Origin of the sequence: Enterococcus sp. 7E2_DIV0204 (assembly GCF_002140855.1) — a bacterium.
In the GTDB taxonomy this organism is placed as follows: domain Bacteria; phylum Bacillota; class Bacilli; order Lactobacillales; family Enterococcaceae; genus Enterococcus_L; species Enterococcus_L lemimoniae.
Map to the genome: position 1 here is coordinate 1,264,017 of NZ_NGKY01000001.1, position 50,884 is coordinate 1,314,900.

At 35.0% G+C, this 50,884-nt stretch carries 45 protein-coding genes, 1 rRNA gene and 1 other annotated feature; of the genes, 16 read left to right on the plus strand and 30 right to left on the minus strand.

The features are described 5' to 3' along the window. Nucleotides 1-155: 155 nt before the first annotated feature. A 16S ribosomal RNA gene (locus A5819_RS05970) occupies nt 156-1,716 on the minus strand. A gap of 774 nt (nt 1,717-2,490) precedes the next feature. Between A5819_RS05970 and A5819_RS05975 the strand changes: the two genes are divergently transcribed. Further along, nucleotides 2,491-3,180 carry a response regulator transcription factor gene (locus tag A5819_RS05975; protein ID WP_086277585.1) on the plus strand — a complete coding sequence of 230 codons (690 nt, stop codon included), beginning with the start codon at nt 2,491-2,493 and terminating at the stop codon, nt 3,178-3,180. Continuing rightward, nucleotides 3,170-4,321 (plus strand): cell wall metabolism sensor histidine kinase WalK, encoded by a 1,152-nt coding sequence (locus A5819_RS05980; RefSeq protein WP_086277587.1) that lies wholly within the window; start codon nt 3,170-3,172, stop codon nt 4,319-4,321. The genes A5819_RS05975 and A5819_RS05980 overlap by 11 nt, the downstream gene beginning before the upstream one ends. 59 nt (nt 4,322-4,380) lie before the next feature. Here the strand turns inward: A5819_RS05980 and A5819_RS05985 are convergent, their stop codons facing one another. From A5819_RS05985 to A5819_RS06010, 6 genes are all read right to left on the minus strand, one after another. Then, nucleotides 4,381-6,657: an ABC transporter permease gene (locus A5819_RS05985; protein WP_086277590.1), complete on the minus strand. Its 2,277-nt coding sequence runs from the start codon at nt 6,655-6,657 to the stop codon at nt 4,381-4,383. Continuing rightward, entirely contained in the window at nt 6,657-7,352 is a 696-nt protein-coding gene (locus A5819_RS05990) for an ABC transporter ATP-binding protein (RefSeq protein ID WP_086277591.1), read from the minus strand. The genes A5819_RS05985 and A5819_RS05990 overlap by 1 nt, the downstream gene beginning before the upstream one ends. Nucleotides 7,353-7,481: 129 nt before the next feature. Continuing rightward, entirely contained in the window at nt 7,482-8,258 is a 777-nt protein-coding gene (locus A5819_RS05995; RefSeq protein WP_086277593.1) for an AAA family ATPase, read from the minus strand. Further along, nucleotides 8,251-9,198, minus strand: a complete 948-nt coding sequence (locus A5819_RS06000; protein WP_086277595.1) for an AvrD family protein — start codon at nt 9,196-9,198, stop codon at nt 8,251-8,253. The genes A5819_RS05995 and A5819_RS06000 overlap by 8 nt, the downstream gene beginning before the upstream one ends. Nucleotides 9,199-9,293: 95 nt before the next feature. Further along, complete coding sequence (locus A5819_RS06005) at nt 9,294-9,899, minus strand: response regulator (protein WP_086277597.1); 606 nt, start codon at nt 9,897-9,899, stop codon at nt 9,294-9,296. Beyond that, on the minus strand, nt 9,896-11,593 hold the full coding sequence (locus A5819_RS06010; RefSeq protein ID WP_086277598.1) for a hypothetical protein: 1,698 nt from the start codon (nt 11,591-11,593) through the stop codon (nt 9,896-9,898). Before A5819_RS06010 ends, A5819_RS06005 begins: the two co-directional genes overlap by 4 nt. Before the next feature lie 268 nt (nt 11,594-11,861). Further along, nucleotides 11,862-12,073, plus strand: a binding site (T-box leader). 202 nt (nt 12,074-12,275) lie between these two features. On the opposite strand from A5819_RS06010, the gene serS reads away from it, so the two are divergent. Next, on the plus strand, nt 12,276-13,547 hold the full coding sequence (serS, locus tag A5819_RS06015) for a serine--tRNA ligase (RefSeq protein ID WP_086277600.1): 1,272 nt from the start codon (nt 12,276-12,278) through the stop codon (nt 13,545-13,547). Nucleotides 13,548-13,689: 142 nt separating this feature from the next. Beyond that, nucleotides 13,690-15,183: a polysaccharide deacetylase family protein gene (locus A5819_RS06020; protein ID WP_086277601.1), complete on the plus strand. Its 1,494-nt coding sequence runs from the start codon at nt 13,690-13,692 to the stop codon at nt 15,181-15,183. Nucleotides 15,184-15,225: 42 nt separating this feature from the next. Here A5819_RS06020 and guaB read toward each other — a convergent pair whose 3' ends face one another. The 5 genes from guaB to A5819_RS06045 all read right to left on the minus strand — a co-directional run bounded on the left by guaB (nt 15,226) and on the right by A5819_RS06045 (nt 20,762). After that, nucleotides 15,226-16,710, minus strand: a complete 1,485-nt coding sequence (guaB, locus tag A5819_RS06025; RefSeq protein WP_086277603.1) for an IMP dehydrogenase — start codon at nt 16,708-16,710, stop codon at nt 15,226-15,228. 158 nt (nt 16,711-16,868) lie between these two features. Next, nucleotides 16,869-18,545 (minus strand): 6-pyruvoyl-tetrahydropterin synthase-related protein, encoded by a 1,677-nt coding sequence (locus tag A5819_RS06030; protein WP_086277607.1) that lies wholly within the window; start codon nt 18,543-18,545, stop codon nt 16,869-16,871. Nucleotides 18,546-18,722: 177 nt separating this feature from the next. After that, the gene (locus tag A5819_RS06035; RefSeq protein ID WP_086277608.1) at nt 18,723-19,406 is read right to left on the minus strand and encodes a DUF1129 domain-containing protein; all 684 of its coding nucleotides are present in this window, start codon (nt 19,404-19,406) and stop codon (nt 18,723-18,725) included. A gap of 54 nt (nt 19,407-19,460) precedes the next feature. Then, complete coding sequence (gene ychF / locus A5819_RS06040; RefSeq protein WP_069640167.1) at nt 19,461-20,561, minus strand: redox-regulated ATPase YchF; 1,101 nt, start codon at nt 20,559-20,561, stop codon at nt 19,461-19,463. A 3-nt stretch (nt 20,562-20,564) separates the two neighbouring features. After that, on the minus strand, nt 20,565-20,762 hold the full coding sequence (locus A5819_RS06045; RefSeq protein WP_025870734.1) for a DUF951 domain-containing protein: 198 nt from the start codon (nt 20,760-20,762) through the stop codon (nt 20,565-20,567). 330 nt (nt 20,763-21,092) lie between these two features. Here A5819_RS06045 and A5819_RS06050 point away from each other — a divergent pair, with 330 nt between their 5' ends. After that, nucleotides 21,093-22,610, plus strand: coding sequence for a helix-turn-helix domain-containing protein (locus A5819_RS06050; protein WP_086277609.1), 1,518 nt, complete (start codon nt 21,093-21,095; stop codon nt 22,608-22,610). A 76-nt stretch (nt 22,611-22,686) separates the two neighbouring features. Here A5819_RS06050 and A5819_RS06055 read toward each other — a convergent pair whose 3' ends face one another. From A5819_RS06055 to A5819_RS06120, 14 genes are all read right to left on the minus strand, one after another. Further along, nucleotides 22,687-23,793, minus strand: a complete 1,107-nt coding sequence (locus tag A5819_RS06055) for a site-specific integrase (protein ID WP_254907224.1) — start codon at nt 23,791-23,793, stop codon at nt 22,687-22,689. A gap of 384 nt (nt 23,794-24,177) precedes the next feature. Continuing rightward, the gene (locus A5819_RS06060) at nt 24,178-25,410 is read right to left on the minus strand and encodes a hypothetical protein (protein WP_086277610.1); all 1,233 of its coding nucleotides are present in this window, start codon (nt 25,408-25,410) and stop codon (nt 24,178-24,180) included. A 149-nt stretch (nt 25,411-25,559) separates the two neighbouring features. Beyond that, nucleotides 25,560-26,759 (minus strand): DUF916 and DUF3324 domain-containing protein, encoded by a 1,200-nt coding sequence (locus A5819_RS06065; RefSeq protein ID WP_086277611.1) that lies wholly within the window; start codon nt 26,757-26,759, stop codon nt 25,560-25,562. A gap of 292 nt (nt 26,760-27,051) precedes the next feature. Further along, nucleotides 27,052-28,179, minus strand: a complete 1,128-nt coding sequence (locus A5819_RS06070; protein WP_086277612.1) for a hypothetical protein — start codon at nt 28,177-28,179, stop codon at nt 27,052-27,054. Nucleotides 28,180-28,196: 17 nt separating this feature from the next. Then, on the minus strand, nt 28,197-28,985 hold the full coding sequence (locus A5819_RS06075; protein WP_086277613.1) for a hypothetical protein: 789 nt from the start codon (nt 28,983-28,985) through the stop codon (nt 28,197-28,199). A 36-nt stretch (nt 28,986-29,021) separates the two neighbouring features. Further along, entirely contained in the window at nt 29,022-29,849 is an 828-nt protein-coding gene (locus A5819_RS06080) for a helix-turn-helix domain-containing protein (RefSeq protein ID WP_086277614.1), read from the minus strand. A 1,091-nt stretch (nt 29,850-30,940) separates the two neighbouring features. Next, nucleotides 30,941-31,834, minus strand: coding sequence for a ParB/RepB/Spo0J family partition protein (locus A5819_RS06085; protein ID WP_086277615.1), 894 nt, complete (start codon nt 31,832-31,834; stop codon nt 30,941-30,943). Then, nucleotides 31,827-32,588 carry a ParA family protein gene (locus A5819_RS06090; RefSeq protein ID WP_010762166.1) on the minus strand — a complete coding sequence of 254 codons (762 nt, stop codon included), beginning with the start codon at nt 32,586-32,588 and terminating at the stop codon, nt 31,827-31,829. Before A5819_RS06090 ends, A5819_RS06085 begins: the two co-directional genes overlap by 8 nt. Before the next feature lie 15 nt (nt 32,589-32,603). Then, complete coding sequence (gene rsmG / locus A5819_RS06095) at nt 32,604-33,320, minus strand: 16S rRNA (guanine(527)-N(7))-methyltransferase RsmG (RefSeq protein WP_086277616.1); 717 nt, start codon at nt 33,318-33,320, stop codon at nt 32,604-32,606. A gap of 223 nt (nt 33,321-33,543) precedes the next feature. Next, the gene (locus A5819_RS06100) at nt 33,544-34,302 is read right to left on the minus strand and encodes a class II aldolase/adducin family protein (RefSeq protein WP_086277617.1); all 759 of its coding nucleotides are present in this window, start codon (nt 34,300-34,302) and stop codon (nt 33,544-33,546) included. A gap of 6 nt (nt 34,303-34,308) precedes the next feature. Beyond that, on the minus strand, nt 34,309-34,569 hold the full coding sequence (locus tag A5819_RS06105; protein ID WP_086277618.1) for a hypothetical protein: 261 nt from the start codon (nt 34,567-34,569) through the stop codon (nt 34,309-34,311). A gap of 26 nt (nt 34,570-34,595) precedes the next feature. After that, nucleotides 34,596-35,951 (minus strand): PTS galactitol transporter subunit IIC, encoded by a 1,356-nt coding sequence (locus A5819_RS06110; RefSeq protein WP_086277619.1) that lies wholly within the window; start codon nt 35,949-35,951, stop codon nt 34,596-34,598. Nucleotides 35,952-36,077: 126 nt separating this feature from the next. Next, on the minus strand, nt 36,078-36,380 hold the full coding sequence (locus A5819_RS06115) for a PTS sugar transporter subunit IIB (RefSeq protein WP_086277620.1): 303 nt from the start codon (nt 36,378-36,380) through the stop codon (nt 36,078-36,080). Next, on the minus strand, nt 36,373-36,849 hold the full coding sequence (locus tag A5819_RS06120) for a PTS sugar transporter subunit IIA (RefSeq protein ID WP_086277621.1): 477 nt from the start codon (nt 36,847-36,849) through the stop codon (nt 36,373-36,375). The genes A5819_RS06115 and A5819_RS06120 overlap by 8 nt, the downstream gene beginning before the upstream one ends. A gap of 190 nt (nt 36,850-37,039) precedes the next feature. Between A5819_RS06120 and A5819_RS06125 the strand changes: the two genes are divergently transcribed. Both A5819_RS06125 and A5819_RS06130 read left to right on the plus strand, forming a co-directional pair. After that, nucleotides 37,040-37,801, plus strand: a complete 762-nt coding sequence (locus A5819_RS06125) for a DeoR/GlpR family DNA-binding transcription regulator (RefSeq protein WP_086277622.1) — start codon at nt 37,040-37,042, stop codon at nt 37,799-37,801. A 60-nt stretch (nt 37,802-37,861) separates the two neighbouring features. Further along, complete coding sequence (locus tag A5819_RS06130) at nt 37,862-38,827, plus strand: 1-phosphofructokinase family hexose kinase (protein WP_086277623.1); 966 nt, start codon at nt 37,862-37,864, stop codon at nt 38,825-38,827. A 66-nt stretch (nt 38,828-38,893) separates the two neighbouring features. Here the strand turns inward: A5819_RS06130 and A5819_RS06135 are convergent, their stop codons facing one another. Both A5819_RS06135 and A5819_RS06140 read right to left on the minus strand, forming a co-directional pair. Beyond that, a complete protein-coding gene (locus tag A5819_RS06135) occupies nt 38,894-40,288 on the minus strand; it encodes a Xaa-Pro peptidase family protein (protein WP_086277624.1) in 1,395 nt (464 codons plus the stop codon). Nucleotides 40,289-40,324: 36 nt separating this feature from the next. Further along, nucleotides 40,325-41,032 (minus strand): GNAT family N-acetyltransferase, encoded by a 708-nt coding sequence (locus A5819_RS06140; RefSeq protein WP_086277625.1) that lies wholly within the window; start codon nt 41,030-41,032, stop codon nt 40,325-40,327. 263 nt (nt 41,033-41,295) lie between these two features. Here A5819_RS06140 and A5819_RS06145 point away from each other — a divergent pair, with 263 nt between their 5' ends. From A5819_RS06145 to A5819_RS06185, 8 genes are all read left to right on the plus strand, one after another. Next, on the plus strand, nt 41,296-42,030 hold the full coding sequence (locus A5819_RS06145; protein WP_086277626.1) for a LytTR family DNA-binding domain-containing protein: 735 nt from the start codon (nt 41,296-41,298) through the stop codon (nt 42,028-42,030). A 291-nt stretch (nt 42,031-42,321) separates the two neighbouring features. Continuing rightward, nucleotides 42,322-42,624 carry a WXG100 family type VII secretion target gene (locus A5819_RS06150; RefSeq protein ID WP_010766560.1) on the plus strand — a complete coding sequence of 101 codons (303 nt, stop codon included), beginning with the start codon at nt 42,322-42,324 and terminating at the stop codon, nt 42,622-42,624. 70 nt (nt 42,625-42,694) lie between these two features. Next, nucleotides 42,695-43,576: a type VII secretion protein EsaA gene (esaA, locus tag A5819_RS06155; protein ID WP_086277627.1), complete on the plus strand. Its 882-nt coding sequence runs from the start codon at nt 42,695-42,697 to the stop codon at nt 43,574-43,576. A gap of 51 nt (nt 43,577-43,627) precedes the next feature. Further along, nucleotides 43,628-43,759: a hypothetical protein gene (locus A5819_RS19705; RefSeq protein ID WP_254907225.1), complete on the plus strand. Its 132-nt coding sequence runs from the start codon at nt 43,628-43,630 to the stop codon at nt 43,757-43,759. A 107-nt stretch (nt 43,760-43,866) separates the two neighbouring features. After that, nucleotides 43,867-44,421 (plus strand): hypothetical protein, encoded by a 555-nt coding sequence (locus A5819_RS06160; RefSeq protein WP_086277628.1) that lies wholly within the window; start codon nt 43,867-43,869, stop codon nt 44,419-44,421. 602 nt (nt 44,422-45,023) lie between these two features. Next, entirely contained in the window at nt 45,024-45,338 is a 315-nt protein-coding gene (locus A5819_RS06170) for a hypothetical protein (protein ID WP_086277630.1), read from the plus strand. Nucleotides 45,339-45,676: 338 nt separating this feature from the next. After that, nucleotides 45,677-45,973: a hypothetical protein gene (locus A5819_RS06180; protein ID WP_086277632.1), complete on the plus strand. Its 297-nt coding sequence runs from the start codon at nt 45,677-45,679 to the stop codon at nt 45,971-45,973. 35 nt (nt 45,974-46,008) lie between these two features. Beyond that, complete coding sequence (locus A5819_RS06185; protein ID WP_176271370.1) at nt 46,009-47,640, plus strand: YgcG family protein; 1,632 nt, start codon at nt 46,009-46,011, stop codon at nt 47,638-47,640. Between the two features lie 62 nt (nt 47,641-47,702). Here A5819_RS06185 and A5819_RS06190 read toward each other — a convergent pair whose 3' ends face one another. Continuing rightward, nucleotides 47,703-48,749 carry a bifunctional transcriptional activator/DNA repair enzyme AdaA gene (locus A5819_RS06190; protein WP_086277634.1) on the minus strand — a complete coding sequence of 349 codons (1,047 nt, stop codon included), beginning with the start codon at nt 48,747-48,749 and terminating at the stop codon, nt 47,703-47,705. Between the two features lie 15 nt (nt 48,750-48,764). Then, nucleotides 48,765-49,592 carry an isocitrate lyase/phosphoenolpyruvate mutase family protein gene (locus A5819_RS06195; protein ID WP_086277635.1) on the minus strand — a complete coding sequence of 276 codons (828 nt, stop codon included), beginning with the start codon at nt 49,590-49,592 and terminating at the stop codon, nt 48,765-48,767. Nucleotides 49,593-50,476: 884 nt separating this feature from the next. Here A5819_RS06195 and A5819_RS19205 point away from each other — a divergent pair. After that, on the plus strand, nt 50,477-50,884 hold a 408-nt coding region (locus tag A5819_RS19205; protein ID WP_217809028.1), incomplete at its 3' end, for a hypothetical protein.

Sequence of the window (50,884 nt, forward strand, 5' to 3'; positions counted from 1 at the left end):
TTTTTACTTCAATATCCAGTTTTCAATGAACAATTCGTTTGAGAGAATCATATAATAAGAAAGAAAATCCAATGATTAACTTCTTCTATAAGAGTAAACCTCTCAAAACTGAACAAAGTAGCGACGAATGTGTAAGTTTCCGTAATATTCCTTAGAAAGGAGGTGATCCAGCCGCACCTTCCGATACGGCTACCTTGTTACGACTTCACCCCAATCATCTATCCCACCTTAGGCGGCTGGCTCCACAAGGGTTACCTCACCGACTTCGGGTGTTACAAACTTTCGTGGTGTGACGGGCGGTGTGTACAAGGCCCGGGAACGTATTCACCGCGGCGTGCTGATCCGCGATTACTAGCGATTCCGGCTTCATGTAGGCGAGTTGCAGCCTACAATCCGAACTGAGAGAAGCTTTAAGAGATTTGCATGACCTCGCGGCCTAGCGACTCGTTGTACTTCCCATTGTAGCACGTGTGTAGCCCAGGTCATAAGGGGCATGATGATTTGACGTCATCCCCACCTTCCTCCGGTTTGTCACCGGCAGTCTCGCTAGAGTGCCCAACTGAATGATGGCAACTAACAATAAGGGTTGCGCTCGTTGCGGGACTTAACCCAACATCTCACGACACGAGCTGACGACAACCATGCACCACCTGTCACTTTGTCCCCGAAGGGAAGACTTGATCTCTCAAGCGGTCAAAGGATGTCAAGACCTGGTAAGGTTCTTCGCGTTGCTTCGAATTAAACCACATGCTCCACCGCTTGTGCGGGCCCCCGTCAATTCCTTTGAGTTTCAACCTTGCGGTCGTACTCCCCAGGCGGAGTGCTTAATGCGTTAGCTGCAGCACTGAAGGGCGGAAACCCTCCAACACTTAGCACTCATCGTTTACGGCGTGGACTACCAGGGTATCTAATCCTGTTTGCTCCCCACGCTTTCGAGCCTCAGCGTCAGTTACAGACCAGAGAGTCGCCTTCGCCACTGGTGTTCCTCCATATATCTACGCATTTCACCGCTACACATGGAATTCCACTCTCCTCTTCTGCACTCAAGTCTCCCAGTTTCCAATGACCCTCCCCGGTTGAGCCGGGGGCTTTCACATCAGACTTAAGAAACCGCCTGCGCTCGCTTTACGCCCAATAAATCCGGACAACGCTTGCCACCTACGTATTACCGCGGCTGCTGGCACGTAGTTAGCCGTGGCTTTCTGGTTAGATACCGTCAAGGTAAGAGCAGTTACTCTCCTACTTGTTCTTCTCTAACAACAGAGTTTTACGATCCGAAAACCTTCTTCACTCACGCGGCGTTGCTCGGTCAGACTTTCGTCCATTGCCGAAGATTCCCTACTGCTGCCTCCCGTAGGAGTCTGGGCCGTGTCTCAGTCCCAGTGTGGCCGATCACCCTCTCAGGTCGGCTATGCATCATGGCCTTGGTGAGCCGTTACCTCACCAACTAGCTAATGCACCGCGGGTCCATCCATCAGTGACACCCGAAAGCGTCTTTCAAATCAACACCATGCGGTGTCGACTGTTATGCGGTATTAGCACCTGTTTCCAAGTGTTATTCCCCTCTGATGGGTAGGTTACCCACGTGTTACTCACCCGTCCGCCACTCCTCTTTTCAAATGAGTGCAAGCACTCGGTAGAAAAGAAGCGTTCGACTTGCATGTATTAGGCACGCCGCCAGCGTTCGTCCTGAGCCAGGATCAAACTCTCATAATAAAAGTTGAACACGATCTTGCGATCGATAAGCTCATTTGGTTGCTAGCATATTGCTTGCTTGTTAAAAATTGTTGTTTGTTTTTACCGTTGTAAAAACAACCTACACATTTGGTTCGTCTTACTTTGTTCAGTTTTCAAAGGTCTACTGTGTTACCTCGCAGCAACTTTTATATCATATCAAATCTTCGATTCGATGTCAACACTTTTTTAAAAAAGTTTCAAAGTTTTTTTCTGCTTGATGTTATCAACTGTTTCGTGACAACTTCATTAGTTTATCAGGTTACTTGTTATTTGTCAACAACTTTCTCGCTGATTTTTCAAGTTTTTTTCAAACTCGAATTGTTATTCTATTTTCGTTCAGCTGTCTTTGTTTCTTGCGACAACTTCACTAGTTTATCAGGTCCGCAGCTGCTTGTCAACAACTATTTTACTGATTGCAAAAGTTTTTTTCAAACTTAAGCTGTTATATTATCTTCATCGTTTGACATGTTTCCTCGGTGCCTTGCGACAAGATATAATATACCAAGATTCTAGGCGTAGGTCAACTAAAACTTGCACTTTTTTGAAAGTTTTTTTCGTTACCGATTGTTTTATTACTTTTGTTCTTTAATGTTCGTTTTTTAGAAAAAAAACGGCTCTTTTCGCCTTGTTTCTTAATTTTTGGTAACATATTCTAAATTTACCGTAACTTCTCTTTGTTTTTGTCAATTTTTCTATTTTTTTGTTAGAATGAAGAAGAAGAATTCTACTATATATATGGAGGAAATGAATGATATGAAAATTTTAGTTGCTGATGATGATAAAGAGATTGTAGAACTACTGAGTATTTATATTCACAACGAAGGCTATGAAGTGGTTAAGGCTTATGATGGAAAAGAAGCCTTATCGAAAATTCGGACTATTTCAGATATTGATTTACTTATACTAGATATCATGATGCCAATCATGGACGGTATGCAAGTTGTGAAAGAGTTGCGAAAAGAATCTCAAATTCCAATTATTATGTTGACTGCTAAAACGACAGACATGGATAAAATCAAGGGCTTGGTAGCTGGTGCAGATGACTATGTTACAAAGCCATTCAATCCATTGGAAGTTATGGCTCGAGTTAAATCTATTTTAAGACGTAGCCAAATGCAACAAAAAGCTGACGAACCAGATGTACTTGAAATCGGCTCACTAATCATCAATAAAGACTCTCATGAAGTAAAAACAGTTGATGGAAAGGAAATCCAGCTAACTGCACTAGAATTTGGGATCTTGTATCTATTAGCTAGCCATCCTAATCGTGTTTTCAGTGCCGATGAAATTTTTGAGCGTGTCTGGCAGCAAGAAAGCATTGTTTCTGCAAAAACAGTTATGGTTCACGTTAGCCACTTAAGAGATAAAATAGAAGAAGCGACTGGCGGAGAAAAAGTCATTCAAACAGTTTGGGGAGTTGGATATAAGATCGATGCTCGTTAGACAAAAGAAGATCGAAAAGCAAAAGAGAATCACATTAACATCTAAAGAAATAAGTGAATTATTAGCTGAGGGGATTGTTACAATTATCCTGTTGCTTCTATTAAATGTTTCAATTACAGTTCTGCTTAGTGGTAGTCAGACACTACAAGGAATCATCTGGGCAACGAAAGGTGCTTTTGCTCAAGAACTAAATACAGACTTATTTTGGAGTTTGAGTAAATTTGTGATTCCTATTTTCTTTATTGTTGATGTCAGCGTGTTGTACTGGCGATTAATCCGTCGTTATCGTCAAATGCAGTTACGTCATATTATTAGTGAGTTACATTATATTGCAGATGGCAATTACGATCATCGTATCCCTTTCGAGTTGAGTGGTGATTTAGCGAAAGTCGTTACTAGTATTAATGGTTTAGTTGATAGTACCGTTGCGGCTATCGAAGATGAGCGAAAAATCGAGAAATCAAAAGATGAGTTGATCACGAATGTCAGTCATGACATCAGAACACCTTTAACTTCTATTATAGGTTATTTAGGTTTGATTGAAGATCGGCAATTTCATAATCAAGAGGATTTACTGAAATACACACATACAGCTTATGTAAAAGCAAAACAGATGAAGCTACTTGTTGACGATCTCTTCGAATATACAAAAGTTCGCCAACCTTCTGTCCCAATCAATTCAATCAATTTTGATATGGCTCAATTGATTGAACAACTTGCAGCTGATTTCGAGCTTGAAGCAGACAAGAATGGCATGATTATTCAAGTCAATGCTAATCCAGCTTCAATCAAAATGGATGGAGATACTGAAAAGTTAGTGCGTGTCTTTAATAATCTCCTATCAAATGCGCTTAAATATGGAAAAGGCGGTAAAAATATCGTCATTGATGTAGAAAAAGTTGGAACTGAAGCTGTAATTGCTGTTAGAAACGATGGCCCACCTATCCCTAAAAAATCTTTGGATCAATTATTTGATCGTTTTTATCGTGTAGAAGAATCACGTTCGCAAGAAACAGGCGGAACAGGTCTTGGTTTAGCTATTGCACAAAGCATTATTGCATTACATGGAGGATATATCTATGCAACATCTGATAATCGTTGGACCTCATTTATTATTCATTTGCCTTTGAAGAGAAATTAGTTAACAAGAATAAGAGTTAGGAATTACACTGAATGTGTATTGTTCCTAACTCTTATTCTTTAGTCTACACCCTTTAATGATTCCACCATATCAAGTTTTTGTATTCTTCTTCCAACAAAGAAAGTTGTTGTTAATGAACAACCCCATACGACAAGTGAAGCGAATGTCAAATTAAGTATGCCTATATAGGAAGTATACTCTAAGTGTATCGTTGAAAAAGTTTTGACATACTGGTCTAAAAACCATAATCCTAATGGGATTCCAATAAGCCAGCCGATTGCTGTTGTAAATAGGTTCTCGATCATTGTAATTCTTCTTAGCTCTTTCTTATGAAAGCCAAGTACTCTTAACGTCGCATAATCTCTTGTTCTTTCAACAAAATTCAGTGTTCCTAAATTATATAAAACCACTACAACCAACCATATAGCAAACGCCACGATCATCATGAAAATACTACTTAAGCTTTCAACGAATTCATATGCGTTTCCTTTTTGATCCACTATGTTAATCACTGATTCTACATTCGAATTATTTTTTAGTTCTGATACTGCTAGATTTGCTCCTACTAATAAAGTATGTGGCGCAAATTTCCCACCCGCTTTCTCCCAAGTTTCTTGCATAATATAAGCACCTTGGTTCGTTTCGCTAGTAATAATCCCTTTGACTTCAAACTCATAATCATTCGTATCCAAGGAAGATCGTACCTTAACTTTATTTCCTACTTTTAAGTTAGCTCTTTCTGCAAACCCATTAGTCAAATAGATTCCGTCATTCGATACAGGTTTATTATCTTTTGTTCTCATATTTACAAATGAGCCTTTACTTATAATGATCAGCAAACGATTGTATCCGTCATCTGGCGTATATCTAGCTGGCAAAATTTGTACGCTTTGTCCGTCAAATTCATCGTTCAACGCGTCAAAGTTTGTCGTTTCTAGTCTTTTATCATAAGTGAAATCTTGATTATATGCTTTATCTACTAAATGATTGATTGATTCCGGCATACCAAAGCCAGCTGTAAGCAACATCATTCCACCAGCTACACCAATAATTCCCATTAACATCCTGACTCTATTAATAGCGGCATCTCTAAAAGCCCATCTATTTTCAAAACTTAATGCATTCCATAAGAAGGGCATTCTTTCAAGAATAATAGAATGAACATTTTTTGTATTTCCTCCGCGAAGAAATAATACCGGCAACCCTATTCTTGCTTCTCTGGAAGCTAAGAAAGCTGATAAAACACAGGTGAAGACAACAATCGAAATAACAATAAACGAAGTATAGTTATACGAAATCGTCCATTCAGGAATTGAAAACATGTCTTTTTGCGTATTCAAAACAAACCAAGACAATAATGGAGATACTACTGCTCCAAGAACAGCTCCGCCTCCTCCGATTAAAAAACCATAGCTAGCATAATGAACACCTATACTCAGATTGGAAAATCCCAATGCCTTCAATACAGCAATTTCCTTTATTTGAGATTCAATTAGCCTTCTAATAGTTGTATACATGGCCAAAATTGCAAGTAAGATAAAGATAAATGAGAACATATACGATAAATTACGAATTTGTCCAACTCGATCTAAAGCGTTTGCTACCTCATTTAATGTTTCCCTATTATAATAAGCAATCTGTTTTACTCCTAAGATACTTTCAATATTTTTACGAATGTCATTCTTAGAGTTTCTCATTTCAATTACATTAGAGGGACCTCGGTGCTGAAAGTTCTGCTGTAAGGTTCTCTTTGAAATAATTCCATAGCCATAGTCCGAATAATTAGGGGCAATAAATTCTTGTGTACCAGTATAGTAAATTTTTTCTGGAGATTGAATAAACCCCTTTACGTTTAATTTGACTTGATGTTCCCTGTATTTTAATTGAATAGCATCTCCCACTGCGATACTATTTTCAGTAGCATATTCCTTATTTAGCCAAATTCCTTCTTCCTCTTTCGTAGGTAATTCATGTCCCTTTGTTAGAAAAGGTGTTGATAAATTATCGCTAGAGTATGTATCCACTGATAAATATTTTTCTCGAGTATCATCTCTTATATCGGTTACTTTTATCTGTGTTTTTTCAACGACATTTTCTACTCCAGAGAGTTCACTAATTTTTTCAATATCTTCATTTGTAAAACCAGTACTATATACCCAAGAATCTGCTAAATTAGATGTTGTGGTAAAATTATCCAAGCTTTTCTCTAAGCCACCCCATGCTCCTTGCAATCCAACAAATACTAAAACACTTAAAAATGACATTAAAAATACTGAGAAAAACTGAGTCCAATTTTTAAAAATATCACGTCTTAATTTTAGATTTAGAAAACTCACTATAATTGAACCTCCTGTACATCGATTGGATGAGGATTCTCTTCAATAGATGCAACATTGCCATCATGCAGACGAATTACTTTGTGAGCGATGCTAGCAAATTCTACATTATGCGTTACCATAACAACCGCTGTGTTGGAATCATTAGCCGCTTCTCTTAAAATTTCCATGATTTTTATTCCTGTGCCTGAATCTAGAGCTCCTGTAGGTTCATCACAAAGCAATAATTCTGGCGACTTTGCTAAAGCTCTAGCAATTGACACACGCTGCATTTCACCTCCAGACATTTGTGTTGGAAAATTATTTTTTCTATGCTCTAACCCTACTCTTTTCAAATAATTTTCTGCATTGTCTTGATTTCCGGTTAATTGTGCTGCAATAGCAATATTTTCATACGCAGTTAAACTAGGTATAAGATTATAGAATTGAAAAACGAACCCCACAACATCTCTACGATAAACTGACAATTCAAAGTCATTTAACTTCGTTATATCTCGTCCATCAAAACAAAATTTTCCTTTTGAAGCACGATCCATTCCTCCTAATAAATTAAGCATCGTACTTTTCCCTGATCCAGAAGGTCCTAAAATGACAGTAAACTTGCCCTTTTCAATTGTAAAACTTACATCATCCAGCGCTTTTACATTTTGTTCGCCTACCTCATACTCTTTACTAATATTTTTAAATTCTAACATTATATCCTCCTAATTTTTAAAGTTGAATGAGCCGTTTTGCATTGACGAAAAATAGGAAAACATGATTGTGACATTCTTTCGCACATTCAGGTTTTATCTTTCTTCTGAGATGCAAGCCCATAAAGCTAACTAATATTTTGTCATGATTAAAAATTTCTCTTTTAAACCAGGTTCTGAATATTGTTCAATAATCCTTTGAGCAACAGCTTCTCGATTTTTTTGAATCCTTGTTTGTGCCAGCTTCACTGCTTCTTCAACAGGAACTACTAGGGGAAGATGATACAACTCAACAATTTTCTTGACACGTTCGATTTGATTACCTGTTACAAGATTAGGCTCTAATCCAATACTGATGAATGCATTTTTTAATTCTTGATCTGATAACACTCGATATTTTTCTGAAACTGGACGATGTCCATCTGAATCCATTTCAAACTCAATTGGTAAGTGAACTGCATCTGTATACCACTGTTTTGCGTGTTGATTGGCGACTTGTCCATAAGCATCCAAATATTTTTTGAAAAAACCACGAGCTGGTAACCCTAATACGGCTTTTGCCATTCTGTGAGAAAATGATGATCCAGGGTTTATACCAACCTTCATCCTTACTGTTCCATATATCCATTCGTTCATTACAGATCCATCTGAAATAAAGCTTCCCGAATTCTGATAAAGTGCCATTTCTTCTCTAATTCTTTCTTCCATTCGTTTGAGTCCAAGTGCTAATAGTTCCGTCGCATTCATATCTTGAAAACGATGGCCGGGATACAAATCAGTTAAAATTTCTCTTGCTGATAAAGCATTAATCAGAGGAATTCCCGTCGCTATAGATAATGCTGTTGTAGTAGTGGTCTTTCCTGTAGAATACGTTCCTGAAATTACTAACCTAATTTCCTTCTTACCCACGTTCTTCACTCCCACTACTTACTTTTTCAGGAACCTTATGAGCTAATTTCCCTGAAAATCTAACCTTACTATCAGCTGTTTCACCAGCCATATTGAATGTTCTCCAGCTCTCGTTATTCATTGAAATAACCTGAGTTCTGTTTATTCCACCAGAAACAAGCACTTTTTCTGGATTATATTGATATGGCTCGTCCATTTCTGCCTTAGCCGATCGCATCCAGAAAGTATCGCTATATTTCCTTTCAATATCGTCAAAGTTATATGCAACAACTTGGCTCATCTGAGAAAAAATAATCAACCATTCAATCAAAGACATCGCTTGGGCAACCTTACTCCCTATTCCAGAATAGATAACCTCACTTTGCATTGATCGAGTTACTTCACACATCATTTCTTTTCCATTAAAAATTTCAATATTTTGGATATCATGACGTAAGTGTTTTAAATGGTTACTCATGTAATGTGCTACTTGTTCTTTGCTATTTTTATTTTGTATAGTTGTACTGTTACACTTCTTCAACTGAAGTGTAATTCTCATTCCTAAAATGAAAACAGTAAATTTCTGTTTATCTTTTTGAATGATTCTTTTTTCCAAGATCATCGGTATTCTCCTTAAATCTTCCACAGGTACAACTCCTGCCTTGATTTCAAAAGAAGCTAAATATAAAGTGTCTAGACAGATATCCGAGTTATATCTACATAAATAACCCTCTGCAACTAAAACTGCCAATATCAAGCCATCAACTGTACTTAAATGCGGTTTCAAACTTTCCCCATTTTTTTCTGACCAACCACATGATTGATTGATCTTCGCAACAAATACAATTTCTGAACTAAATGCGTTTTCCTCTACTCCATCTAGTAAACTGTATTCTGTATTTTTGTGCCCCAAACCAAAATATCTAGTTTCAAACTTACCAAGTATTTCGTCAACAACCATTTTTTTCCCTCATTTCAATTTGATATACTTAGCATAAAAGGAAACCCGCAAGAAAACATCCGTATCTTCCGAATGTTTTTTTGCGGGTTTCCTCATTAATTGATTAAATTCAATTTAATTGCTTCTCTAACTGCACCAATTCGACTGTTTACTCCAAGTTTTCTACATATATTAGTTACATGAGACTCAACTGTTCTTCGACTTACATAAAGTTCTTTTGAAATCTTTTCATTTGTATATTCATTGACAATCAGGTTGATAATTTTTATTTCTATTTCACTTAAAATCGGATTTTCTTCTATTGAAACTAGAAAATCTGGGATTACATGATTTCCTTTATAGACATTGATTACTGTACTAATAAGTTCTTCATAGCTTGTCTCTTTACGAAGAAATGCTTTTACACCTAATTCTAATGCTCTTTTGTGAAGCATTTCTTCATAAAAACCTGAAATCAAAATGACTTTCACATCACTATTAGCCATACCTTTTATTTTCTTTACCAAATCAAATCCATGAACACCATCTAACATCAGATCCATCACTACAACATCTATATTCTTGTACTTAATACAAATCAAAAATTCTTCTACTGTTGTGTAGGCTCCAATGATATCAAATTCTGGAACTGTTTCTAATTTATTACGCAGCCCTTCTAGTACAAGTCGATGGTCATCAATTAGTGCCATTCTGATATTCATATCATTTCTCCTTTTAAATGATCGTAAGGAAGGGTCATCGTAATAATCGTTTGATCATTTGTTTCAATCAATAGTTCCCCACCAAGCAAAATCAATTTTTCTTTAATTACTTCCAATCCAAAATGTGCGTGAGTATCATCTTTCTTTTGAATATATTTCCCATTATCCAATACTTTAAATTCACAAAGCTCATCCTTACACGTGATAATCAATTCGATTTCATCTGCTTTTCCATGCAAAATACTGTTGTTCATAAACTCTTTCAAGGAACGCAAAATAAAATTATTCACTTTCACTGGGTAGTGCTCTACTTTTGTATCTATACTATGCGTTATTCCCACAGAATATTTCTTCATTGTCTGTTCAATCATAGAAACAATCGTATTGGTCAACCCCATTTCTTTAATCATCAATGGATAGATATCTGAACATAGCTCTCTCAAGTTAAATATTACTTCGTCTAATTCCTGAATAATAACTTCTTTCGCGATACTACTCTCTTTTTCTTCAGCAATCTTCATTAAATAGATGACATCTTGAATAACCGTGTCATGAATATAAGTAGAGATACTTTCTCTCTCATCTTCAACAGCGACAAATAATGAAACTGGATCACTATACTCTTTATTTCGTTTCACAGTTAAAATCAGTTCGCCAATCAACGGGAAAAAAGAGTAAATCAACAGAAAAACATAGCACAATAAGATGGCAAGAGGAACATATCTACCTAATAAGGAGACTAGAATTATCGTAAAAGATAAAATAAAAGCGAGAATAAAATATAACAGTGCTTGGTTCATCCGATACCTATATCTTAAAAAACGTGACAATATCAACAGATGAATTACACCAAAAATTGGAAATATTGTAAAAATAACCACTAAATAAAACGGTGCTACCCAGCCAGTAGGTAAAATATAAAATAAAAATAAGGGGACAAAACTCAATAGACTGATTAAGGATAAATTTACTTGTATTCCTTCTTCTCTCGTCTTACTAGAAAACCTTTTTTTTAAATCGCTGATTGATAGAGTAATCAGAATAAAACCCAGCAAGTAAAATACGCCAACGGATAAATATTCAGTTAAAATAATAGGTAATTGGACGCAATATACAAAGAACATCAGAGAAATATTCACTAATCCGACTAATCCAATAAATCGTACGATTTTACTATTGACTATATTTATTGATTTAGATTTATCTAAAAACGTATAGACATAAAAAGGAAAAGCTGAGATAAACAAAATAATAATGAGCCTCCCAAAGTAATTTCCCATACTAGAAGGAACAACTGATAACAACGTAAAAATAGCCAGCACATTAAATTGATAAAATCGTTTAGAGCTATTATTGGTTAATTGTTTTTTGGAAAGTCCTATCAGAAAAAGCAGATACACCAAACCAATAATGAAGAAAATACAGAATACTTTAAAATTTCGATTATTTTTAGAAAACAATATTGTATGTAACTCACCGTCTCTTGCAACAACCACACTTTTAGCTTGTTCTACAATCAGCCAATTATTCAATAGTCTATTCTCGTTTATTGATTGTTTATCGATGAATTTTAATTCATCATTTATCTTTACACCACTACTATTAGCTGCACCATCAGCCTGTAGTTTTGTTACAACCCACGTATTCCCTTCTTTTCTACCTCCAATGCCAAGATAGTTACCTTGAGATGTCACCAACCAAAAAAAAATAAGCGCTGACTGCTATAAAAACCATTAACAATAAAATACTCAGTTGAATCCATGTTTTCCTTCTTGATTTATTCAAGCTCTATCCTCCAAGTTATTAAGGGTTATTAATTCTTTTTTCACTAATTGATTACTATTTTATCATACCCTTTAAAGAATCGATATTAGATTCTAAGAAATAACAAAAAATGAACTTTCAATTATATTTACATTAATCACTTACCAAGGTTGACATCCCAACAAAAGTTTTGTATCCTAATGACAAGCAAAGAGAAAAAGTATTTATAGTAATGAATCAAAGAGAGTTTGCGGTGGTGAAAGCAAATATTCAACTATAAAGAAGTCCGTCTCTATTCTATGCGTTTGACGAAATAAGCCAAACCGGTGGCAGCCGTTATCTGCACTACAAGGGCAGCATCATGCTGAACTTGGGTGGTACCGCGAAATTCAAGTCATTTCGTCCCAAGATTTTTTTCTGGGGATGGAGTGGCTTTTTATTTTGCTACAAGATTACCTAGCCACGCTTTTATATGTTATCTAGCTTCGCAGAATAGTTTTTTGGAAAAAAGATAAAATATGATTGTGACAAAAAACGCCACATTCATATTTCCCTATTTTTCTGTCAAGGCTGAACGAGTCTGCTACGCTTTTAAAATAAGGAGGAGTAAGTATGTTAGATGTAAAAATGATCCGTCAAAATTTTGATGAAGTACAAACAAAATTGAAAACCCGTGGTGTCAAAGAAGAGGTATTAGTAGAATTTTTGCGCTTGGACGAAAGCCGTCGTAACTTATTAGTGAAATCAGAAGAACTGAAAAAATATCGTAATGATGTTTCGGCTGAGATCGCACAATTAAAACGAAATAAAGAAGATGCTACTGACAAAATCGCTGAAATGAAAGAAGTTGGCGGGAATATCAAAGCGATGGATACTGAAATTGAGGAAATTGATGACAAACTACAAGAGATTTCTACAACTTTACCCAACCTTCCTCATGATTCAGTACCTGTAGGCGCTGATGAAGAGGATAACGTTGAAGTTCGTCGTTGGAGCGAGCCAAGAAATTTCGCATTTGAACCAAAACCTCATTGGGACGTAGCCGAAAATTTAGACATTCTTGATTTCGAGCGTGGCGCAAAAGTATCTGGTAGTCGTTTTGTTTATTATAAAGGATTAGGTGCTAGACTTGAACGAGCATTATACAATTTTATGTTGGATATGCATGTTTACGATCATGGGTACACTGAAATGATGACGCCTTATATTGTAAATAGCAATTCTATGTTTGGAACTGGACAATTCCCTAAATTCAAGGAAGATGTTTTCCAATTAGAAGGCACTGATATGACGTTGATTCCAACTGCTGAAGTTCCTCTGACAAACTACTATAATAACGAGATCTTGGATGGTCAAGATTTACCGATCTACTTTACAGCTTTAAGCCCGTCTTTCCGTTCTGAAGCAGGCAGTGCTGGTCGCGATACACGAGGATTGATTCGTTTACATCAATTCAATAAAGTAGAAATGGTGAAATTCAGTGATGCAGAACATTCTTATGAAGAATTAGAAAAAATGACAGCAAATGCGGAAGATATTTTACAAAAGCTAAATCTTCCTTACCGTGTTATGTCATTAGCTACAGGAGATATGGGCTTCTCTGCTGCGAAAACCTATGACTTAGAAGTTTGGATTCCAGCACAAAATGCTTACCGCGAAATCAGCTCTTGCTCAAACTGCGAAGATTTCCAAGCTCGTCGTGCAATGATCCGCTACCGTGATGAAAATGACAAAGTTCAATATGCTCATACATTAAACGGTTCAGGTTTAGCAGTTGGCCGAACAGTTGCAGCTATTTTAGAAAATTATCAAAATGAAGATGGAACAGTGACGATTCCTGAAGTTTTAGTACCCTATATGGGCAATTTAAAACTGATTAAATAATTTTTTTAGATAAATAAAAAAAATTAAATAAATCAAAAGAATCATCTCCATAACAGTATAGCAGTTGAAAGTCCCAAAAAGGCATGATAACATTTAAAAGACCGTAAATAATCAAATATATAAAATTAGAGGGATAGACGTTATGGAGAGAAATAATCACCCACAAGGAACCAGAAACAGCCGCCGCAACAAAAAGAAACACGTTTTTTCAAAAAAATTAGCATTTGTATCAATTTTAACCGTTTCTTTTATTTTAATTGGTGGTGGTGTTTATGCTACGTACGCAATGCAGCATAAACCAAAAGAAGCCAATGAACTTGAAGACAATAGTTATTTTGAACAAAAAGATGCGGCACTGCTAGCAAAAATTCGAGAATCTCAAAAAAATGAGGCGCTTGAAAGTACTGAGCAAGAAAAAACGAACGGCAATATTCAAACACTGACCTATGAACCTACTGCATCTGACTCTATCCCTCAATTAGTAGCGATCAAAACTGAATTGACCGCTTTGATGACCGCGGCTGAAAAAGACAGCTCAAAAAAAACTGCCATCAAGCTTGTCGGTCACATAAAAATGCTTAAAATCACTGAACAAGTGATTGGTTATCAACCAGTTGTTGACACGTATACTTGGGATTATAATGATGAAGATTGGTCTGAGAAAACCGAAATGGGTAAAAATACAGCGTTTGTTAATCAACAGACCAAACAACCGCTGACACTACAGGATATTTTCATGGGTGAAGCCAATATGTTGGCTGTTCAACAAATCATTGAACAAAAACTACTCTCTGAAAGTCCAGATGGTAATGCTATTATCGATAGTATTCTCAACATGCCTAAGATTTCTTTAGAGGGAACTGCATTCACCTACCATGCTGATTCAATTAGCTTAGGCTTACCGGAAAATCCTACTGGTAAAAAAGAAATCACATTGCCTTACAAAGATATTGCTGGTTATGTAAATCCTGAATTTGTTGACCCAACTGCTATCAAAGATGCTTTACCCGAACCACTAGACCCAAATAAAAAATACATTTCATTAACGTTTGATGATGGTCCAAACCCGGAAACAACACCTAGACTTCTAGATATTCTAAAAGAAAAAGACGTCAAGGCAACTTTCTTTATGTTAGGACAAAACGTCGTCAAACATGAAGCCCTTGTAAAACGAGTGGCCGATGAAGGTCACGAAGTAGCTAGTCACTCATACTCACATCCTCAATTAACTGGTGTTGATGCACAAAGAGTGACAGATGAAGTCCAAAAAACGGATAAAGCCATTTATCATGCTATTGGCAAACTACCTACTGATTTTAGACCACCTTATGGGGCTATCAACAAAGATGTAGCGAAAATCATTGGGAAGCCGATCATTCAATGGTCTGTAGATTCACAAGACTGGCAAAGTCACAATGCTCAAGCTATCATTAAACGGATTGATGATACTGCTTATAACGATACAATCGTTTTAATGCATGATATTCATCCTGAAACAGTAGATGCAGTATCTACTGTGATTGACCATCTACGTGGAGCAGGTTATGAAATTTTACCTTCTAAAGCATTATTAGGGAACAAAGCAAAACCTTTGCATATGTATTATGGTTCTAAAGATGAACGTCCTGTGCAATAAAGAAAAAAACTCTTATGTCCTATCGACATAAGAGTTTTTTGTTTATTGTTCTACAGAGTAATTAGGTGCTTCTTTTGTAATTTGTACATCATGAGGATGAGATTCTTTCAACCCATTCCCGCTCATTTGAATAAATTGTGCTTCTTCGCGTAATTGCTTCAAGTTTGCAGCACCAACATAGCCCATACCTGATTTTAAACCACCGATCATTTGGAACACGATATCTGAGACACTACCTTTATAAGCAACGCGACCTTCAATACCTTCTGGCACTAATTTATTTGCTTCATTGACACCACCTTGGAAATAACGATCACTTGACCCTTTTTCCATTGCGCCTAATGAACCCATTCCGCGATATGTTTTAAAGCGACGTCCTTGATAAATTTCAAATTCACCAGGTGATTCATCCGTACCAGCTAACATACTACCTAACATAACAGCATGTCCACCAGCAGCCAAGGCTTTCACGATATCTCCAGAATATTTAATCCCACCATCAGCAATAATTGATTTTCCATACTTACGAGCAACAGATGCTGCATCATAAATAGCTGTTAATTGAGGCACACCCACACCTGCTACAACACGAGTCGTACAAATAGAACCAGGACCGATCCCAACTTTAACAACATCGACACCGACATCATAAAGAGCTTTAGCTCCCTCGGCCGTTGCGATATTTCCAGCAATCAACGTAGCTTCTGGGAACGTATCACGGATTTCTTTGATTTTCCGAATTACCCCTGCACTATGACCATGGGCCGTATCAATAATGATTGCGTCTACTCCTGCTTCCAACAAAGCTTCCGCGCGTTCAAACGTATCACTAGTTACACCAACAGCTGCAGCTGCTAATAAACGACCATGTTCATCTTTCGCTGCATTTGGGAATTCAATTACTTTTTCAATATCCTTGATCGTAATCAATCCACTTAAACGATTATTTTCATCAACAATTGGTAATTTTTCAATTTTATGTTTTTGTAAAATCTTTTCAGCATCTTTTAGAGAAGTACCAACTGGGGCTGTTACTAAGTTGTCTTTTGTCATCACTTCATCGATCTTCATTTGATAATCCGTTACAAAACGCATATCACGGTTTGTAATAATCCCTACTAATTTACGGTTTTCCATTGTTTCTACAATTGGTACGCCGCTAATACGATACTTACTCATTAGGTTTTCAGCATCTGCCACTAAATTTGTTGGCGTTAAGAAAAATGGATCGATGATTACGCCACTTTCAGAACGTTTTACTTTACGAACCTCGTCTGCTTGTTGAGCAATGCTCATATTCTTATGAATAACTCCCAAACCACCTTGACGAGCCATTGAAATCGCCATTTTACTATCTGTTACAGTATCCATACTTGCACTGATTAGAGGAATATTCAACTTAATATTTTTTGCTAGTTGGATGCTCATATCCACTTCATTAGGTAGCACATGACTTTCTGCCGGAATTAATAAAACATCATCAAATGTAAGACCCTTTTTCGCAAATTTTGTTTCCCAGTTAGACATTTTCTAGACCACTCCTCTATTTAATTTTATATAAGAAAATAACAGATAATATAAGGTAAGTCAACCGCATTTCTTTGTTTAGAGCGATTTTCTTTTGGTTTCTTGAAACATGAGTTTTTTCTCATCTATTTGTTATCAAAATGAAAGTATAACTATTGTTATTTCTTTAATTTTAACCTAACAAGTACTCTCGTACCACCTTGCCACATAATCCCTACCAAGAGCGTCGAAATAGAAATACCTAAGGAAATTTTTTGAGCCCAAGTTGGCTGATATGAAACTACGACACTTCCTTTGTCGGCTAGCGAAACATCAACTAAGCCAGTTTGTTTATTTAATACAGTTGGAACTATTTTTTCTTTTCCATTACTGACTATTTTAGCCTGATAACCATAATAATAGATAAATGGAACTGTCACGGTCGCTTCTTTTGTGTTTTTAGTTTGATAATCAAATGCTACAGAATCAAATGTCATTTCAACTTTTTTTATTTCTACTTCCTCATTATCATACGTAAGCTGACGATTTTTAATTTTTTTGATGATTTCATAATCTACTTCTGTTGGTAAATATTCATGACCGGCACCAATATAGTAACTATTCGTTTGATCATATGACTGATGAGATAATAGCCGCTTTCCTTCAGTATCAATGCTTTCTTTTTCATATAATCCCACGCCAAGCAAAATAACCGTGGCTAAAACAAGTTGGCTGCTAGGGTATCTTTTAAACAGCCCTAAATCATCATTCGCAATAAGAAAGGCTACTAACAATGTTGCGATCGACAAAAAACGCCAAGGAAACTGGATTGTATTTAAAGGCGTCTGATCAAATAACTGCCAAGGGAAGAGATTCGTTGTCATAAACATAAAGAATAGGGCTAAAATAATCAATGTCCGGTTTGGTGCATCTCGTTTGAATAACATGCCAGTATAAAGCACCAAACCAAGTAGCAAAATAACACCTATATTAGCGGAGGATGCATGAAAAACTTTATTTTTAAAACTATTAGCCAACAGTTCACCCAAAAAATAGCTTCGCTCTGAAATCAGTGTCAACGGCTTTGAGGTGACTTGAAATGTAACATGTCTCATCTGTTCAAAAACCGGTACTAAATAAAAAGCTAATAACAATATCGTTACGCCTGCGGCTTTTACTATCGCCACAATTACCTCTTTTTTTAGAAATTTTTTCAAATTAAGAAGAATATATAATCCAATAAAAATACTGGCGATCTCCAATGAAATAAAATGAGCTAAGCCGATCCCTGTCATCCCAATAGTTAATAATAGCCATCTTCCTGTTTTCCCATTTTTCAATAAATATAAACTAGCTAAAATCAACGGAAAAAAACTCATCGCAAGTAGTTCCCCTAGTGCTTGTCGATTAAAAAAATCCTGTAAACGGTAAATCGATAACGTATATAATAATGAAAACAACCAGCTTTTCATCTTAGATAATGCCATATATCTTCCTGAAATATACGTCACAATAAAGGTACCTAAATTTATCCCAATAGCAAAAATGATAAAACTATTCGCTAGAGACAGACCTAGAAGACGTAATACTGCTGGAAAATACAAATAAAAATCTGGGTAAAACAAACTAGAGGCATACCCATATCCTCCAATAAAAAAATAGCTGATTTTAGGCAATAACACCCCATTTTTCATGGATAAAGCTAGACCTTCAATTCGATTTTGGTGGAAATGATAGTCATCACCGACCATAATATGACCATTCTGAAGATAAACAATATAGAGAGACAAAATGCTTAATATAAGAAAACTCAAAAAAATGACGATACGGCTATGTTGATTGAGCCAAGTTTTCATCGGTTCACCTCTTTCGATTGAAAATAAATTGAAAGTCTCATTCCTAGTCTCTATGGTATCGTGTAAAAGTTTTTCTTTCAAACACGAACCCCTTTCAAATCTCTTAGCTGGCAATCTAAAAAGAATCTTAAACAAAACGAAAAATAGTTTTGTTTAAGATTCTTTTTCATGTACTATTTAGCGTGCTAAACTGCTCCGCATATTGTATTTTTTCTTTAATAAGTAACGGGTACCTAAAGCAAGCCCACCAATAATGATAACAACAACTGGATCAAAGACAGGATTAATGATCGGTGGCAACATTGCGGAACCCGCAAAGACAACAAGCCATAAAAGCATTGCCCCAACTAAAATCAAACCAGTTTTGAACCAACCAGGACGTTTTGATTTATCCACACCTGGACGATCATATTGATAAACATATTTATACATCAGATAAAATACATACCCACCAGCCATTGAGGCTAACACCAATGTTAGTAATCCCAACGGTTGTGATTTACCTTTAGACCACATCATCATAACTGAGAACATGATCGTCATTACACCAAATAATAGTAATGTATTATCTAGCCACATCAACATAGGTGTTGATTCTGGTAATTCTTCTGGTTTATTTAAAATAGACTCCGTACGTTCAGCCACTGTTCCGAAAAGCTGACGCGCAGTTTTCCCACTTTTTTGACCTTCTACTAAGTGAGGTAGAATTTCATGTAAAGCAAGTGTCTGTGCTTCTTCTGAAAGATTAGCAGCAACTAATGATTTTTTTAAGTCAAAGATGTACTGTTCATTTCTCTTTGTTAATTTTTGTTCAAGTTCACGATTTTCTGAAACAATAGCTCGAAGTGCTTCTGATTCCATTTTTTGCGTCCTCCTCGCCCGTGGCCAACGGGACAGTTTTTAGCAATTTTTTTACTATACATTGAAGCGGAAAAGCATAACATCGCCATCTTGTACAATATATTCTTTTCCTTCTAAACGAACTTTACCTGCTTCTTTAGCTGCTTGCATATTACCATAGGTGTTCAAGTCATCAAACGAAACAGTCTCTGCACGAATAAATCCACGTTCAAAGTCCGTATGAATGATTCCAGCTGCTTGAGGTGCTTTGATTCCTTTACGGAAAGTCCATGCACGTACTTCTTGCTCACCTGCCGTAAAGTAAGTTGCCAATCCTAATAAATCATAGGCAGCACGAATCAGTTGATCTAAACCAGATTCTTCAATTCCTAGTGCTTCTAAGAAATCTGCTTTATCTTCATCATCTAATTCAGCAATTTCTTCTTCAGCACGCGCACAAACTACGATTACTTCCGCTTGTTCATTTGCTGCAAAAGTCCGCACTTGTTGAACATAAGGATTATTATCTGAATCTGCTACTTCATCTTCTGAAACATTGGCTACATAGAGAATTGGTTTTGCTGTCAATAAGAATAAGCTTTTAACGATTTTTTGCTCATCTTCCGTAAATTCGATCGTACGAGCAGAAAGACCTTCTTCTAAAACCGGTTTAAGCTTGTCCAATACAGCCAGCTCTGCTACTGCATCTTTATCTTTTGTCTTAGCAATCTTAGCCACACGTGTATAGCGTTTTGTAATAGAATCTAGGTCAGCTAACACTAACTCCAAATTAATGGTATCAATATCTGCTAACGGATCTACACGCCCTTCTACGTGGGTAATATTATCATCATCAAAGCAACGTACTACATGACAAATAGCGTCTACTTGACGAATATGGCTTAAAAATTGATTTCCTAAACCTTCACCTTTACTTGCGCCTTTTACGATTCCAGCGATATCCGTAAACTCAAAAGTTGTTGGTACTGTTTTTTTAGGTTTCACTAACTCTGTTAAACGCAGCAAGCGCTCATCTGGTACTTCAACCATACCCACATTCGGATCAATTGTTGCAAACGGGTAATTTGCTGCCTCTGCTCCTGCTTTTGTAATTGCGTTAAAAAGGGTAGATTTTCCTACGTTAGGTAAACCTACGATTCCAGCTGTTAATGCCATTGATCATTCACTATCCTTTATTAGTTTTTTTTCCAAAATTTTCTTCATCTTTTTTTCAAAATCACGGCGTGTCATCATAACGATATGACCGCAGTTCGTACATTTTATTTTAATGTCGGCGCCCATTCGGATAATTTCCCAACGATTTGCCTGACAAGCATGGGGCTTTTTCATTTCTACAATATCACCAAGATCATACATTTCAGACATATCCCTTCTAAAATAGTCATAAAAACACACATAAACATACAAGGATACAATACCATTTTTTGGACAATCAAGCAAAGCTATTTTATTGATTCACTTTATTTATGTATTTAATAATAAAACAAAAAGAACGAATGAAGCTATTTCTTAAAAAAATAAAAATAAACCTACTTAAATATGATTGTATTTCCCCTATAGATGTTAGATAATGATCACAATGTCAATGTAAGAATAAAGTTGAGCTATTAAAACATACGTAAAGCTTAGTATGCTTTCAACTTCTTTTATCCTTACTTCAATACTGACATTTAAAGGAGTTTTACTATGAGAAAATTTGACTTACTAGAAAAGTTGGAAGTTTATCAAATTGACTTATTGATCTACCTAAGTACTGTTGGGGGTACCGCAACAAAAAAAGAACTTTTACATCATTTAGAGATAGGTGAATATTTTTTAGCAAAACTGATTGACAGCTTAACAGTATCCGCAAAAAAAGCGAATAATCGTTTTTCCATTGACATAAGCAAGCATACTATCACCGTTCAAACAAAACCAGAATATTCTCTTCATACGCTATATAATGAACTAATCGTTCATGCACCAATGTATAGAATTTTAGAAGAATTATTGCTTTTTGGCAGTATCGACACCTCTCGTCTATGTGAAAAAATTGGGATTAGTTATTCAACCTACTTCAGAAAAATCAATGAATTGAATAAATTATTAGCTGAATTTGATTTATCCATCCAAAATGGTTATCTGCTTGGTTCTGAGCTACAAATTCGTTTTTTTTACGTTTCTCTTTATTCGGTCACAGATCCTAAACAGCAGCTAAAAATCCCTAATATCGATCCTCGAATTTATGAAACAGTCAATACTGTTCAGCAGATTTTAGGCAGTCCTCTTTCAAACTATGCTCGAAAAAAACTTATCATCTACTTAAGCCTATTGAAAAGAAGAAATGCTCAAAAAAAAATACCGATTTATAGTGAACAAGAACTTTTTTTCAGTAATAAATCAAACATCCCTAGCCAAAAAAGATTTTTGAATGCCTTAAAAAAAACGCATTTGTTTAAAAAAGTCAATCAAGCACTTGGATCGTTCTTAGTTTACTATTCCTTTAAAATGCTTCCTAGTGAAACTATCTTACTGCTGCTCTTCATGCTAGGTGAAGAAATCATCCCTGCTAATTCTCACTGTTTAAAAGAGCTTGACTTAATTGAAAGATACAGTAGTTTTTTTATCCGGACTTTGAATCAAGAATTCTTAGATTTTATGAAAAAAAAACACTCAAATGCACACTTGACTTCTACTCACAATTCTACCCTTCATTACTATCTAAATTCTAGCGGCTATCACCATTTACTATTCAAAGGTCATATTGATTATTATTGGGATTCCAATGATCCTCAATGGGAAACAGTGAAATACTCTGAAACTGTCTATCACTTTGTTGATTATCTAAAAGAAAAATACCCAAAATTGTTTGTCGATGCTATTCATGATTCTGCTCTTATTAAAAAATACGCACATGCGATTCGTTTTTATGAAGAGTGTACCAAAACTAAAATTTCTGTTGGCATCTTTATTGAGGGTGATTTTCTCCGCAAAAGAAAAGCTACGAATTGGTGGATAAAATATGTCGAATTGACTGCTTTTGCGCATGCAGAACCGTTAGTTAACAACAAACTCTATGATTTAGTTATCAGTAATGTAGATTGCTCCTATTTAAAAAAATACGGAAAATCTTTTTTCTTTATGACAAACTATCATGAAAAAAACGATATTGCTGATTTGGGTCGGCTACTGTTTGATATCTATTCCTCTCACGCTAAATTGTGATGATATTTAGCCAATGCTGCTCCGTCTATTGACTAAAATAGAGCAGCATTTTTGTTACACGAATAAGAAACAGTTACTAAAAAAATTCCAGTTTCTCCACTAATTGACGTTCTTCTGTAAAAAAAGAATTTGTGTAACAATCCAATGTCATTTTGGTTGACGAATGCCCTAATAAAGAACTGATTGTTGCAATATTTCCTCCTGCCTCCAAACATCGGGTAGCGAAAGTATGTCTCAAAGAGTGAAAGGAGAATCCTTCCAAGCCAATTTTTTTGCGAATAATTTGAAAACGATAGGCGATTGTACGTGGTTCTAAAGCCTTATGTTTATTTGAAATAACGTAATCACTTGTTGATACTTTTTGAAGTTCCAATAATTTTTTTCTTAAAGCTTTTGTGATTGGAACTTTTCGTTGCGAATTGCTACTTTTAGGTGTCACTTCCACAATCTCTGTCTTTCGCCCACCCTTATCTTCTACCTGCACTCTGAGCACTGTTCGATTGACTCCTAATGTATTGTTTTCAAAATCGATATCTTCCCATTTCAGTCCGCATATCTCCCCAATCCGTAATCCTGTCTGTAAAGCCAGCATAATAGAAAAAAATTTCTGGCTAGTGCTAATTTCTTTGACCAGCTTAGCTTGGTCTTTAATAGATAGGGCCTGGACTGTTTTTTTCCTCGTTTTTGGAAGATCCAATCCCAAACATGGATTTTCTGTCAATAATTTTAATGATACTGCTTTACCTAAACAGTTTTTCAGTACTGAGAATATTGACCGAATCGAGCTTGCTTTTAACTGTGTCTCCATTTTTTTGAGTAAACTGTCAATGTCTGCTTGTTTTAGTTTTTGTAATTTTACCGAACCGATCCTTGATAATACATGGACATCCATCTTATTTTTATAGCTAGCATATGTACTACTTTTTACTTTTGGCCGAACGAAAGTATCTAACCAATAATTTGTCCAATCTGCTAATTGCCCTTCATAAGGAAGCAAGTTTTTACTAGTATTCGTTTGTTTTTCATATTTTTTCAAAATGAGTAGGTGTTTTACCTCAGAATACTTGTAACCATAGATATAACCATAATGGATCTTCCCGTTTTTTTGTCTCCCTTTTATGTATCGACCTTCCCAACGACCATCTTTTCTTTTATAGATATTTTCTCCTCTTCTTGCCATCATCAAGACCCTTTCTAAAATTTAATTTTTATTGATTTAAGAAAATGAAATTACTACAAATTTTAAATATGTTATGTTCTTTTTTACCAACCTAAAACACTTATTTAAAATCAATATTCAGGTTTTCCCTTTTCATTTACTACCAACTAAACTTAACCATGATCTTACAATACGTTCAGTTTTCTTAACTAAGTATGCATTACTATTTTTTTTACTTAGTCTCAAAAATTCTAGAAAAAAAGAAAATATTTGAAAGTCTGATATCAACTTTTTTTGTTATACAAATACTATTCACATAATATTACAAGGAAAAAGAAAAAGGTCCGTACATTCGAAACTGTCTTAGTTCCCTGCACATTCCCCCTTTTTCAATCAAGTTGTTCAATATCATACTTCATTCACTAGGGTATCGTTACTCAACCTTAAGGAGTTGCTTAAAAAATCTTTTAGTACCGCATATCCTTCCAGTTTTACCAACATTTCTTGTGAACAATAAACCCAATAATTAAAAATTGTAGGACCTGCCGCAACCTTTTCTACCGTTTCCATAAGCGGACCTAATTCTTCAATCAGTTCTCTACAACTTAGCCTACCAGCAATAACAATTTCTTCTTTCCCCTCTAGTTCTAACAACATCCACAAATAATCTATAAATTCTATTTTCGCTTTTAAAACCAAGAATTTTTTCTTAGGGATCATTTTTTTCCCATGCAATTCTTGACCTTTTGCAAAATGCGTTAAAACATCCATCTCGAGTTTAGAAGCAGTTCCTGTTAAACCGATTTTTTTAATTGATTTTTCTTCGATCAACTTTTTTTTTGACGATTGGATCGATGAACGTTTCCTTGTTTTTATAGGCTTGGATCCCTTTTTTTGACGATTAAGTACAAACTTATGTACTTGAGTTTTTTTCTGCCCAGTAACTCGTTTGTCTATCTGGGTCGTCTTTACTGAATCTGTCTTTGTTTCGAGCACTGCCTGCTTTTTATTTTTAGAATCACTTTGGCTATCTGTCATTCTATAGTCCACTTGACTCATTTGTTCTTTGATTGTTTTACTGACCTTTATAAGTTCAGTCTTAAGTAACTCTCCAGAATCTAAAACAATTGACTCATTTTTTACAAGTCTGTCTTCTAAAAGCTCCATTTTTTTAGTCAATTGGCTGAACTTCTCTAAAGCTCCATTAATTTCAGCTTCTTTTCGCTTGTATTCCTCTTCTTTTTCCTGTTTAATCACGTCATCATAGGTTTCGATGATCTCTTTTGCACACTCTTTTAATTCTCGCAAGTGCTTTACATGAGTTTCTTCATAAAAACCGATAGTAAATGTTAAGACAATATAAGCAGTTGATGTAAAGACATTGATTTTTTTGATAACTAATTCATTATTTTTTTCAGTCCACGTTTCATACACTCTCTTCGTGATCTGCTCAAGTTCCATCAATGACCGAACATCCTTTTTAAAAATCAATTTACATGAAAGATACGCTTCGTTTGGTGTAACCAAATGTTTATTGAAAAGTTCTACTCCCAAAAGTCTCGGATTGACTTTTTGATGAAGTATATATTTTTTTATTATTTTTCTTCCTTGTTTCTGGGTATTTTGCTCAGCTTCGTTCATGTCCACCAACTCCTAAAATCGCTATACTGTAAATCTCTTTTTTGATTTAAAAACATTGATCGATAACTGTTCTGAACTCAACACTCAATTTTGGATAGGTATCACTATAATTAAAATTAGATCCTTATTTGTAAGATAGCAGATTATAGTTATTTCGATTGTTTCCCTTGTTCTTGTATCTGTTCTGAACTTGCGGGTCGTTTTTTCTTTTTCCTAGCTCTAGCTTTTTTATTTATCTTTGACTTACTATTTTGCTGAGCCTTTTTGCTGTTCCGATCACGCTTTTTCTTTTTTTGATATAGTATTTCTTCATAGCGTTTCTCTTTGCGCTTTCTCGAAATTAGTAAAATCAATAAAAGTAATAGTAGTATCACAAATGTGATTATAAAAATGATAGTGTATAGCATTATATATTTTTTTTCTGAATTTATATTAGATGTAGCAGTTTTTTTGTTTTCATTTTTAGTAATTTCGAGTTCTTTATCCCATTTCCATTCTTGATTGGTTGCGTAAGATTTTGCAGTCAGCTGAATTTTGTAATTTCCCGCTTGAAATCCTTGCTTTTCTCCATCAATAATAAAAGTAAAACTTGAATTTGGGGCCATTCGATGGCCCGTCAACCTACTTTGCTGCAAAATCTTATCTGAGCCTTTTTCGTAAACTTTTGCGACATACTCGATATCTTCTAAATTCATTGATCGTTCATTTTGAATAGTTGCTTTTAGACTATTTCGATTCGCCTCACTTAAGGAGATCAGCTCCAACAAATTCAATTCTGCTTCAACTGGGGTGTCTGTCTCCGTTAGTTTTACAGCGACTATATATGTTTTTTTCGCCTGATTTTTCTTAGTATTGGCATCTTTTTCTTCCGTTATCTTTTCTGAAGAAACCACTTTGATGCCGCCCAGGACCATTCCATCAAATTGGTGTTCAGGCATTTTTAAACGAACGGTTGCTACGATCGTTTTATTTGCAGGAATGACCAATTCCGACTCAGTAGTTGCAATATCTTTTAAAGCAATTTCCAAACTCTTATCTCTCGCGACGATTTTTGATCGATCAGAATAATCTATGTCCCCAGATTCATTTGTCGTTGCATTATTGATTTGTAAGGAAACCTGTTGTTCTTTGTCTGAGGTATTGATCAGCTCTAGCTTCAAATCCTGAGTCTGACCTGGGGTCATTCTAAGATCATAATAGGTTGCTTCTGGATTATGCTGATTTTTCGGTAAAACCGGTTTTACCGAAATAGCCATCCCAGTTTTAGATCCAATCAATAAAAATGCCAGTGATAGTAGAAAAATTCCTATCACTCTAATCAAGCGAAGTGTTTTTCGTTTCTTAATCATTGAATTTCAAACTCCCTGCATAGTAAAATCTTATGTACATACTTGATGAAAAATCAAACATAGCAACTGGTGAAATCAATTGATTTCCTCTTGATATACTGGCGGGTATTATCTTACTATCCTTGATTATTTTATTGTTTTAGCCCTATTCACTTTTGGGATTTTTTTCCTCAGTACTCAGCAGATACTTTAAAAAATTATGTAGTAGCGGATGGGAAAAGCCGACAATTCCCAATCCTTTTTATTTCTTTGGATAGATTGTTAGTGTAAATATAACAGCTCATCATAATTGTTAGTCATCTATTAAGGATTCTTCGTTTAATACGATCTGTTCAAGTAAATAATTTTCTCCCTGTATCAGATCAAAATATGCTGCTTTATTTAGTATACTTTCATAGTCCATCTTCATGATCCGAACATGAGGCTGACGAAACCATGACCTTTTCTTAATTTTTACTCGTGACTCGATCAGCTTACACTCATCTAAAATTAAATAAATTTCATTTGTTGATACTGAATCTTTAAAACTTCTTACTTGTTCTCTTTCATAAGTCAACTGATTATCAGAAATTGTCATCTTTTCAGATTTTGTCACTAGTTCTTTGTTCATCATCCATGATTGCTCCAAAAATTTAGCTTTTTGCAACAATTGAGAATACTCTCTCAAATCAATTTTCAAAATTTGATCCCAATTCTCATTTTCATCACTACTTGACTTACTTAATTCTTTCATAGCCCTAGACAGATTTTGCCGCTCCATTTGATCGATGACAACTTCTAACTTTTTATTGGCAAGCCGCATTCTTTCTTTTGCGTATCTTTCTCTACTGACAGCTTCTTCTATTTTTAGTAAATAGTTCTCATCATGTTCACTGTACTCTATAACTTCCGTTTGCTCTGAAACCTCAGAATTAGTGACCTTTAAAGGTTGAATAAATTTAGAGACAAGCCTTTCAATTTCACTAACAAAAGCCTCCAGCACATCCCCTTCGTTATCGTCTGGTAACTGCTGGCTCAACGACTGCAGCAAGTTGACCATAAAAGGAAATCCTGTCTCTCTATAAGCAATAGGAACAAAATCAATATAGTAAACAACACGATTGTCTTCTTTTTCCTTCGAACCGCCTATCCAAGCAATTTGTGGGAATGTATGAATCAACTCATCCAATAAAGCAGACCAGTCGAGATCAACATAGTCTAATGTAATCTCAACATGTTTAAAAAAAGAAATTATAGTGTGGAACTCTTCAAAATATTCTTCCACTTCTTTTTGAGGGTAAGGGATTCTTTTATTTTTCTTTTGGAATATTTCTTCGCAAATATAATAAATATCCCGTAACATGTCATCATCAAAAAGGCGTTCACCTACTGCTGGAGAAGCGGCTTGATAAATGTCGACCATAATATTTTGATAAACCACTTCTTGATCCCCTTCCCTTAATCTAGTGATTGATCCGCTAATCGGCTTGATTTACTCAATAAATCTTCCATCAGCACACTTGTTTCACTTTGTAGGCGAAGAATCCGTGTATGATAATTAGCCGCTTCTTGATTGATCATTTTCAGCTCGATTGAAGCTTCTGAAATTGCTTTTTTGGTTTCATGTCTGGCAGCCTCTACCGTTCGATCAGCCTCAACAGTGGCCCGTTCAATAATCTGTTGTGCTTTTTCTTTTGCTTCCATTAATACTTCCGCAATTTGATTTTTCATTTGATCTTGTTGACGTAGTTGCTTTTCAGTTTCTAAGTTTTTATTTCGTTCATCCAACAATTGTTCATCTAATTGCACTCTTAACTCTTCTAATTGTCTGACTTGCTCTTCTAGTGAAAGGATTCTTTCTTTAGACTTAGATGAACTTGTCAAACGCATTGTCAACTGGTCGATTTCTTGTTGTTTATTTTCAACTTCGGCTTTTAGTCGCTCTGCCATTGTTTTTTGGCGTTGTACTTCTTTTTGGAACTGCAGATTCTCACTATTTAAGTGTTCAATTACCGTTGCTTGTTCTTGTTGAGTTTCTTGCTCTTGTTTTCTCATAATATTTTCCGAACGCTCTCTTTTATTTGAAGTTTCTGGACGACTTTTTTTAGGGGGTTCATAAGATTCTTCCTCAAATTCATCATCGTCATATTCGTCGTAGTCATCATACTCGTCATATTCATCGTAGTACTCTTCGTAATCCTCATCATGGTTCTTTTTTTTTTTGCTTTTTTTGTTAAATATTGCCAAATCTCCCGCTCCCTTTCTTAACTTACCCTGTTTGAGTTAAAGACTGCCGACTAGCAGTTCTCGTATTTTTTCATCATTTTGTTCATCTAGTACAACAAACTCTTGGTTCAAATAGTAACCGATTCCTTTTTTATTCAAAATAAATGGTTCAAAAATCGATGTTTTTTCCATTATCTTTTGTTTGATGCGATTGATTAGATTGCTTAGTAAAGCTTGTTTATTTTTTTGCTTGGCATTCGTCCAAATGGCTTCGCATAATGATTGACTTGAAAAGACCCTTTGATCAGAGTTAATAAAGTGTTCTAATACTTGATGCTCTTTTTTAGTCAATGGAATCAGCCAATTATCAATAATCAATGTACGATCTTTTAATTGGAATGAATATTGTTTTTTTACTTTTACAACATTTGAGAATGGACTAGTATTTTGTGAAGCCCCTTCGTTATTTCCAGAATGACCTACTGCCCTTTCTTGACTATTTTTACCTGTACGACTGGCGCTCTCCTCAAAAATAGCCGCTAATTTACTTGCCAGATCAGTGACCGATATTGGATAACGAACAAAACTCACATTCGCATTATTAAGGTATTTTGATTTACTAACTTGTTCTGACTCAAATGTCAATACAACAATTGGTTTATTCAGTAGTGCTAGATTATCTAGAAACGATTCTTTCAACCCACTGTACATAGATTGTTGATAAATGATAAGATCGAAGTTTTGCAGAAAATAGAACTCCTTATCTTTTGGTTGAGTCAATATATCTTTTGAAACCATTATTTCATAATCCATATTCAACAAACTATTCTGCAACAGTCCATTTGCACTTAGTGTATCAGTCAATATAATAATTTTTTTCCTCATACTAGTAAATCCTCCTCTTAGTTTTTATATATAGTAAATTCCAACCATTTGTGTTTGATAAAATTCCTAACTTGGGAAATGTACCTTGACTTTTAATCGCCATATTTCACCTAAACCTGTTACATAGTAGATAATAGGAATTTCCTATTCTTATATAAAATAAGAAAAAACATTTTAAATGTATGGTATATAGCTAGTTCCAAAATTAGATTGACGGTCTAATGACGGTCTATTTAAGAAAAACCTAAAAAAAGATTCTTTAAAATAATGATTATTATAAAAATAAATAATTCGATAATACTTTTATAAATGAAGATGGTAACGATGATTCTGTCTATTCATTTTCTGTCAGTCTTACTTAAAATACAATTCTGCCTAGCTATTTTCTTTTCAGATTTTTTTGAAGAGTTTCTTTTTTTTAAGGAATTTGAAAAAAATTCGGAAAATTAAAGTTATTTCTAGCTTCTTATTTTTTAACCACCTCTTTTTAACCCATTTAGGTATTTATATAAATATAAAAATTGTTACTTTATTAGATTGCGTATACTCAAAACATAATTTTTATCGTTTTAACAAGGTAAAGTTATTGATCCAAATCGATATTTTTGACGGTTCATTTGACGGCGTATAAAAATAAGTAAATCTATATAAGGGTCTTTATTAATTATGGGAGATAGAATAGTTAGGTGTGATCTCCATTCTTTTTATATAATAATCTGTCTATACATCACTGTTTTATTGTTAAATACATGATTTACCTTTTAAATAAACTGTATTATCCATAAATTAAATATATTGTTATTTTTTTATTCCTCATTGACATGTCCAAATTATTTATTGTATACTCGTAATATGAGTATTTAAGTTAAGTACCTAATAAACAAGAGCTGTACGCTTTAATTTGAACAATTATATATTTTTCTTATTTTATATAAAAACAAGAAAAAATGTGTTATTTTTCGATATAATAATTTTATTAAATATTTTACTAATATATTTTTTTTAAATTCCATACTTCACCCCTTTAAAAAAACAAAAAACGTGAAGCAAAACTTTTTAGTTTTGCTTCACGCTTTTCTTTATTTGATTAACTAAGCTTCATCAAAATGTATCTCTAAAATATCTAGAATTCTTGCTAAATCTGACTGTGAAAGATACTCGATCTCAATCTTCCCTTTGCCTTCTTTTTCTTGAATAGCGACAGTCGTACCAAATTTATCCATTAAGCGATCTTCACTTTCACGGATGTAGTAAGGTTTATCTTTGGTATTTTTCTTTTCTTTCTTTGGAGTTTTCTTACCCTGATTTTCATTTAAATCATTGACTATTTGCTCCAATTGACGGACCGTTAGATTTTCCGCAACTACTCGTTTAGCCAAAGGTAAAATCAGCTCTTTATCTTTTAACCCTAGTAAGGTTCTAGCTTGTCCCATTGATAAAATTTCGCCTTGAACCATTTCTTTGACTTGAGTTGGTAATGTTAGTAGACGTAAATAATTGGCAATATAGGGGCGGCTCTTTCCTAAACGTTCAGCAACTTCTACTTGAGTCAGTTTCAAGTTTTTCATCAACATATCATAAGCTTCTGCTTCTTCCAAGGGATTTAAATCTTCCCGTTGTAAATTTTCTAAAACAGCTACTTGCATCATAGCTTCTTCATCAAATTCACGGACGATTGCTGGAATAGTTTCTTTATCTGCTAATTTTGATGCACGGAAACGGCGCTCACCGGCAATAATCTCATACCCTTTAACTGCTGACTTTCTGACAATGATCGGTTGAAATACACCTGATTGTTGAATCGAGTTCGCTAATTCCTGAAGGGATGCCTCATCAAACGTTTTTCTTGGTTGATAAGGGTTTGGACGCAGTTCATTTAAGGGAATTTCTAAGACTTCTTCTTTTTGAACATCAACATCTTCCAAACTAGCAAAATCTTGAAACAATGCATCAATACCTCTACCTAAACCTTTTCCTTTACTCATTATCCAACACTTCCTTTGCTAGTGCTTGGTACACTTCGGCACCACGTGAACGGGGATCGTAATCAATAATTGACAAACCATGACTTGGTGCTTCAGACAATCGAACATTTCTAGGAATGATCGTATCATAGACTTTTTCACGAAAATACTTGCGGACTTCTTCAACTACCTCAGCCCCTAAGTTGGTTCTAGCATCGTACATGGTCAACAAGACACCTTCAATACGCAGTTCTGGATTAAAATGTTTTTGGACTAAACGAATTGTATTTAATAATTGGCTCAACCCTTCTAATGCATAATATTCACATTGAACAGGAATCAAAATCGAATCACTTGCTGTAAAAGCATTAATCGTTAAATGCCCTAAAGACGGTGGACAGTCGATCAAAACAAAGTCATAGATATCATTTATTTCTTCTATAGCAGCTTTTAATCGAGATTCTCTGGCCATCATCGAAGTCAATTCAATTTCTGCGCCCGCAAGCTGAATGGTTGCTGGGACGATATCTAAATTTTCTCTAGAGGTTTGCTGAATCACATTTTTGATTGGTTCTTCATTCACTAATACATCATAAACATCAGTTGCAACGTCTGGTTTACGGACACCGATACCGCTTGTTGCATTTCCTTGAGCATCAATATCGATCAGCAACACTTTCTTACCATAGTAGGCAAGACAAGCACCTAGATTCACAGTGGTCGTGGTTTTACCCACGCCGCCTTTTTGATTCGCTACAGAAATTATTCGTGCCATTTGTGTCCCTCCATCTTATTTGATTGGTTGTTTATTGGGTAATCCTGGTTTTCTTGGATATTTTTTAGGGGTTTCTTTTTTCTTTTGAATCACAACGATATGACGCTCATCATGTGTGATTGGAAGTTCAAATGAAACTTCCTTTTGAAATTTACCACCTAATGTAGCAATTGCAGATTTTGCTTCGTTGATTTCTTCTTCACTTTTAGCTGCCTTTAAGGCTAAGAAAAACCCATCTTTTTTCACTAGCGGCAGACAGAGTTCACTCAACACATTTAAACGAGCAACAGCACGAGCGGTTACATAGTCAAACGCTGCACGAAACGCTTCTTTTTGCCCAAACGTTTCCGCACGGTCATGATACAAAGAGACGCCTTCCAATTGCAACTCGTTGACTAATTCTGTTAAGAATATGATTCGCTTATTCAACGAATCAACGATCGTTACTTGTAAGGTAGGAAAAACGATTTTTAACGGGATACTAGGAAACCCTGCTCCTGCACCCACATCACAAATCGATTTATTCGTTGAAAAATCTTCAAAAAATGCCAACGAAATAGAATCATAGAAATGTTTTAAATAAACTTCTTTCTTTTCTGTGATGGCGGTTAGGTTCATTTTTTCATTCCATTCAACGAGTAACTCAAAATAACGGGTAAATTGTTCCATTTGGTGATCTGATAATTGAATCCCTTTTTGGCTTAATAGTTGTTTAAATTCTTCAGGTGTCATATGTATCCTTCCTTGCGTGAAACAGAAAATGTTTCACAGTTGTCTTTTCTTACTTTAACGCAAATAGAGATTTCTTGCAATGTTTTTAGCAAGATTTATAACAGTTCTAATAAAATGTTTCTTTCTATTATATGCATAAAAAAATTACCTGTTGTCAGCCATAAAAAAGAAGCTGTTCCTTAAAACCTTGAATCGGTTTAAAGGAACAGCTTCTTTTTTATTTTTAATCGCCGCCAGCGGTTATTTTTATTTTTTGATTGTAAATTGGCTCACGGTTTATCAAATCGTCAATTGTGCCAATTTTGACCCCTTTAGAGTAATAGCCATCCAAAATACCTAGTTTTTGGAAAATCGTTTGTTTATACGCAATTTCGGCATTCCATTCAACGGTATCTAGAATAGCTAATGCTGAATGGATAGCTTCCATCCCCGTTTCCCCACCTGTGGTTATTAAAACCCCATGACTATCCAATAAAAATTCATGCGGTAACGTTTTTCTCGCCATCGTTTTAATATGATTGCTGACGATTTCTGCTAATTCTTCTGAACAATTGGGCTCAAACTCCAAGACTTCAATATATTCTACTTTCTGAGTTGCCTCGGTCAAGTTAGGCATATCTAGTCCACTCGTTGCCCAAAACATACTATTTGGGGCATGGGCATGTAAAACTGACTTGATTTCAGGGTTTGCATCATAGACTGCTTCATGCATATTGATTTCTCTTGTTAAACCACCTTCTCCTGCAACAACTCTTCTTGTGTGAGGTTCTACCACTAAAATCTGTGAAGGAGAAACATGCCCAAGATATGCTTGAGACATCATAGTGGGCGTCATGATGATGTACTCTTTCCCGTCTTTATCCGTTGTTTTAAATGAAAAATTGCCCCCAGCGACATTCGTATTTTTACGTTCAAAAATCAGTTGTACGATTTTTGCCATATCTTCTCTTTCACGTTCAAATAAAATTCTTCCATCTGCCATGATTCATTACAGCTCCTTCTTCTTTTTTAGTAAATTCCCTGTACGGATTGCTTCTTTTACCGCGTTCTGTACAACTTTATATTCTTCATATTTTTGCTTTTTTCGTTCATCATATTCTTTAAAAAGTACTGCATTGCCATTTTTATAAATATAAAAGGAAAGGATCATGACTAGAAAATACAATGGCGTGATGTTGATCGATAGCGCCAATATAAACAGTAAAATATCCGTAAACAGTAACAGCATCCATTTTCCTTTTTGATCCATATTATCCAGTCCTCTCTGTGCTTCACTTAATCTTTCACTTCTTCATAACGTGCACTTGGCACAGGTTCCTTTGCCATATACTTGTATAACCAGATGAACATAGCGATAAAGATAATAAATCCGACAATTGCTGCAAGATTCAAATTAGCTGCTTCTGCAAATAAGATTCTAAATTCCGGACCTTCGATCGATGACCACGTAATACTGCCACCCTTTAAGTCCACCGCACCTGTTTTTTTCGCTAATCCAGTCAAGACTGGTGCAAGATAGGTTGCGCCATATAAATAAAGTGGTGTATAAATAATGCCCAGTGTGATCATACGGTAAAGATTTCCTCCCGTTAATAGTAACCCTCCAACAGCAATCGAATAGTTGATTATTCCGGCAAGTGGCAACACCTGATTGCCTGGTAAAATCATGGCATACCCAATAAAAATTGGTACCAAGATAATCGCAGTCACCCAAATCTCAGAACGGCCAGCTAAAATCGGCCAGTCTAATCCTATATAGACTTCACGATCCTTAAACCGTTTTTTCATCATTTCTGACATCGCATCAGCCAAAGGTGAGAGTGATTGCATAAACATTTTACTGATCATTGGAAATAACGCCATTGCTGTCGCTACTTGAATCCCTAAGTTTAATGAACCAGAAATCCCATATGCTGCGCCAAATCCAAGTAACACACCAATGATGAACCCCATCACACTATTTTCAGAAAAAATTCCGATTTTTGCTTTTAAAGCCGAAGTATCAGCCTTTTTGTTAAAGAACGGAATCTTATCCATCACAATATTGACCGGTAACATTAATACTGCAGAAATGTTCATCAAATGTGTGACAGTCACTAACGGAATACCTGTTAAATCCTGAATATGGCGTTGGAACATATCCCCCATTTTTAATTCTAAAACCACTTGTACAACCGCCGCAATAAAGCCTGCAACCAGCGATCCACTAATAAAATACACCAAGTAGGCAGTTAACGCCTTCCCCCAGACATTCCACATATCAACATTGAGTGTTTTCGTTAAGTTCAATAGAAGCATAATAAAGTTAACACCTAAGACAACCGCAAAAAACACAAATGCATACGACCAAGACCATGTAATACTTGCCGCACCCGTCCAGCCTAAATCAAGAGCGGGTAAACTAATGCCCGTATTTTTAGCCATCGCTTCTGACGCTGGACTAACAGCATCTGACATAAATCCGATCACCATGCTCATTCCAGTAAAGGCAACACCAAGCGTAATCGCTGACATAAAAGCTTTTTTCAGCGGCATTCGAGCGATCAACCCGATAATCAGGATAATCAACGGAACAAAAATAGCAGATCCTAGGTTCAATATATAATCAATCACAGATTGAAAAATTCCCATCTCTTCTACCTACCTATCTTTTTATTTTTTTGGTATGATTAGTTTGTATCGTTTTAATTTAGATTGTGAGCTATATTTTTTCATTGTCTATTAGAGTTCAGATTCGTCATAATCTGAGCTCTTTTTTTATTTCTTCGTGTCGTTAACGATTCCTTCATAAATTTCATCCAGACCCATACCAGTCAAAAAAGGAACCCCAGCATAGACGGAAACGCCTAATTTTTCAGCTTCTTGTAGTACTTCATCATCAGGTTTTGCAATATAAACGTAAATACTAGCACTTGGTAATTCTTGTAAAATCGATTTATAGTCCACTGCTTCAACCGGATAATCAATCGCATCTGCATCAAACTTACTTTTGATTTTTTCTGCTACTGTCGTACTCGTCGCCACTCCGCTCCCACACGCCACAATTAATTTTCTAGCCATTTTTTACTTCCTCCCATTGTTTTATGAACAAATTGAATACGCCTTCATTTTCAGTCGTTTTTTTATACTTCGATACAAATGCTTCATTTTGAAATAAGACCATTAACTCCTGTAGCAAACCAACTTGTTTTGAAGGTTCTTTGATGCCTAAGAAAAATAAATCTCTCACCTCCATTTCTTGATTGTCTCCCATTTGTTTAACTCTGATTGGGTTTGTTGTTCTAACAACATATATGAAAGGCTTCTCAATATATTCTGTGTCTGAATGAGGTAAGGCTATATTGAGATATTCTGTGATCAAGCCCGTTGGAAACCCTTTTTCCCTAGTTTTGATCCCTTCTAAGTAGCCATTATTAACATACCCCGCTAGTTGTAGCCGCTCCGCAATACATTCAAATAATTTGTCTTCATCTTGAGCAGTCACATTTAAATCAATTAGCTCTGGTTGGAACATTTGCTTTGTACTCATTATTCTTCTCCATTCTATACATATTTAAACTTTTTATGTTCAACTTTGTAAATATATGTTAAACTTTGTTTATACAAAAAGAATACAACTTGTATAATGGTTTGTCAACGCTTTCTTTCGATTGTTTTTTGTTCGTTTTACGTTTAAAATGTAATAGATAAACATTTTCGAACAAAAAGGAGACCTTTTTATGTTAAAAAGAGAACGACATGCCCATATTTTAGATCTATTGGAAAAAAGCACATTTATGACCGTGTCCGATATAGCCATAGAACTACAAGTTTCAGAAATGACGATTCGTAGAGATATCACGGAACTAAGTGATTCTAATCAACTAGTTCGCTTATATGGAGGAGCACAGAAAATCGATCGTAAAGACAAAGAGCTGGCTACTCACGAGAAAATCAATCTACATATCGAACAAAAAGAATATATCGGTAAAATCATGAACTCTTTGATCCAAGATCACCAAGTTGTTTTCGTTGGTGCTGGAACCACGATTTTATATGCATTACCTTTTATCAAAAAACAAAATTTGATGATCGTTACCAATAGTTTGTTAGCCTTTAATTACATTATTGCGCACACAGACTATCGCATCTTATTAACTGGGGGGGATTTTACACCGATCACAGAAGAATTTATCGGAGAACATGCAGAGCAGACTTTTGAAACAATCAATATTGATATTGCCTTTGCAGCAACAAATGGCATCTATAACAACAATGTAACGACTTCTAACTATTTAGAAGGTGGCGTACAACGTGCAGCTTTTAAAAATGCAAAACAAAAAATTGTCGTGGCAGATAGTACCAAGTTTAATGTTAGTGATGTCTATACGTTTTATAAATTATCTGATTTAGACTACGTGATCACTGACAATAAAATCGATGAACCAACCTTTAATTTCTACCAATCTTATGGAAAATTGTTAAATAAACCAGTTAACTGAAGGTTCTCGGTTCTTTCAGAACCTCAGCTTAGCTTAGTATCTGAAGGAGAGAAAACAACAATGATTGTAACAGTGACACTAAATCCATCAATGGACTCGATTTATTTTACCGATACCTTTACTCTGGGTGAGATGAACCGCTGCAGTAATCCGATCAAAGCAGTCGGTGGAAAAGGAATCAACGCCGGAAGAACTGCAGCCATTTTAGGCGGGAACGTGACGGCAATGGGCGTTTTGGCGGGTCTCAATGGGGAGTCTATTCGTACAGCACTTGAACAAGAACCCTTTCAAACTATATTTCTACCCATTGCTGGAGAATCAAGAAATGCAGTAACTGTGATGGATCGCCAAAAAAATCAAACAGAAATCGTAGAGCTTGGACCAGAAATTACTGCTGAAACCGCAAAGAAGATTATAGATCAAGTAATCGATTTTTCATTGGAACAAAAAAAAAGACCGATCATTGCTTTGTGTGGGTCAGCCAACACAAAAAATGAACGATTATACCACGACTATTTACAACAGTTAAACGAGCAACTTGGAGCCAATATAAAAGTCCTAACAGACATTTCTGGAAAACAACTACACAATACCTTAAAAAGCCCGATAAAACCTTATTTTATCAAACCGAATATTCATGAATTCGCGGAATTACTAAACGTTTCTATTATGACTAAAAATGAAGTCATCAAACAGCTGAACCACCCTATATTACAAGGAATTCCCTTTATCCTAGTTTCTTGTGGCGGTGATGGTGCAATTGCGAAATATCATGAGCAGATTTTTGATATTACCCTACCGATGATCGATGTCATCAACCCGACTGGTTCTGGTGATGCAACCGTAGGAGGTGTAGCATTTGCTTTAGATCAAGGTTTTTCTATAGAAGAAACACTACGGTATGCCATGGCTTGTGGAATGAGTAATGCCCTTGAGCAAGCAGTAGGATATGTTTCTATTGAAAATGTTGCGCTACTGAAAAATAACATTACTATCCGAGAAGTATCAGAAATGTTTCACGTGTAACAATGGCTATAAAAAATTAAATAAGGAGCTGACCGTTAAAGAGAATGGTCAGCTCCTTATTTTCAATCACAACTTAGAACAGCGGAAAGCTTGCTCTTTTGCTAAATAAAACGGACGTAAATACCCCACAGTGTTGGACAATGGGATGATATCTTCACTTAGTTCGATATTCAATACTTCTTTAAGATAGCTTCTTCGTGCAGTGATTCGCTGCCATAGTTCAGGGTAATCGGCTTCAATTTGTCTTTGCAACTTTTTATCAGCCAAAGCTACGCACTCTTCAGCACTTACGCCTGTATAGCCTGCCACAGATGGAATAATATCGATTTGTAAAATCATCCCACTTTTCAATGTTTCTTCAGATCCGGCATAAATCGGTGAAGACATCCATTCTTCATCTGAAACTAAATGACCTGGATTCAAAAGCCAATGATAATCAGCTTTAGGAAAAACCGACTCAATGGTTTGATAAAGTTCATTGCCTTGCATGCCAATTTTGATTGTTTCTAACCAAGCAGTCACAGCTTGATAATAGGGTTTGGCAACTCTCTCTAGATAATCCGGTTGATTTGCTGGAAGTTGCGTCGCATTTTCTATAACGAAACCAGTTCGGCTAGATAACCCACCTTTAAAGGCAGTGGTTAAAGACAATGGGTCGCCTAGTTTGACTTGCTTATGTGTTGGATAAACATTAGCATATTCAAACCGTTGTCCAGTTGCAGCAATCGTCACAACTGTATTCGTTTGTCCTTCTGCTGTTAATTCATTCCCTAATACAGCTTCCGTCACCCCTACTTCAACCGCATCCATTGCTTTCAAAATAGAGCTGGATGCTAGATTAGCACCATATTCATAATGAGCCACTTCATTCGCATTATTGGTTGTACGAGCACCTTGATCTCCTCGAATAAACAGATGAGCTGCATTTTTGAGCACAGCTTGCGCATTTTTACTTGTTAAAAGTGCTTGGATAATAAAATAAGGTAAATCAAAATACGCTTCGTTATCCGATTCAGTAGTAGTAAACATTTTCCAGCCTACTACGCCAATTTTGTGCTTCTTCGCTAAGCCAATTGTTGTAAATATAGTTTCCAGTCTTGCTTCGTTATCCATTGGTTGGTTTGGCAAAGAAAACAGCGGAAAATGAATCAATTGATTTTCAATTCGAGCAACTTTTGCCATTTTCAAATTTTCATTTCCCAGGACGAGTGTACACTCTCCTGTTGCATCTAAGATGAGCAGTCCTTCTTCAAAACGAGGGATAAAGCCTGTTAAATACTCAAAATTACCACCATGTTCTTTATCCGCATAAATCACGATACTGTCAAAACCTTCTGCTTTCATGTTTTCCAAGACTTTCTGTTTTCTTTCGAGCATCGTTTCATCTGTTAAATATGTTGGAGCAACATCGGTAAAAATCATCGGCTTTGGAACTTTTGTTAGTTGCACTTCTTTTTTCATTGTATTGGTTTCCCTTCAAATTAAGCTTATTTGTTGTTAGCATTCATTTAGACGCCTTTTTTGCTCTCCCTCAACAGTAAAGTTTGCTTCATCCAACCAAGATTCCAGTCGATCTTTCCTGTCAGCCCACTCACTATTGATAATTGAAAACCAAGCAGTGTCTCTGTTACGCTCCTTATAGACCAATGCATTACGAAAAATCCCTTCAAAGGTAAAACCTAAACGTAAAGCTGCTTTTCTAGAAGGTTCATTTAATGCATCACATTTCCATTCATACCGTCGATAACCTAAGTCGTCGATTGCGTAGCACGCTAAAAGATATTGGGCTTCTGTGGCGATTCGTGTTTTCTTCAATTGATCAGAATAGATAACAAAGCCGACTTCAATCGTCCCGTGTTCTGGATTTGTCCGCATCAAAGCCAATGTTCCCAATGCTTTTCCACTAACCTGATCAATAATTACATAATGAAATGGATCTTGTGATTGACTGATTGTTTTTAAATAAGTAGCAAGTGCCGCTTTACTTTCAAACGGCTCCATTGGTAAATAGGTCCAATTTTTCGAAGGACTTGTCGGTCCGTAAACATGATACAAATCTTCAATATGTCGGATAGGATCTATTTTTTCTAACCGGCAATACGTCCCTTCCAGCAGCACTTTTGTTGGATATTCTCTTCTAGACCAATCCTTTACTGCATAACCGATTGGCTGATGATCTGAATTGTATAGATTCTCTATTTTCATCTACTTTCCCCCAGTGTTTTATTTAGTATAACAAAAAAAGGACCCAATGCTCTATATGAGGTTTTCCTATATTTAATTTCTAAGTTTCTATTATTGATAAAGAGTATAACAATTTCTCTAAAATGACTTCATTTCGTACAATTTTTGAGAATTTCTGTAAAAAAAATATGCTATGATTATAATTGATAAAAATAAAAAGTTTAAAAACTATTTATACTACATAAACATACATTTTTAATCTTAAACTCAAGGGAGATGAGCCATTGAAGATTGCATTGTGTGATAACAACCAGAAAGATATGGGAACTATCGAGAAAACCATTCAGCTACATACTTCTCAACAATATGAATTTGATTTCTTTACTAATGGTGAAAAATTAGTCCGCCACCTTAATGAAATAGAAGCAACTTATAAGATCTACTTTATTTCTATTGAAATGACCGAAATGGACGGTATGGCCTTAGCACAGCAAATCCGCACTTTCGATTTAGAAGCACTGATTATTTTTATAGCGGATAACAATCAACGGATACCTGAAGTATTTAAAGTCCAAGCATTTGATTACTTATTGAAGCCGATAGACCAAAACGATTTGCTAGAAACGATCGATCGAGCAAATAACTATTTTAATGCAATCCAAGCTTATTTTGAATTTTCATTTAATCGAAAACTTGTTGTCTTAACAATGAGTGAAATCATCTACATTGCCAAAAGCGGTCGGATTGCCTACATTTACACAACAGAAAAAGTCTATAAAACATATTTAATGATGGCTGAAATCATTGATAAACTAAACAAGGATTTATTTGCGCGAATACATGGCAGTTATGTAGTGAATCTAAATTACATTGTTGAAATCACCAATAATGAAGTATTTGTCAAACAATTTAAAGAGGATATACAACAAAAAAACAACACCTCCTTACCGATAAGTAGAACCTTTAAAGATGAGTTAAAGGAAAAATATGCAACTTTTCTCAAAACAAGAAAAGCATAATGCTGTGTGACATTTTAATTGAAACTTGATCATAAAAAAACTATATTATTCTTGAAAAATCTGTGTTTTTTACAGATTTTTTTATTTTTCAGACTCATAGGTAACTATAGAAACCACAGAAAGATAAAAAACCACCTTAAAAATAAGTTATAATTCTATTTTTTTCGTTATTTTTTACTTAAAACACGCAACTTTTTACATTAAGTGTTTATCGAACCTTTTTTATGGTAACGTTTATGTAACTAGTGAGCATTATTTTGCTTTCTAAAAAACTATTTGGAGGAATGAAAAATGGCCGGCGATAGAATTAAATTATCCCCACAAGAACTAAGAACTTCTGCAACAAAATATACGGATGGTTCAAACCAAGTAAATGATATTTTACAAAAGCTACAATCTGAACAAGATACAATCCAAGGTAACTGGGAAGGTAGCGGTTTTGACAGCTTTAACGATCAATTTACTGCTTTAAAACCAAAAGTATCTGAGTTTGCTGAATTATTAGAGCAAATCAACAAACAATTAAACGAAGTTGCCAACATTGTAGAAGAAACAGATCAAAATATCTCTTCAGCAATCGGAAGAGGTCTATAAGAACCACATAAATGAGGAATAGGGAGGGCACTTGCTCCTCACTGTTCCTCTTTTTTTAGGAGAATGATAAATGAACAGTAAAAAACTATATTATATGTTGAAGTCTGTTTGGATGGTTGTAATTTTTCTTATTATGCTGATATTTATGAACCGAGATTTTACTGATATATCTGCAAACAAAGCGAAAGAAGAACAAGATATGCGGTTAAATATTGCACTAGTAAATGAAGATAACGGTGTTAACAAAAATAACATAGACTATAACTTAGGCGCAGATTATGTCAAAAAAATTGAAAAAGATGCAACGTATAACTGGTTTACAGTTAGCCGAGGAATCGCTGAAAATGGCTTAAAATCCGGCACTTATAACTTACTCGTGACAATTCCAAGCAATTTTTCAAGTAAACTTTTAGAACTAGATAGTGAAGCACCTGAAAAAGTCCAAGTCAACTATAAAATCAACGCCAATGGAAATGCTACGTTAGAAAATGAATCTAGAAGTGTTGGTCGCAAAATCGTTAATGATTTAAACCAGCAACTTGTTGATTTATATGTAGTCAGCATCGTTGATAATCTATATACCGCTCAGCAAAATATTGAAAAAGTCTATACAAACCAAACAGATTCCGTTAGCAAATTTCAAGATATTTTATATCAGCCAACAATTAATTTTAAAGACTATCTACCTGGCATCACTTCACAATCTCAAAATGCCTTACAAGCCAATGATTTACTGACAACTACCTTGATCGATTTTATCAAAAATCCAGAATCGTTAGTCAGTAGTCATCAAGATTTTTCAACGTTACTAGAGCAATTACTAAAACAACGTGCTGATGGCAAATTATCATATGAAGAATTTGTCAAAATCTTAACTTCGATGGATGACAGCGTGTTAAGTTCAGAAACCAATAAATTATACAGTACGCTTGAAAACTTGAATCAGTCATGACAGGATGACTTTATTGCTTCAAATGACGGAAATGGTCGTTATATCGAGCAAATGAATGCTTTGAATGAACAGTTATTAGCGTCTAAAGCAGATGTAGAAAAGCAAATTGAAGACTTAGAAGGAATCGAAGATAAATACTTTGCTTTGATACTTATAGTGAAGCGTTTTTCAAACAATTTATAATCAACACGTCAGATGAAGCATCTAAAGTAACTTTCGGAACTGTTTTGAAAAAAATGAATTACTCATCATCACTGAACAATCTAAGCACGTTTAATGATGAATACCTTGTGAGTATACAAGAACGTTTAAACACTTTACCTTATAAAATTGATACCGAAGATGTAAATGAAATGAACGAAATTTTTCAGTACACGGACGTACCTTACAACGATGGTGAGCCTCTGAAAACGATTAGTAGAAAAGCAGAACGTATCCAATCACAAGTAGAACGAATAAACGAAAAAATTGAAGCTGCTAATGAAAAAATCATAGAAAACAATGAGTTAAATAATGATACTGCCCAAACGATCGACCTTCTAGTTTGGAATACTGATCCAGAATTTGTGAAAGAAAAAAGTTCTTATTATCAAGATCTCAAGGAAGCCTATACCAAACTACAAGATATTAAAAAAGACGTATTAGATCCTGCAAAATATGGGAATAGAAAAAGTTTCAGAATAGACACTGAAAACTTTAATGAAGGAACATTCAGTATCTCTAACATAAGCGATCTCAATGAGCTAGGAATCATTGATGTAAGCTTTGATCGAGACGGAACAATTCCAGTAACAGAAAATCATGAATACCTTATTGAACGAAAAAACGACAAAATCATTACATGATCTTTTAGAACAACTTAATTCTTGGCAAAATGCACTCAATCTACTAAATGATTTTTTTAGTGATAAACATAGACCAGTAAACAAGAAAAAAATTGCAAGTAATTACTATGCATGTTCTCAAATTTTCTGTGCATTTCATAACGACTTTTCACAAGCATTGCAGGAAATGGAGCAACAAATTACAGAGTTGAGACAAAAAGAAAAAGTTAAATATTAAGTAAAAATCAAAGTAAAAAATTACTCTAATTAGTAGTTTTTTGCTTTTTTTGTTAAGTGTAAAATATTTATCCACTCTTTATGTTAAACTTAACATAAAGAGTTATTTAGAATGTACGTTAGATATGAACAAAAACGAAGATAGCAATATTTAAAAAAAGAAAAGATAATACTTGGAATGTGTTCGTAACTAGTGAAAAAGGAAACCTTACAAGATTAAAAACATATTCAGATGACAATGTTACCTTAGATGATTTTGTGGAGTGATTGAGAACAGATAAAAGATTGCGTGAGTATTTTAAAGCTTAGATCATGTTTATATATCTAGAGCTTAGTAATACAGCTTCTCTTAACTTAGATAAATTAAAATAAAGGGCTGATAAACAATGGGCAAAGAAAATTTTAAAATTATGAGGAAATCTACTGAAAATAGAAATACAATTTATGAAGATCCATCTTGTATCGTGAATCGCAATGTTGCAGACTTTAGAGATGAAGTTTATTGGACAATTATATTATCCGTCCATACTAACGAGATCATGCAACAAATACAATTGACAAACGAACAAGAATTAGAAGTCTATAGAGGAATTAATTATTTGACGTTGAAAGATTTAAATAAACAGATATATGTTAGCAGATTAGGTTTTATAGAAGAAGCTCCTCAGTCCTTAGACGTCCCTTTATTAGATTGGAAGTGAAGAATTGTCCTCAATGGTAAGTAATCTAATTAAATTTCGCAATCTAAAAAATATTGAATATCATTGTAAACAAGTTTTAAAATTAATTAAGAACAATTATCCAAATGATAATTCAAATTATAGCTTAGCTAGAATTGAACATTCCATAAACCATATTCTAGAACAAATCGACGGTAGTAAAACAATTACTAGTACGATTAATCTCATGGATTTAACAAGACATTTTGTTGATGATACAGGGAATTACAACGATCCTATATTGATAGAGCTCGAACATGTGTATCAAAAAATAGAAAAGATAAAAAAAGAATCATAGCAACTCTAGGAGGAACATAGTAATGACGCACTCTCAATCTAAACAATTTGGAACAAATCAGATTCTATTGAAACAAGAGGGAAAAGAACTCTTAAATGAATTAAATTTAAGAATTAGTGATTCGACTGGTATTCATAAAAAATCATATGAAAAAATTTATTTAGAAGTTCGCTTAATGACTGATACTATTGAAAATAGTAATCAAAAAAAGGGCAGAATTTCCTACCATATATTCATAGTAGATCAGTGGGATTTTTCAGACGAATTAGGGATTAGGCTATTAAATTTTAAAGAACAGTATTTGAACTTAAAAAAATGAGTAATAACTACACTAACACAATCAAAAGGAGCAAAATGAACTCAAATCACACACATAAAAAAAACACACACTTTACCAACCCAAACATTCTTAAAACAATCCTTTTTCTCACTACCCTTTTCCTATTCACACTTTCCACCCCACAAACCAGCTCAGCCGAAAGCTTCTTCGTCGACGATCAAGCTAGTCTATTAAGCGACGAAACAAAACAAGCGATCATCCAAGCAAACGAATCAGATTTCAAACAACTAACTGGTCATCCACAATTTGTTCTAAAGACCATCAAGAAATTACCCAAAAATGAAACGATCGAAACCTATGCAGATAAAACCTTTCAAACGTTAGGAATCGGCAATAAAGACCTGAATAACGGCTTTTTATTTGTCATTGCAGTATCTGATCGGAAATATCGTTTAGAAGTTGGATATGGTGTAGAAGACGTGATTACAGATAGTATGAAACGTGACATTGTCCCCACAAGTGTGGAACAATTATTTCGCGAAGAAAAGTATGATCAAGGTTTGACGATCATCAGTCATAATATCATTTCTATCGTTAACGAACGTTATGGCAATTACGAAGTAGCGAAAAAGGAAGTTCAGGATTTAGAACAAGCAAGTAATTCTTATAATAAAGAACACTATTACTACACAGAACCAGAAAAGAGTTTTTTTGACTATGTTGAAATTGTTCTAAGTTTTATTATGACTCATTTTATTGCTCTATTGCTCATTGCCGTAGGGATTATTATAAGCTACTTCTATTTTAGAAGCTTTTTAGTGAAACGCCTTTTAAAACTGTCTCTGTTTGATTCGATTCAAGAATTAAAAGTAAAGACATTGGGAAACGTTGATTTAAGTGAAAAAACACTGATTTCTCAGATCGAATCGTCACCTATTTGGATATTAATTCTCTCAAATTTTGCTAAATATCAATACTTACAACGCTATCTGGCAAAAATTTTATTTACAAGCGACATAATAAATTACTCAATTGAGATAGGAAAATATCGAACCCATCACTTAATAACTGCGAATAAAATGATTTACTACAAACTCTGTCTAGACATCAGCCAACGGTACTATGAAGAATATTCTCAGCATCTAATTGATTTTCTAACAGAGCCGCAGAAAATCGAGCAAGCAACAAAACAATTACGCTTGCAACTAAAAAAATCAGATAATGACTACTTAGAAATGTTACAAACGATCGTTCAAGCAAGAGTTACATTCGTTCAAACAAGAAAGATTGTACAAGTCTACGTAAAAGCACATGTATCAAAGTCCTTTTACACAAAACAAAAAGAAAAATTACTCGTTTTACTCGTTTCATATCATCTGCTAAAAGGGAAAGATACTAGTAAAGAAGATTTTTTAAAAGAAGCTGGCAACTTTGAACAAGCATTACCTAAAGCTTTTAAAAAAGGAGAACGAGATTTCAAAAAAATTGAGTCAACTTATTATCCAAAAGCGATCCGTGATCTTGATAAATGTTTATTTTTAGGAGAAATACCAGGAATCAATTTTGCTGACTATCAGACATTGCAGCATTTTAGTACCTCAAGTTATCGAAGTAGCAATTCTGGTGGTTCTTCCAGTAGTGGCGGAGGAGGAAGTTCCGGTGGTGGTGGATCATCTGGCGGTGGTGGTTTTTCTGGTGGCTGGTAACTTCAAAAAGAGTAGACAATACTCAGATTTTTTTCTGACCATTGTCTACTCTTTTTTATTCTCTAACGATATTCCCGTTCATGCTTCAACAACCACTTCTTCCGCTCCAAACCACCGCCGTAACCACCTAGACTACCATCTGTCTGAATCACACGATGACAGGGAATAATAATCGCTAACTGATTAGCACCATTCGCATTCCCCACTGCCCGCATCCCTTTTGGGTTACCAATCGTAGCTGCCAATTCTTTATACGAAGATGTTTTACCACGCTCAATTTCGGTCAACGCTTGCCACACCCTCTTTTGAAAATCTGAACCCAAGCATAGATAAGGCGTTTGAAATTCATCCAGCTTCTTTTCAAAATACAGATTCAATTCTGCTTTGATCTGTTCATTGATTTTGGTCTTACCTGGGACGATGGAAGCGTTCAGTCGATTACGTAGGCGTTCAATTTCTCGTTCCACCCCACGCCGATCGACAAACTCCAATAAATACAGATAGTCATCATCCGCAATACTCATCATTGGGCCTAAAATCGTATCGATCCAATCGGCTGATAATATTTTGATTTCTTTCGATTGTTTTGGATTTCTACCCATGATTTTTGAAAAAGCATCGTAAAAACCACTTGGTGAATCATAGCCGACATCCAACTGCGTATCGATTCGTTTCTCCCCATTTTTGATTGATTTCAAGGCCATCCCCATCCTTCTTGAGCGTGCATATTGAACAAAGGTCATACCATACACTTTTTTAAATTGTCTTCTAGCAGTCATTGAGTGAATGCCCAACTCTGCGAAATCTTGGTCTTTCCAACGTTTTTCTGGATTTTCTTCGACTAATTCCACCATTTGCTGCACTAAAAGCGGGATTTCTCTTGGATAAGATAGTGGTTTACAGCGTTTGCAAGGACGATAACCTGCTAACAGTGCCTCTTCGGCGGTTTCGTAAAATGTACAATTTTCATACTTCGGTTTTCTTGCAGGACATGTTGCGTGGCAAAAGACACCAGTAGAGCTGATCCCAACAAAGAAAATACCGTCATATGTTGAATCTTTTGCTAGCAAGGCTTGATAGTAATGCTTTTTTTCTTTTTCGCTGATCATTGAGCATTCCCCTTTCTACTGTATTCTAAATAATTCAATCTGATCTTGCTCCTCGTATTGAGCTAAGTCAGCCAGTAACGATGTGTAAAATGTAATTAAATCGTCTGTTTCATATTCATTATAAAGCATATAGATCGAAGGTCCAAAGCTGATTCTTGAAATTCCTGTATCTAAATAATCTGCAATGGAGTCGTTTTGGAGATCTAGCATAATATTGATCGGTAACGTAGTGGCTGCTGCTATTTGCTTAAGATGTTCTTGGTTTTTCAACCCTGGAATAAAAATACCATCGATTCCAGTTTTTTCATACGCTTTGATTCGTGCAATCGTTTGATTTAAAACTTGTTCATCTTGGTTATTTGCAGCAATATCACCTATAAAATAGGTATCCGTTCTTACATTGATAAACAGATCTTTTTTCATGGCGTTGGTTTGGTGCTTAATCGCTAGCAGTCGCACACATTGTTCTGCTATGGAATACAGGGTTTCCGTATTTGGTTTTTTATCTTCAATATTGATCCCGATGACGCCAATGTTGATGAGAGCTTCAATATTCTTTGCCAGCTCTAGTCCATTTGTAGCATATCCTGATTCAATATCTGCGGTAATGTAATTGTTTTGGGTATCCATTTGTCTTATGTAGCCTAGTAGTTCATCAAATGGCATATTTTCACCATCCTGATAGCCGTAATAATCTGACATTGCGTAACTACCTGTTGGAATTAAATTGATAGTTTGGGTCGTCAGCTCATCGGCACTGGCTACGTTCCAAATATTTAGTAAGACAAGTGGTTTCTTTTGTTGGTGAGCATTTCTGAAATGGGTTGTTTTGGTTTCGTTCATTGATCATCAGTCCCTTCGTTTTGTAGCTTTAGTGTACTGCTGATCGATAGAAGGTTCTTTCGAAAAATGAACATCAATTTTTTATTTTGATTTGGGGTTTGGTGATTTTCTAGTAGGGTGGCTTCTCTCTTCACACGCCTTGCATTGTTAATCATCCATTCTGGCGGAGCCAGTCATGGTGATTCACAACAAATAACCCACTCTTTGGGGAAGAGTGGGTAAAAGGAGTTAAAAAATGAAAAAGTGTTTTGTTAGGGTTGTTTGTTTGGTATGAATTTATAATAACCTGAAAGTGTGACTATTTTGTGTTGAAAGATAGGTTTCTTTATTACGATTGTTTGTCAGAAATCTGAAGTTTTAATTTAACTTACACAAGAATTAACAATTAAAACGCTACATTACTTTTAATCATTCTTTTGATCAAAAAAATTGATACAAATCATCAAAGCATGTACTTCGAAAAGTTTATTAAACATATTCTACATTTTATATCAATTGTATTCAAAAATCTTATAGAAATCATATAGCATTTTTTCCACTTTCCTTAATTCTCTATAATACTCCTCACATAAATAGTCATATTTCCTGAACTTTATACAAAAATCAAAATAATTTTCTTCCAAGGTAAAAATTCTCTATCACCAAGCTATTTAGTACTTTTTCTAGAAAAGACCATTCTATAATACTTATTTTTATTATTATACGTCATTTGATTATCAAAAAATTGCAATTACAACGAAAAACGTGATAAATGTTTAACTTAAAAATAATGTAACTATACATTAAAATAATGTATAATTACATTTGATAAAGCATGCAATTCATTAAGGTTTTATTTATTTACTATATGAATATTATTAAAAAAAGAAAGGTAGTGTGATTTAATGAATGACTCATGGAAAAAAGGTTCGTTTAAATTTATGTTGCTTTCTAGTGTGGCTCTCATAGGTTCTGGTATTCCTATACATGCACTGGCTGCAACAGTAGAACAAAAGTCATCTGTTCAGAAAGCGTTGGAAAAAGATTATAAGAGCATATTAGAAGAATACACCACAGCAAAAACAGAATATGAGGATACAAAAAAAGCATATGATATTGCCTTAGAAGACTACAATACCTCCAAAAACGAAGCTGATAAAACCTATGAAATAGCTGATCAACTTAAAACGACGTTAGACGGATTAAAAGAAACGTACAAAAAACAGTTAACGATTTTCGAAGAAGCGACAATGACTTATAACTCACATAAAGCTACATATGAAACAAATAAGTCTAGCTACGAAGCACATATT

Coding starts and splice junctions, on each gene's coding strand:
- A5819_RS06090 (WP_010762166.1), bottom strand. CDS start 32,588: ATGGCACGAATAATTTCTGTAGCGAATCAAAAAGGCGGCGTGGGTAAA.
- A5819_RS06045 (WP_025870734.1), bottom strand. CDS start 20,762: ATGTATGATCTTGGTGATATTGTAGAAATGAAAAAGCCCCATGCTTGT.
- A5819_RS05975 (WP_086277585.1), top strand. CDS start 2,491: ATGAAAATTTTAGTTGCTGATGATGATAAAGAGATTGTAGAACTACTG.
- A5819_RS06130 (WP_086277623.1), top strand. CDS start 37,862: ATGATTGTAACAGTGACACTAAATCCATCAATGGACTCGATTTATTTT.
- A5819_RS06115 (WP_086277620.1), bottom strand. CDS start 36,380: ATGGCTAGAAAATTAATTGTGGCGTGTGGGAGCGGAGTGGCGACGAGT.
- A5819_RS06190 (WP_086277634.1), bottom strand. CDS start 48,749: ATGATCAGCGAAAAAGAAAAAAAGCATTACTATCAAGCCTTGCTAGCA.
- A5819_RS06100 (WP_086277617.1), bottom strand. CDS start 34,302: ATGGCAGATGGAAGAATTTTATTTGAACGTGAAAGAGAAGATATGGCA.
- A5819_RS05990 (WP_086277591.1), bottom strand. CDS start 7,352: ATGTTAGAATTTAAAAATATTAGTAAAGAGTATGAGGTAGGCGAACAA.
- A5819_RS06120 (WP_086277621.1), bottom strand. CDS start 36,849: ATGAGTACAAAGCAAATGTTCCAACCAGAGCTAATTGATTTAAATGTG.
- serS (WP_086277600.1), top strand. CDS start 12,276: ATGTTAGATGTAAAAATGATCCGTCAAAATTTTGATGAAGTACAAACA.
- A5819_RS06105 (WP_086277618.1), bottom strand. CDS start 34,569: ATGGATCAAAAAGGAAAATGGATGCTGTTACTGTTTACGGATATTTTA.
- A5819_RS06140 (WP_086277625.1), bottom strand. CDS start 41,032: ATGAAAATAGAGAATCTATACAATTCAGATCATCAGCCAATCGGTTAT.
- A5819_RS06020 (WP_086277601.1), top strand. CDS start 13,690: ATGGAGAGAAATAATCACCCACAAGGAACCAGAAACAGCCGCCGCAAC.
- A5819_RS19705 (WP_254907225.1), top strand. CDS start 43,628: ATGAATGCTTTGAATGAACAGTTATTAGCGTCTAAAGCAGATGTAGAA.
- ychF (WP_069640167.1), bottom strand. CDS start 20,561: ATGGCATTAACAGCTGGAATCGTAGGTTTACCTAACGTAGGAAAATCT.
- A5819_RS06195 (WP_086277635.1), bottom strand. CDS start 49,592: ATGAACGAAACCAAAACAACCCATTTCAGAAATGCTCACCAACAAAAG.
- esaA (WP_086277627.1), top strand. CDS start 42,695: ATGAACAGTAAAAAACTATATTATATGTTGAAGTCTGTTTGGATGGTT.
- A5819_RS06085 (WP_086277615.1), bottom strand. CDS start 31,834: ATGAGTAAAGGAAAAGGTTTAGGTAGAGGTATTGATGCATTGTTTCAA.
- A5819_RS06050 (WP_086277609.1), top strand. CDS start 21,093: ATGAGAAAATTTGACTTACTAGAAAAGTTGGAAGTTTATCAAATTGAC.
- A5819_RS05980 (WP_086277587.1), top strand. CDS start 3,170: ATGCTCGTTAGACAAAAGAAGATCGAAAAGCAAAAGAGAATCACATTA.
- A5819_RS06055 (WP_254907224.1), bottom strand. CDS start 23,793: ATGATGGCAAGAAGAGGAGAAAATATCTATAAAAGAAAAGATGGTCGT.
- A5819_RS06030 (WP_086277607.1), bottom strand. CDS start 18,545: ATGAAAACTTGGCTCAATCAACATAGCCGTATCGTCATTTTTTTGAGT.
- guaB (WP_086277603.1), bottom strand. CDS start 16,710: ATGTCTAACTGGGAAACAAAATTTGCGAAAAAGGGTCTTACATTTGAT.
- A5819_RS06080 (WP_086277614.1), bottom strand. CDS start 29,849: ATGAGGAAAAAAATTATTATATTGACTGATACACTAAGTGCAAATGGA.
- A5819_RS06135 (WP_086277624.1), bottom strand. CDS start 40,288: ATGAAAAAAGAAGTGCAACTAACAAAAGTTCCAAAGCCGATGATTTTT.
- A5819_RS06185 (WP_176271370.1), top strand. CDS start 46,009: ATGAACTCAAATCACACACATAAAAAAAACACACACTTTACCAACCCA.
- A5819_RS06065 (WP_086277611.1), bottom strand. CDS start 26,759: ATGATTAAGAAACGAAAAACACTTCGCTTGATTAGAGTGATAGGAATT.
- A5819_RS06150 (WP_010766560.1), top strand. CDS start 42,322: ATGGCCGGCGATAGAATTAAATTATCCCCACAAGAACTAAGAACTTCT.
- rsmG (WP_086277616.1), bottom strand. CDS start 33,320: ATGACACCTGAAGAATTTAAACAACTATTAAGCCAAAAAGGGATTCAA.
- A5819_RS06170 (WP_086277630.1), top strand. CDS start 45,024: ATGGGCAAAGAAAATTTTAAAATTATGAGGAAATCTACTGAAAATAGA.
- A5819_RS06180 (WP_086277632.1), top strand. CDS start 45,677: ATGACGCACTCTCAATCTAAACAATTTGGAACAAATCAGATTCTATTG.
- A5819_RS06110 (WP_086277619.1), bottom strand. CDS start 35,951: ATGGGAATTTTTCAATCTGTGATTGATTATATATTGAACCTAGGATCT.
- A5819_RS06060 (WP_086277610.1), bottom strand. CDS start 25,410: ATGAACGAAGCTGAGCAAAATACCCAGAAACAAGGAAGAAAAATAATA.
- A5819_RS06005 (WP_086277597.1), bottom strand. CDS start 9,899: ATGAATATCAGAATGGCACTAATTGATGACCATCGACTTGTACTAGAA.
- A5819_RS06125 (WP_086277622.1), top strand. CDS start 37,040: ATGTTAAAAAGAGAACGACATGCCCATATTTTAGATCTATTGGAAAAA.
- A5819_RS06035 (WP_086277608.1), bottom strand. CDS start 19,406: ATGGAATCAGAAGCACTTCGAGCTATTGTTTCAGAAAATCGTGAACTT.
- A5819_RS06000 (WP_086277595.1), bottom strand. CDS start 9,198: ATGGTTGTTGACGAAATACTTGGTAAGTTTGAAACTAGATATTTTGGT.